Raw genomic sequence first — 57671 nt, 5'->3', positions numbered from 1 at the left:
TGCGGTTTGATCAATTGGGAAATCCCACATCGTCGAGGCACATTTGGCAGAAACTCGAATTGCGGGCACATCCAGTGCGGGGTAATGTCGAAGAGTGAATTTTGACGGATCAAAAGTTGCCTGCCAGATGTCAAATTCGTCTGGCAGGTGCAGGGAGAGAAAAAATGCCTGCAAGCATTCTTCAAGGCATGGCGATAAAGAGTCTGTCATTCGGTGCCTTCGTTCTGGCGATCCTGTTCGGAGCCAGTGACTGCGCATGGGCACAAAAGAAGGATCCTCAGGTTCGCATCAGTGCTCTCAAGGGATTGGACTGGCTCGCTTCTGAACAGCACCGCCAAGGCTACTGGGAAGCAAATGGCGGGCAATACCGCGTAGCCATGACAGCGCTCGCTGGTAATGCCATGCTTTGCGAAGGCAGTACCACCACTCGCGGGAAGTATTCCAAGAACATCAGTCTGGCTGTCGACTACCTGCTCGAGATGTCACAGCCCAATGGTCTGATCGGCTATAAAAACGATTATCACTACACCTACGGCCACGGCTTCTCCATGCTCTTCCTGTCGCAGGTCTTCGGCGAAGAGGAAGACGCCCGTCGACGGGATCGACTCAAGGAAGTTCTCACCAAAGCCGTACAGTTTTGCGGTGAAGCCCAGACGGCTGCTGGCGGCTGGGGCTATGTTTCAGCCAAAGACGGTAACGATTTTGATGAAGGCTCGACCTGTGTGACTCAGGTCCAGGGCTTAAGAGCCTGCCGTAACTCGGGTATTCCCGTCCCGAAGGAAGTGATCGACCGCGCGGTCGAATACATCAATAAGTGCACCGCATCGGATGGCGGTGTGCAATACAGCATCCGCGGGGGTGGCTCACGCCCGCCGATCACGGCGGCTGCCATCGCTTGCCTCTTTAACTCGGGCGAAGCCAACGACGACGCTTTGGCCAAGAAACTCCTCAAGTATTGCGAAGAGAAAATTGTCGGCTCCGGGAATCAATCACAATTCTTCGGCCACTGGCACTATACCCACTACTACTACGCTCAGGTGCAATACCGGCTTGGCGATGACAAGTGGGCCAAGTACTTCCCCGAAATCGCCAAGGAAATCATGCGGAAGCAATCCGCCAACGGCGCCTGGAAAGAAGGCCACGTTGGCCCGGTTTACACCACCGCCATGAACTGCACGATCCTGCTGATTGAAAACGGCTATCTACCGATCTATCAGCGTTAGTGATGAAGTCTTCGCCTCGAACAGGGGTTGGCCTGACGAACCTTGCTTCTGCACTTTCGTAGAATTATTGCTTCAGACCGTAGTTGGCGATTCGTAACCAGCCGGCACCTCACCGCCAAAAAAAGGATAGTCGTTATCGGGGATGAACTCCTTTTGTGGAGCATCTTTTGATGAATCGGCGACTTGTTCTCTGGCGATCAATCTTTCGGTGGCCGCATGAAATCCGGCGCCTGCCAGCAGACTTCCAAAAAAAGTGCTGGAGATTGCATGCCGTCGAGTCAGTCTGTCGGCTGATAATGATGGAAGTGTTGGACGCTGCATGATCGAAGTTCCGTTGGCGTGTGAGCTTCACATGTTAGACAAAGAGCAAGTTCAAATCACTGACTGAGAAGCACCTCATTCTATTTAGAAGTCGCCTCTGTAAAGGGCCCGCTGTTATGGGTAGTCAGTTGCTCGCGGACTTTGACACCGCTGATTAATCCCACGTCGGTCTGTGCTCGAATCGCAAGGGAGGCCGCTTGCCCAGCCGCTTCGCCGAGCGCCATGGCGGTCGCAGTCACGCGACTGGACGCGCTCGCTTCGGTGCTGGCGCTGTGGCATCGCCCAGCGACCAGAAGATTGCTGATCTTTTGCGGAATCAGTGTGCGATAGGAGATATCGTACGGGGCCGGCTGGAAACCAGAGCCAGTGAATGGCTTGTCGAGTGAAGTTTCCGGAGGATGAATATCAAGAAACCAGCAGCCCGTCGCTATGGCATCATCGTACCGGTTGGTCTTCTGCAGATCTTCAAGGCTCAGGACGTGCTGCCCGATAATCCGTCGAGTGTCGCGAACCCCGATAAACGGACCACTCATGATGTAGTAACTGTTTTCAAAGCCGGGAACTTTCGATTTCCATTCGTTAAAGATGGTCCATGCATCCCGGCGGCCTTGAATCTCCGCTCGGGTGAAATCGGCGGCATCGGTCGCATTCGCCGGGACTCGAGTGGCGTGGACATAACCTTCATCTTTGGCAAAGGCAAAGATCAAACCCGGGCCATAGAACTGAGGAAGTTTGCCTTCGCGATGAGCGTCAATCAATACCTGCTTGGCCAGAGGTTTAGTCTGTTCGACGGGAACTACATTTCCAATTCGAAAATGCATCGTCAGGGGCATAAGCGGTGTCGATGAGATCGTGGGGCACCCTGCCCAATTGGCAATATCTCCATCGCCAGTGCAGTCGATGACCTGTCGGGCTTCAATACGCGTCAGGCCATCTTTATTCGCGACAATCACGGCGTTGACTCGCTGAGATCTGACTTCGACATCACACGCGACAGTGTGATACAGCACACTCAGTCGATCCCGATGATCGAGAATGAGCTGGTCAGTAAGAATTTTGAATTCTTCGACGTTTGGTATCCACACGCTCCCCCAATACCTCGTGATGAGATCCGGGCGGAGATCGTCGATGTGGTTCGCCTTGTCTCTGGCCACACCCAGCCTTTGCAGCAGTTCGAGGGCGATCCCTTTGACGACAAATCGACCGGATGGCTTATCAATAAGTCCATCGAAGTAAGGCAACCCGACGGTCGTGATGATTCCACCAGAGAATCCAGCCCGCTCGATCAGCAACGTCTGGGCACCACTGCGGGCCGACGCCAGGGCGGCGGCAATTCCGGCACAACCACCGCCGCAAACGAGTGTCTCTGTTTGAATGGTCTTCATCGAATCACCCTCAAAGAAATAGTCCAGATACCAAGAATGGCGAATGAAGCTTTCCGATCGACAGACTCATGACCTGATGCTCCGTCGCAAACGGATAATAGAATCAATATGCGTTGATTCAGTGTGATCTTCTGTGTTGATCTCGTCGCGGACACAAGCGACAATTTTTGGTATGAAAACGACACAATCCATGCGAGACTGGGATTTGGAGCGAGGGGAGTTTCTCTCCCAGATTGATGTCGCATCGCACTTTCTGCAGTTGTTCGACGGATTTCCCGACGTGTACGTTTTCGTCAAGAATCGAGCGGGAGAAACTTTGTTCTGCAGTTCCCAATTACCCCGGAATCATGGATTTCAAACGCTCGATGAAATGCTGGGGAAGACCGATCAGGAACTGACGCCCGGCCCACTGGCAGAAAAATATCTGGCCGATGACGCCGAAATTTATCGGACAGGCAAACCGCTACCACCTCAGCTCGAAATCTGTATCGACCCCATCGGCCTGCCCGACTGGTACCGCACCTGTAAGTATCCCGTCAAAAATCGACTGGGAGAGGTGATTGGCATCATGGGGACATTTCAACTGGCCAGTTCAGACATCGGAAGTGACTTCAGCCTGGGAGGATTGGAACCGGCAAGGCAACTGCTCAGGCAGGATCTGTTACGCTTCCCGGAGATCGAGCAACTCGCGCGAAGCTGTCACTGTTCCGCCAGACACTTTCAGCGGCAGTTTCTCGCCACCTTTGGGACCAGCCCTCGCACCTATTGGATGAAGCTCAGAATTCGCGAGGCTTGCCAGCGGCTCACGTCGAGTTCTTCATCGATTGCACACATCTCGGAAGAATTGGGCTTTTTCGATCAAAGCAGCTTTACGAAGCATTTTCGAAAACATACCGGGCAAACTCCCGCCGATTATCGAAAGCATCGCAGGATTGCCATGAGAAGATCGTCTTCATCTGGGTCGAATATCGATGAATGAAACAACCTCTTCGCCGGCCAATCAAGGTGTCGTGAGCAAACCGTGGCTTTATCGATGCTTCACTAAGGCGACGATTTCCACAGGCGATCAACGTCAGTACGGCCCGCGCTGGGTGACGTCACGCAGAGCCTTACTGCGTGTTTACGATGACCGTCTTGAATGTGGCAACTGGATGATTCCTTATGCCGGGATGACCGATGCCGTGCTGTATTCGTTTCGGTCGTCGTTTCTCCGCATCCCGGGGTATGTTCTGACGGTAACAACTCCGGAAAAGACGTATCATTTTGGGTTGAATGGCTGGGGAAAGTTCTGGAACGGGGAGTTGCCCTTTCCAGTTCGTCGCGAGCAGGGACAGTTGAAGTTCAGCGGGTTCAGTATTGCGGTTCGCATCCTTCTGCTGGTCTATCTGCTGTACGCTCTGGGAACATGGTTATCGTCCCTGGGCTGGGGACCTCCATCAGGTCAGTGATCATGAAGAAACAGCCCGGGGCATAGGACGAACCGATCAATTTCCCGTGCGTCTCAAGAAAGGTGATTAACTATGGATGATCGAGCACAATTCGCTGTTGGCTGGGGAACACTCTCGCTGATCAACGCAGGCCTCGCCCGCGCCTATGATCGCAGTGGCCTCATCTGGTGGCTTATCTCCCTCTTTCTGGGCCCCATTGCGACTTTCCTCCTGGTGATCCTTGGAAAAGCCCGGCCATTCGTTTGAGAGGCGGGCTTCCTGAGCCTCGATTTTGAACTTGAGCTGGAGATGTTGGGTGCCACCCAAAATTAAACAATCCAGCCCATCTCTTCGAACGTCTGTCAACTTGCCAGAAGTGAATGTAGCTGCCATTCTTGTGCAGGAAATCGTTCCTTTCCGGGTGGTGCCATGCTTTATCAGCGAATTATTCCCTGTCTCGACGTTCATGCAGGACGCGTCGTGAAGGGTGTGAATTTTCTCAATCTGCAGGACGCGGGCGATCCTGTGGAAGTGGCTGCACGCTACGAGCGAGACGGGGCCGATGAACTGGTTTTCCTCGACATTACGGCCAGCCATGAGGAACGGGGCATCATCCATGATGTCGTCCGGCGAACCAGTGAAGTCTGCTTCATGCCTCTGACTGTGGGTGGCGGGATCCGTAATCTCGACGACATCCGCACACTGCTCCAGGCCGGTTGCGATAAAGTTTCGATCAACTCGGCAGCCGTCAAAGACCCCGAATTCGTGCGGGCCGCCGCTCTGAAGTTCGGCAAGCAATGCATTGTCGTCAACATCGATCCCCGGCGAGTCACGCAACCTGATGGCTCCGTCAAGTGGGAAGTTCACATCAATGGGGGCCGCAAACCGACAGGCCTGGAAGCGGTTGCCTGGGCGAAAGAGGTCGAAAAACTGGGGGCAGGCGAGATTGTCCTCACCTCGATGGACGCCGACGGCACCAAGGATGGCTACGACTTCGAGATGACCCGAGCGGTGGCGGATGCCGTCGAGATTCCTGTCGTCGCCAGCGGTGGCGCCGGACACCCGGAGCATCTGCGCCAAATCTTGCAGGAGGGCCATGCCAGTGCCGCCCTTGCCGCCAGCATCTTTCATTATGGAACGCATCCCATCGGTGAAACCAAAGAGTACCTGCTCAAGCACGGCGTCCCCGTCAGGCTGAATCAACCCATTCCCTGATGATCCCGACAAATGGAGTGGTTGAAGCTATCGCCCGCGTTGTAGACTTTAGGGGTGATCTCAATCAGCTTTGAGATCGCAAACTTCATCGAGTGTGAGGCCGTGCCATGTCTTACGGAAATCAGCCTCGTCGTCGTGGCTTTCGAGTTCAGATCCTGATTGGACTGGCGATTGCCGGCTTTGCTCTAGTGAGGTACTTCGCCAGTCTGGATGTGAACCCCGTGACGGGTGAACGCCAGTTTGTGGCGATGTCGCCTCAACAGGAATTGGCACTGGGCCAGCAATCGGCTCCCGAGATGGCGCGAGAAATGGGGGGCGTCGTTCCCCCCAATGACCCCAGAGCCGCCATGGTTCGGCAAGTGGGGCGAAAGCTCGTGGAATCCTCAAAGGCCAAAGACAGCCCCTGGCAGTTTCAGTTTCATCTCCTGGCCGACCCGAAAACCATCAATGCTTTTGCACTCCCTGGTGGTCAGATTTTTATCACGATGGGGCTCTATTCTCGATTGGAAAACGAAGCTCAACTGGCGGGTGTCCTGGGGCATGAAATCGGCCATGTGATCAATCGACACAGTGCCGAGCATATGGCGAAAGGTCAACTGGGACAGATGCTGGCGACAGCCGCAGGAGTCGCTGCCAGTGACGAAAACAGCAGTGGCAGGAATGCCCAGATGGCAGCCATGGTGGTCAACCAGATGCTGCAGATGAAGTACAGCCGGGGAGATGAATCCGAATCAGACGCTTATGGCCTGGTGGCGATGGTCGACGCAGGATACGACCCCTCACAAATGCTGGGGGTTATGCGCATTCTGGCAGAGGCCAGCCAGGGAAACCGTCAGCCTGAGTTTCTGGCTTCACATCCCCATCCCGAAAGTCGGATTCAACAAATCGAGGCATGGCTCAAAAAGAATTATCCGCAGGGCGTGCCTTCGAACCTCACGGACGGTGGTTCACTGAATACTTAATCGCTCGCCTGTGGTCACGTGCCTACTGTGCCATGCTCATCACTCGGCATGAGCATGGCTGGAAATCTCTGTAATTCGTGCACGACATGATCCCAGCACATGCTTGCACAGAACTGCAAGCATGGCACGAAAGATTACGACATCACAGGAAAGTGCGTTTCAAACCGATTGTGTGGTCAACCAGGGGAGTGGATTACCAGCCTTGGGAAGACGCAGCAGTTGCACACTCGTAACGGCTGGATTCGCCTGCACGGCAGCGAGTGCTTCGGCAGAGGGTTCATTATCGAGATTCAGAATAGCTAAGGCCTCTCCACCCGGTTCATTCCGCTCGCGTCCGACAGCCATGTGAGCAATATTCACGTTGTGCTGACCACAGGCTGTGCCAATTGTTCCAATGACACCGGGACGGTCAATGTGCCTGTAGAGCAGTAAAGTTCCATCGAGATAAGCATCCAGATGGAACTGATTGACGCGAACCAGTCTGAGGAACTGACGACCGAAGATCGTGCCTGCAACACTGCATTCGCCTTCATCGGTGTAGACAGTCGCACTGATCATCGTCGAGAAATCGGAGACTTCAGAAGAGAGTGATTCCGTGATCTGAATTCCGCGTTCGTGGGCCAGCATCTCGGCATTCACAATGTTCACGTTCTCCGCCAGTGCCGAAGAAAGCAGACCGGCAGCAAAAGCGTTGGAAATCAGCTTGGTTTTCTTGGTGGCAGCTTCGCCACGGAAGGTCAGCTTGGCACTGCGGACACCACTCTTATTGAGCTGTGAGAGGACCACACCCAGTCTCAGACCAAGATCGAGATAAATCCGCATATCGGCCATCTCGGCGGAAGAGATCGGGGCCATGTTGACGGCATGGCGAACTTCGTGCCGCACCAGGAAGCCAGCCATAATCTCGGCAGCTTCGACAGCCACCAGTTCCTGAGCTTCGTCGGTCGAAGCCGCCAGGTGGGGAGTGCAGAGCACTTGTGGCAGTTTGAGCAGAGGATTATCCGGTGGTGTTGGTTCCTTCACAAAGACATCGAGAGCCGCTCCGCCGATATGCCCCGATTCAATCGCCTGTGCCAGTTCGGCTTCATTGATGATCCCGCCGCGGGCGCAGTTAATGATCCGCACGCCTTTCTTCATTTTGGCCAGGCGCTCGGCACCAATCAGGTTTGTCGTTTCCGGGGAGAGGGGCGTATGCACCGTGAGGTAATCACACTTGGTGATCATCTCATCGATATCACGGTACAACTCGATCCCCTGCTCAGCAGCACGTTCAACGGACATGAACGGGTCGAACCCGAGGACTTTCATTTCCAGGCCCATGGCTCGACGGGCCACTGCCAGGCCAATCCGGCCCAGCCCGACAATCGCGATCGATTTTCCTGCAAGCTGGGTACCAGTGAAGCTCTTGCGATCCCAGACACCGTCGCGAAGTTTGGAGGCGGCAGGAGCAATATTGCGGGAAAGCGCCATCATCATGGCAATGGTATGTTCAGCCGTACTTGTGGTATTGCCAGCGGGCGTGTTCATGACAACCACACCTTCGCGCGTCGCCGCCGGAAGGTTGATGTTGTCAGTCCCGACACCAGCCCGCACGATGGCTTTCAGTCGCGGCTGATCTTTGAGAATTTCGGGAGTGAGCTTGGTTTCGCTGCGGATGATAATGCCATCGGCTTCGTGAAGTGCGACACGAACTTCGTCGGGAGTGAGCCCCTTGCGGAGATCGACTTCGATGCCGGGAGTTTCTTTGAGAATCTTCAGGCCAGCGGGAGACAAATTGTCAGTGATCAGAACTCTGTACATGAAACCACTCTAGTAAGGTAAAAAGGCACTCCGGGTGCCGGGATGATTCCAAATGGCGGAAATTCAATGTTGTGCGTCAGCCCTGCAAGTCTTGATCTGAGAGGGATGCCCGTTCAAAAATTGATCATTTTGTCACAGCATAGCCCCATAGCCGTTGACATCAAGTCGCCATGGGTGACAAATGTATATACTGGTGACCGCTGTTGGAATCTGCGGAAGGTGTTGCGGGAACTTTTGTGGGGCATGTCAGAAAGTTCAGGCTCATAGATTGTCACAATTTCAGGAGATCTTCAGGAAACGAAAGGTTCACTGATCTGGTATAGTCCTGAAAAGGGAATTTGCTGAGAAGAAATTGACTGACGGAGACCTTGTAACGTGACATCGGCTGCTCTCATGTCTGCAGGAACCGATTCGGGCTATTTGCGCGATCCGGATGTGCAGCTCATGCTCCGTGCCAAGCAGGGAGATGACGCTGCCTTTTCGCAGTTGGTGGCCGCTTATCAGGATCGCCTTGTCGGCATTCTGCATCATCTGGTTCAGGATCAGCAGACGGCGGAAGATCTGGCCCAGGAAGTCTTTCTCAGAATCTATCGCGCTCGCGAAAGCTATGTCGCGACAGCGAGGTTTTCGACGTGGTTGTTCAAAGTGGCCAACAATCTGGCCAGTAACTCCCGTCGGAACAAAGGTCGGCGAAAAGAAATTTCGCTCGCGGGGAGTGAATCCGGTTCCATGGGCAGTCGCCCGGAAGAACAACTGGTGGTCGAGAAATCGGCTCTCATGCCAGCCCGGCAACTCGACAAAGCTGAACTGCAGGCCGCTGTGCGTGCCGCCATGGAACAACTCAACAGCCGGCAACGCATGGCCGTCCTGCTCCATAAATTCGAAGGCATGAGCTACGCAGATATTGCCGAAACCATGGATCTCACTCAGCCAGCGGTGAAATCACTCCTGGCCCGCGCCAGAGAAAACCTGCGCGAATTTCTCGAACGGTATGTTTCGTAAAGGATTTGTGGTTGGGTATTTGATTTTCGGCGTTTGAAATTTATTACAGGGTGGACGTTGCGATGGGTGTTGTTCCCGGCATGCGTGGTTTCCCTCGACTGACGTTAGCCATCCTCTGTCTTGTCGCCACCTGTTGCCAGGGATGGGTTGTAGCCGATGAAATCCCCACAGCCGCATGGCAACCCGCTCGAACGTGGGTCTTTTGTGTGGGGCTTTTGCGTTGGGAAAACCCGCAGTATGGCCCGTTCCCGCAGAAACATCGGCGAGATGCCGAGATGCTGCAGGTTCTCAAAGATTGCGGCGTGCCGGCAGCTCAGATCACCTATCTCTGTGACGAACAGGGAACCACAGCCGCCATCGAAAAGGAGTTCACTCATTTCCTCAAGCAGCCTGCGAAAGACGATCTTGTCATCGTTTACTACTGCGGTCATGGTTACAACACGAGTGATCACAAACAGACCTTCCTCGTGAGTTACGATACGGCGGGTGCCAATCGAGGCTGGGAAGTCGCTTCCATTCCCCGTGAGATCAATCGGTTGTGTCGGGCACAGCGCGTGGTCATCGCCCTGGATCATTGTTTCTCCGGTGCCATGGCCGAAGCTGTACGCCAGCTTCCCAATCCTAAAGTTTCGTTCGCAGTGCTGGCATCGGCTCACCACAATTCGAGTTCAACAGGGAATTGGACATTCACCGAAAATCTGATTTCGGCTTTTCGAGGCCGTGGATACATGGATGATGACGGCAACGGCCAGATCACGTTCGCCGAACTGGACGCGAACATTGAACTCGACATGTCTTTTGCCGAGCGGCAGATGTCGCAGAGTCTTTTCACGAGAGGTTTCGATCCAAATTTCGTCATTCGTGCATCGCACAAACCGACAGACCCGGAGGTCGGCCAGAGAGCCGAGATCGAATGGCATGGAAAGTACTATCGGGGCTTTGTCATCGGTCGCAATGGAGCATTGAGCCGGGTTCATTACTACGGCTATCAGGAAAGTGACGATGAGTGGGTGACTCCCGAACGTTTGAGAATTCCCGTGCCCAAAACAAGACCTGTCAACAGCGCTGTGGAGATCGAGTGGAAAGGCCAATGGTATGCGGGAAAGATCATCGGCATGAAGCACGGCCTCCACATGGTCAAATATGACAACTGGGGCCCTGAATGGAATGAATGGGTGACTTTCGACCGTCTGCGGGATGCGAAATAGCGGCAGGGTTTCGACATCAAGTCGATCGTACCAACAGTTCATGCCTACAATACGCCATAGACTTTGCTTATTGAAAGAAAACACATCCGCGGGAGCGCTACGGATGTGCTGATGAGAAATCGCGCGGGAGAGACTCGATGCTGACCTGGAAAGACGTACTGAACTTTGCTCAACAGGGAAATCCTGTCCCGCCGCGAAAAGTCGAGAAGAGTGAAGCCGAGTGGAAAGCCCTGCTAACGGATGAGCAGTTTCGGATCACCCGTGAAAAGGGAACGGAAAGAGCGCACAGTTCGCAAATGTGCCGGTTGTTCGAACCGGGTGAGTATGCCTGCACCTGTTGTGGGACAACCCTCTTCGATGCTTCGGAAAAGTTTGAGAGCGGGACAGGTTGGCCGTCGTTTACACAGCCTCAGGATGTCGGCCATGTGGCCTATCATCTCGACACCAGCTATGGCATGGTGCGCGTGGAAGTGACTTGCAACATCTGCGGTGCCCACCTGGGCCATGTCTTTCCCGACGGCCCGGCACCCTCTGGCTTGCGCTATTGCATCAATGCCGTCTCGCTCAATAAAGTGCAAAACCTGGCGTAGGAAATTCTTTTTGAAAGAGGTGTTGAGGGTGTGCTTCACACTTTATGCCGCGTCGAACGCCCCTCTGGCGACAGTCCCTTGGAATGAAAAAGATCCGGCGTTCAATGCCGAAGACGTCCATCCGGCGGACGAAGTCCTGCTGCGACGACACCTCACCTTGCGGCATCTCAAATCCATCGGTTCGAGCACCTGTTGCGGCTGCGGATTTCGACATGCGATGTATCAGAGCGGCGATTGGCCCGAGATTTGGTTTCGCCTTGCTCCAGACATCCGCGTGCAGGAATTCGATGCGGCGGATTTGGCCAGGGAAGCAGCCAATCATGAGCAGTTGGCCGATTATCTGGAGGCCCAACTCAGGTCTCACGACATCATTGAGCTTTATGGCTGCTGGGAAGGGGAATGGGGCGAACCTTCCGTCCATTCGGAGGCTCTCACTCCGGCGACTCTTCGCGAAGAGGAGTTCGTGTTCAAGGAGCGTGTGCGGTACATCCTGAGTGCCGATCCGATAATGACGGAGTGAGGCGATGTTTCTCCGATTCGAGACTCATGGGCGGCATGCGGAGACCGGCCTGAAGGTCGGGGTTTTCCACGTCGCGTACGAATTGTTGGACGCGGATCATCTGGAATCGCTGGAACGCCGCGAGATCCGCTTGGTGCTCGATTGGTTCACGGAGCACTTGCCGATCCCCCAGCGGCTGGCCTGTTCGCGAAGACCCGGCGCCCACTCCTGCGGCGTCTGCTGGTTCAAATCGACCGCCGCCCGCCACGTTTCACAGGTGCGATACCTCGCAATCCTCTTGCGGCAGCAACAGATTGCCGTCATTGAAAGAAAGGCCACAAATCCCGGCTACATTGCTTACGAGGACGATTTTCAAGTCGTCGCGGAACCCTTCGCCGAGATAAGCCGGAGATAGCCAGTACTCGCGCTAGGTCGTGAACAGGCGACTTGCCTACGAGAGGGACAGCACTTTGGATTGGTAGTCGATGAGAAGTTGACGGCCGGAAAGCAGGCCGGTGCCCAAGAGAGGGAAGCGACCATCGTTCGATATGACCTGCATCGCCTGCCAGCGCCCGAACCATTCCATATAGCAGACATATGTTTCGAGTGTGACACGGGTTCCATCCGCCAGTATCGCCTCTGTTTCAACGAGTGATTCCAGTTGCAATTCTCGAATCAGTGTTGACGAAAAAACAAGGTGACCATCGAAGGCCGTGTCGATCCAGGCCGTCACTCGCGATGTGGGACCTCGATGTGTTCGCGAGACTTCGATTTCAATCAACGCCCGATCATCGTTGTCGACGACCCCGTTCATCGTGACGCCGCTCCAATATGGAATGCGGCTTCATGACCCACACGCAGGACAAAAGCCTTGCGGTCCGGGAAAGCCTCTTTGACTTTCATTGCGGCGTCGATGAAGGATGATCCGAGAAAAAAAGCATGCGACTCGGGTTCGATAGCGATGAACTGTTGGGGATGCTCCCGCTCCATACGTTTCCGCAGTTCCGATTCGTATATGGCTTTGGCTCGTTCCGCGACGGACATCTGTATTCCCCTATCGGAAGCGTTACTTCATCTTGCCGTCAAGTTTACTGTATGGGAGGTTTTGCCACCATGTTTTTCCAGGCTGCAACATTCGGCTGAACATACATCATGTTCACACTTTTCTGCGCGAAGTCGGCGGCAGGTTCTAGCGTTTGGCCGAGATTAATGTTTTCTCTGCCTGGCGATGGAGGCCTACCAGCCGTGTATTGGGAATTTCGTTGAAATCGTGGTGGTGAAGCCACCGTGCCGTTTGTGGAATCAGTGGAGTGGCAGCAACAATCTAATGGGCGTAAGATCGTTGATGAGTCCGACCCGTCGGGGTGTCGGTGGAAATATCAGCAGCGGGATGGTCTGGATCCATGAGAAACACCCTGAAGACATGTTTGCATGTCGCTTTACTCCCTTTTGCCATGCTCTTCATCGGAGAAGTCTTACCGGCAGAAATCGGGATCATTTCTCCGCAGGATGCAGCCCGACTCATTGAGCACCCCGATCCTGCCAGGAGGCCTGTCGTGCTCGATACTCGCGGTGGCTACAAAGATTACTTCCGCGGCCATTTGCCCACAGCCCATCATCTGAATTTTGACACTTTACGCGGGACAGATCTGGGCGTTCCCGTCCAGTATCTTCCCGATGATCTGACGCGGGCACTGTTAGTCCGCGCAGGCGTTCATCGCGATCGGACACATCTGATCTACGCGACAGGGGAGTCCCTTCCTAATGACGAGATTTTGAGTGCCACCATGGTGGCCTATGTGCTCGAAAAATTTGGTGTCGAGGACATCCGCATTGTAAATGGTGGATTGCCAGCCTGGAAAGCCGCTCGATTCCCCGTGACACAAGAGTATTTTGGTAATCCACCAGGGCTTCTTCCCGTCAAAGGTCAGCCCTCAATCGCTCTGACTGTCGACGAGGTATTGGCCTGCAAGGGAAAACCCGGCGTGGTCCTGGTCGATGCCCGTCCGAAGAATGAGTATCTGGGTCAGGATGACGTCTGGCTGCGGAAAGGGCATATCCCCGGGGCCATCAGTTTTCATTGGGCGAGGCTGATGGAGGACGAAAACACCCACCAGTTCAAACCCTTCGAACAGGTTCAGGCCGAACTGAAAGCTGCCGGGCTGACTCCCGAGAAAGAAATTCTTGTCTATTGCGGGACATCACGCGAAGGGAGCCTGTTGCGGTTTTATCTGAAGCACATTGCCGGCTATCCGAATGTGCGGCTCTATGAAGGCTCGTGGAAAGAATATGCTTCACTCAAACAGCACCCTGCCGAGTTGGAAGAGTCCCGCGTTCGTGAAGTGTCCGGGGTAAGTCGATAATTGAAAAGTCCCTGCTAAAACCTTGCTTCAGGACTGATTGCCTTTTCGGATACGACGGAAGCGGGGTGCTCGCCGTGCTGACGATCTTGTTGATACTTGCTGTTGGCTTCGTGGCATTTACGAATGGTGCCAATGCCAACTTCAAGGGTGTGGCCTCGCTCTATGGCAGTGGTACAGCCACCTTGCGGCAAGCCCTTTACTGGGGGACGGCCACGACTTTGGCAGGTTCAATGGCCTCCATTTTTCTTGCTGAAGGCTTACTGAAGGCTTTCAGCGGGAAAGGGATTGTCCCAGAGGAGTTAGTTCAGTCGCCGAGCTTTTTGAGCGCCGTCGCTGTGGGGGCTGCGTGCACCAGTTTTCTGGCGACAAGACTGGGCTTTCCCGTCTCGACCACACATGCACTGGTCGGTGCGATGACCGGGGCGGGTCTGGCTGGCAGTGGTACGAACGTCGAGTTTTCCGTACTGGGCAAAACGTTTCTTTATCCACTGTTCTTCAGCCCGGGCGTGGCTGTGCTGGTGGGTGGGATGGTTTATTTAACCTTGAAGTTTTGCCATCTGGCACCTGATCATCGCACGCGAACACTTGATGTACTGCACTATGCCAGTGCGGGTGCGGCCAGTTTTGCGCGGGGTTTGAATGATACTCCCAAAATGGTCGCACTCCTGCTTGTGCTCCCCGAGTTGAATCAAACAACAGGGTTCTATGGAGGCTATCTGGGTATCGCTGTGCTGATCGCGCTGGGCGGTTTACTGGATGCTGACAAAGTGGCAGAAACGCTGGGAAAAAGGGTCACCGCCATGAATCCCGGTCAAGGGTTTGCTGCCAGCTTAACGACAGCGTTCCTGGTGACCACCGCCAGCTTTCACAGCCTGCCCGTGAGTACTACGCATGTCAGTGTGGGCTCGCTACTGGGGATTGGCATCACCACCGGCCAGGCCAAATGGCGCACGGTGGGAGAAATTCTGCTTGCCTGGGTCAGCACAGTCCCCGTTGGCGCGGCGCTCGGGGCATTGGCCTATGCCGTGATTTCAAGAATCTGAATTGCGGTAAAAAACTTCGCGGTAAAAGACTGGTACTGGGCAGTCATCGGCCCCGTTCCCCGTGCCCTGCAGATCATTTCGCGTTATATTCTTAATACCAGCCAAGGGCATGTCGTTTGGTTGCCGTGCCTTGATTTTTGTATTGATGGAATCTCCTGTGCCCCGACCAGCTCCAGCACCAGTTCCTGCTCCAGTGGTTATGCCTCCTGTCGTGGTCGATTCTTCGCTCGTTGGCCAGACGATTGTTGCCACATTGCGGAAATTGCTCCCCGATCAAAGCTGGAGTGCTGTCCGCAAACTGATCGAGCAGCGTCGAGTCCTGGTCAATCGGTACCCCTGCTTCGATGAAACCCGGCGTCTTACAGAGCGTGATCGGCTCGAAGTTCTCGCCCATCCGGCACCTGCCTGGCCCGACGAAAACTCGATTGAATTGCTCTATGTCGATGAGCAGATCGTCGTCGCACTCAAGCCTGAAGGAATGGTCACAGAGCGCCGGCATGACGATCTGCCAGATGCTCCCGAATTACGCTGGCGTGCGTTGACTCTCGATGAAGCAGTCACCATTCGTTTGATGGGAGGGCGGGAAGCCACCATTGCTGGAAGGGCAAACCCCACATCGCCGGGCAGGCCGCAGTCGTTACCCGCCGGTCAACGCCCTGTTCATCGCCGAGACCAGCTGCGTCGTGATTCTCAAAGGCGAGATGCGACGGGAAGTCCTCAAAAACCGAGGTGGCACACACCCAAAGCCCCGCCGTGTCATGTCAGAGCTGCTCACCGGCTCGATCGTCAGACCAGTGGACTCGTTGTCTTGAGCCGGGTTCCCGAAGCGGGAGCAAAGCTCTACGCACAGTTTCAAGCTCACGATGTGCTGCGGGAGTACGAGGCGTTGGTCTGGGGCTGGATTGAGCCTCAACGTTTGGAAAGTGAACTGATTCGAGACCGGGGCGATGGCCGCCGTGGAAGTCGCCAGATCGCGAACTTAATCGAAGCGGGAGCTGGAGAAAGTCCCCCAGCCAATCAATCACCACTCGGAAAAATGGCTGCCACCAATCTCGTGGCCAGTCGGCAGGGCCACTTCAAGTCAGGAAGTGGTGAGCCGGCACCTGTCAGTTGGATCCGCTGCCAGCTTGAGACCGGGCGCACACATCAGGTACGAATTCATCTTTCCGAAAAAGGAAACCCCATTGTGGGAGATGATGTCTACGGGACACATTCTCTCGATGGAATTCCCCGGCTCTACCTGCACGCTGCCCGATTGGGATTTACCCATCCGATGACTGGTCAGCGACTGGAATTCAGTTCCAACTGGCCAGGTGTTGATCGAAAGTGGCTGGAGAGCCACTTTGGAGAAAAATCGTGAGCCACGTAATCTCTGTGCAACCAAATCGCACAGCGTGACGGCTTGCGGCTCCGAGCGAGGTTGCCTTAACGCTCGATGATTGCTGCGGTGAGCACGAGTTCAACTGGGTGGCTGGGGTCAAACGTCCTCGTTTGCCCCCAGATCATTGGACTATGATCGTTGATGGCGAACTTGCCATTAAGTGAGGAAAACATGTTGCGGATGAATTCGTGCTGGTAACGCCGTGGAACTGGGGGCGAATGAAGACATCCCACCCCAACCCCCTGCTAACTCTACAGTAAATTGAATTTGACCTGGAAGGACGTGATGACCACGCCCTTCCGCAAAGCCTGCAGGGTCGTGCCACCCAATGCCGTGTGAAAGGTTTTGGCAGGGCACGCGCATGGCGCGGCTTCTTGTCATCGTACAAAGTACGACAACCCGGCCACCAGTTGGCCTGGCCACCCTTGGGTAACAGTTGTTTGTAAAAGACAGTAGCTCCGAGCGAGGTTGCCTTAACGCTCGATGATTGCTGCGGTGATCACGAGTTCGACTCGATAAGCAGGATTGACCAGTGCCGCATGCAAACAGGCACGCGATGGGGCATGGCCTTCGGGGATCCAGTTGTCCCACTGGCGATTGAACTCGGCCAGATCCTGAGGATAAGGGAGATAGACCATCACCTGCAGCAGTCGGTCTAAGCGACTCCCGACACTTTGGAGCGTGGCTTCGACCTGCTGAAAGATCTGCGAGAACTGTGCCTCTGGAGTGGCCGCTGCATCGGCTGGAACTTCGACGAAGTAAGCGACCCCACCATGCACGACGACATCAGACCAGCGGCGAGTTGTTCCGTAGCGTTGAATACTGTTCATTGTTACTTAGCTATACCATAGTCAGTATGATTGATGGCTTGATACATCGAATAAACGGTCGTCGTCTCGTGCTGGCTCAAATGCCAACGATTTAGTTGAGAATCGTAAGAAGTTCTTTGTCGGCTTTTGTCGGTACAGCAGAGTTTTGTGCGGAAGCACACGCAGTATGATCATCCGCAGGTCGGGCCAGCGGTAACACGGGTATCGTTGTCCCGGGTGCTGGTGGATACTGGTCGATATACTCGTAGAACACATTGCGCTGTCTGGGTATATAGCCCGCATCCTCAATGAGTCGCCGAATTGTGGCCAGTGTCAAATGATGGACTGTCCCGGCTTGTGCCACCACGTTTTCTTCGATCATCAGGCTCCCCATATCGTTGGCTCCATAGAACAAGGCGAGGCCTCCAATTTTCTCACCTTGAGTGACCCATGAAGACTGAATATTTGGAATGTTATCGAGGTAGAGCCTCGCGACGGCCTGAGTCTTCAGATATTCAAAGGCGCCAGCCGGTGGGATGTGAGCCATCTCGGTATGATCGGGCTGGAAAGACCAGCAGATGAACGCGGTGAATCCGCCGGTTTCATCCTGCAGTTGACGCAATCGTTCGAGGTGCTCAATGCGTTCTGCCAATGTTTCGACATGACCGTACATCATCGTGCAGGTCGATTTTCCACCCAGCTTATGCCACTCACGATGCACGTCGAGCCAATCATCGGTGAGGACCTTTCCTCGAGTGATCTCCTTGCGGACGCGATCCACGAGAATTTCACCGCCACCACCGGGCAAGCTTCCTAAACCAGCCTCTTTGAGCCGCTCGAGAATGGTCTTGAGTGGAAGCTTATTCACCTTTGTGAAGTGGTAAATCTCGGGGGGGGAGAAGCCGTGAATGTTGACCTGAGGAAAGGCCGACTTGATCCCGCTTAACATTTCCTCGTACCAGTCCAGTTTGTAATGAGGATGCAATCCCCCCTGGAGCAGAATCTGATCGCCACCAAGCTCGACAGTCTCGGCAATTTTCTGGTGCAGTTCTTCTTTCGAAAGCACGTACCCTTCGGCATGTTTGGGTGGTCGATAGAACGCGCAGAAATCACAGACAGCCGTGCAGATATTGGTGTAGTTGATATTCCGGTCGATGTTATAAGTTCGGAATGGTTCGGGATGCAGGCGATGGGTCACACGATGAGCTGCATCTCCAATCGCAGGTAAATCGTGCGATGAGATCAAGGCCAGGCCTTCATCGAATGACAGGCGATCTCCCTGGATGGCTTTATCGAGAATGGACTGGATCGCAGAACTCACATTGAACTCCTGACGGGGCCAGATTCAGGCGGGTGGCCAGTTGATAGTACAACTGCAGTCCTCGCTTTTCGTCTGGCCCCATGGTGAAAAACAGATTCTCAGTAAAGTAGCGGACAATCTCTTCGGTTGTCAGCCGCATGTGTTGTGCTTCTCGGGCAGCCACAGCTTCACAGCGAGCCACGCCACGATCGCGGGCTTCGGCAAGCAAGGCAGCCAGATGGTCGAGATGGAACTGCTCTGAGGCATCAGGATCGGTCGGTTGATGAATTCGGTCTGGCTTGATGTTTGAGGATTCCACCAGTCGGCCAGTCGCGACCCACATGGCGAACACGAAGGGGAGGTTCGTATCGCGATGCCATTCTTCTCCCAGATCCCACGCATCGAAAAAAGTCTCCCCTGGAGGGGACATCGCGCGATCACCAATCATCAGGACTGCATCGGCGTCAGTCTCTTCAATGGATGAGGCCAACGGGAATGAGGTGAGTCTCGGCTTCAGTCCCAGGCGTTCGTGCAGCAGAATTCTGGCAAGGGTAGCACTGGTACGGGAACCTTCATCCAGCGCCAGTGTCCGAACTTTGCTCCAGGGGACTCTGCTGTAGAGTTTCACGCTGTGCACCGGGCCGTGTGTGGCCACGCAGGCGTCGGAGACAATGCTGCAGGGAGTTTTTGGTGCCAGCCGGAAGTATTCGATGGATGGAATGAGTGCCACATCGAGTTGATGGGCCGCCAGAGCATCCGCCAGTCGGCTGGGATAATCGAGCTTCAACGTGGAGTTGGGAAAAAGTTCAGGCAGATCTTCAATCAGCGGCTTGGAATTCAGATAAGTCACCGCTCCCACCTGGAAAGCAGGGGTTGTGATGGACATGCCCAAGTCTCCTTTCAAAGTGGAAGGTGGAAAACTAATAACAGCGGATCAGCCGGATTGTCACAGATGTTCAGTGGGTAGTCAGGTTGAAGTACGCCTGTAGTGTGGCAGGACATCTTCACCGCCATTACGATGACAACATAATTGGGTGGCGAAAAGCTGTTTCTAACATGACTTCTCTCTATTCAAAACCGAAAACTGCAAGCGCTCTTAACTGTTGTATGTCGGAGACCCCATGGCGGTCGCACCATTGAAGGTTGGGATTGTTGGTTTAGGCAACGTGGGCACAGGCGTGGCTCGGATTCTCACGGATCACCCGCATCGCATTGCCGAACGGGCTGGCCGACCCATTGTCCTCAAGCGGGCAGTTGTTCGTAACCTGAACAAGCCAAGGGACATCCGCCTCGAAAGCGGTGTCTTGACGAATGATATTCAGGCCGTGATCAACGACCCGGAAATTACGGTCGCCATGGAACTGATGGGGGGGATTCATCCCGCACGAGAAGTGATTCTGGCACTTCTCAAGGCAGGAAAAGACGTCGTCACGGCCAATAAAGCCCTCTTGTGCGAACATGGGAATGAGATTTTCCAAGCCGCCAGGGAGTACGGGCGTACAGTTTGCTTTGAAGCGGCTGTGGCGGGCGGGATTCCCATTATTGCGGCTGTCGGGCAGTCGATGGCAGCCAATCAGATCATTGCCATTCAGGCGATTTTGAATGGAACGAGTAACTACATTCTCACGGAGATGCAGGCCAACCACCAGCATTATCACACGGCTCTCAAACAGGCCCAGGATCTTGGCTATGCCGAGTCCGATCCAACGTTGGATGTCAATGGGCTGGATGCCGCCCAGAAGCTGGGGATTTTGTGCCAGCTCGCTTTTGGCACCCGCGTCACAACCAGCCAGTTCGAAATTCAAGGGATCGATTCGCTCGATTTGAGCGACCTCAAATGTGCCAGTGATCTGGGTTATCATATCAAGTTGCTGGCACAGGCCCGGCTCACCAATCGCGAGTTGGAAATGAGTGTCCGGCCCACTTTGATTCGTAAGGATACGCCTCTTTCGCAGATTTCTGGACCGTTTAATGCGGTTTTGCTCGAAGGCGACATGGTTGGCAAGATGTGGTATTCGGGCCGTGGAGCCGGGCAGGCTCCGACGGCATCGGCCTGTGCTGCTGACTTGATTGATCTCGCGGTGGGTCGGGCACAACTCACTTTCGAGAGGCTCGATCTGTGGCGTGAGCGTCCCGAATACCCGGTGATGCCGGCCCATCAGACGACGAGCCGCTATTTCCTTCGATTGCGGGTTGAAGATAAACCGAACGTGATGGCCGAAGTCACGGGCATTCTGGGGGCTAAGGGCATCAGCCTCGCTTCGATTGTGCAGCCGGAAGCGCCTGAAGTCGATGCCAAGAGCAACACCCCCGTGGTGCCGCTCGTGATCATGACGCATCGTACGACGGCAGGCCAATTGCAAGAGGCGATGAGTGAGCTGGATCTTTCAAGCAGTGTTCGCGGCCCCAGAATCTGCCTTGCTGTGGCGGATTGAACTGCAGCCGCTGGTTTTGTCAGGTGTTCTGGCCGGCTCATCAAATGATCATTGAGTTCGGAAAGCTGCGAGCCTCAAGAGATAGGGAATGAAGGAGCTGGCATGATCCACCTGGGAACAGCATTTCGAGCGTTTTTCGGCACGCTTTTCAATGATCAGAAAGCTGCGCTGGTTGAAGAGGCACTGGAAGGGAAAAGTGCCGCTGCGTCATTGCCAGCACCAGCAGCCCGCGAGACGAGCGTTCCTCAGGCAACTCCACCGGCGCGGTCTCAGGCAGTTGAGCCGTCGCAGAACCCTGCGGTGACATTCCTCGCGATGTTGCAGCGCGAAGCCCGGTTCGTTGATTTCCTGCAGGAAGATCTCAGCAGCTTTGACGATGCCCAGATTGGGGCAGTCGCCCGGGATATCCATCGCGATTGTCGCACGGTCGTGAAACGAGTTTTTGCTCTTGAACGAGTGGAGTCGCGGGAAGAAGGGAGTCGCGTGACCATTGATGCGACTCAGGCCCGTCTTTGGAAAGTGACTGGCAAAGTCGAAGGTGGGCCACCTTTTACCGGAGCGATTGTCCATTCCGGCTGGCGAGCGACCCGCTGCGAATTGCCGCAATACGCAGGATCAGTTGAGACGGCTCTTTTAATTGCTCCAGCCGAACTGGAAGTCTAGTTTCTTTGTAAGGCTTTTGAAGCTGCGTTAGATCTTTGCCAAACACATCTCGCCAGACTCGCTGCATCGTCGTATACTTGAGCTGAGCAAAGACTGATCACCTTCTTTTCCACTTCCTCGAAAACGATTCTCAACACAATTGAGATTCAGGTTTCAGATGCTTCGATTACTGGTTGCCACTCTCTGTCTGCTCCAATTCAGTTCCGGGTTTGTCCCGGGGCTGCTGCTGACGCGTTGCTGTGCGGCTTCTCAAATCGAATCTGCTCAAAACGAGGGTTCTGCGGAAACTTCAAAGAGCACGATTGCTCAGATGCCGCATGAGGCACTCCCGGCGTGCTGTCAGTCAAAGAATTTGACCTGCCATGACGCTGTGCCCACGAAGGACGCCAGCCCATCCGCACGCCTGGTTCGTCTGCATTGCTGCCTGGATCCTTATGGTTTGATCAATAAAGATCGTCCCTGCCCGATGATCGAGGCGGCTGATCCTGATCGTGCGATCATGGCGGAAAGCCTTAACATTCGAGTGGCTGATTTCACCGCCATCGTGACCTGGCTGGTCATTCCCGATGAAGTCTGGCCCAGTGGCCGGCAGCATTCTCGCCGGGTGATGAATCCTTTGGATTCACCCCACGCCATGCCCCCTGATCGACAGATTCTCCATTGCTCCTGGCAATGTTGAGAAGGCTCGTTGCTGATTGGCAGGGATTCACAAGTTCTTCAGTCACTCTGTTTGTGCGCCCGCTGCTCATCGATTGAAAGATCTTTTGAGTCACGCGAGTGTGCCAGAATTCCTGTGGCCAATCACGTTCCGTGGGTACTGAATCGAATTGTGTCGGCATTCCGCTGAATGCTGTGCACAGATGCTCTTCTCAAGAAAAATCGTGCCATGTGTGCCATGCTTGCAGCTCTGGGCAGGCATGTTTTGGCAACCAGCATCGCGCTGTAATTTTTCTGGGAAAAGAAAGACATCTCTGTTTCTCACAAATTGTTTTCCCAAATGTTTTTTGCTCCCTTTTCGAGAGGATTGATCATGAATCGTCGTATGGCTTTGAATTCTATGCTGGGTGCGATGACTGCTGTGGCTGCATTGAGTGCGGGAGGTATTTCGATGGGTGCGGCCGAAGTTCTTAATGCTGAAGACAGTTGTGCCAAGCACTGCCGCGAATGTGCTGCCGTGTGTGCAGACTGTATTGAATGCTGCAAGAAAGATCGTCCTGAATGTGCGGCCTGCTGCGAGATCTGCTCGTCGATGTGCACTGTTTGCGCCGGGATGGTTGAGACAAAGAATCCCAACTGGAAGGCGGCCTGTGCTCTCTGTGAGCAGACTTGCCTCGATTGTGTGAAAATGTGTGAAAAGAGTTCGAAGGCCTGCTGCAAGGAATGCGCTGAGATGTGCGCGAAGTGTGCCAAGGCCTGTGCCAAGATGCTCGGCAAGTAACCAGAGCTCCGTACGGTGCAGTCTGCAACAAAACCGCAGGGCCGGTCGAATGACTTTGCATTCGGCCGGCCCTGCTTGAGTTGTCAGCAACACATTCGCTGGTGAAATCACAGTGAAGAGCGCCGAAGCCACTTTCTTAGGGTGTCTCATCTTGAGGCGGTACCACAGGTGCCACGGGTTGTTCCATCCCCGGTGCTGGCGGAATGGCTCCACCAGCGGGTGCAGGCTGAGGAATCAACCCATCATCCCCATTGATCCCTTGCCAGGTGAGATCTGTTTTGGGGTAAGGCACAGGTGAAGAAAAATCTTCCGGGCTGGCCTTGAGCAAAGGATTACGGAAGGCGTAACTGCGTGCCCAGGCTTTCTGAAGTGCCTGCTGCTGGGCTTCGTATGTCCATTCGCCTTCGCCCAGGGTGATATTCGAATTGTCGAGAATTGTTCCCTTGCGATAGTTCAGATCGTTAATTGCTTTATTGTAATTGACCAGACTGGTGAACAACGCGATTTCCGCAAGGGCCTGGCTGGCCTGTGCCCGCAGAACGAGGTCAAGTGTGGCATCTCGGACACCCGCTTCGTACTCAGCTTGAGTTGCTTCCACCCGGCGGGCTGAAGCAATACGACGGTCGAGGTTGGTACGAGCCGTCACAAACGCTGTTTCCAGCCGTTGGATCGCACTGGCCAGTTCGTGAGAAATATCCTGTTCCTGAGTGGCCAGTGCCGCACGGGCCTTGGTCAGTTGCAGTTCGATATTTCTTAACTGGGCATAAGCCTGACGGAACCCGATCGGCATTGAGAGCTGGAAGCCCAATGTCCAGTTTTCGAGATCGCGATCTTTCATGGTTCCGTAGGCACTGTTGTAGTTGGACGTCTGCTCCGAAATGAGCTTGTTTCCAAAGGCATTCAGTCCGTACTGAGAAACGAAGTTCAGTTGTGGATTCGTCAGGCTCTTGGCGGCAATTGTCTGCAGTTCCAGACTCTTGATCTGCCACTTCTGGCGACGCAATTCGACGCGCCGAACCAGTGCTTCGGTCAGGCTGGTTTCCCAGTTGACGAGATACTCACCTTCGACCGGACTGTCGGCAGGCCGGATGATGCGGCCGTCATTCACGCCCAGACCAATCAGGCGGCGGAATTGGTTTTCGAGATCATAAATGCTGGCCAGTGAGTTCTCGACACGGGCCCGGGTATCGAAATAGTTTTCGCGGGCCTGGGCTTCAGCAGCAGCATTACCACCAGTGGCACCCACTTCCATCCGCGCTTTCACTTCCCGCCATGATCGGAGTGAGCTGTCGCGGTTGGCCACATCGGCATCGTATTGCCGGTAAGCGAGGTAGAGATCCCAGTAGAGATCTTCCACATCCTTGACCATGTTGATTACGGAGTTTTCGAAATCGGCCAGAGCGATGTCTTCATTGATTCTCGCAATGACCACACCTTGAGAAACACCGGTAATCGCGCCTAAACCACCGCCACTCGGCCCGGCAATGCGGGTGTATTCCACGCCCGAACCACCCCACAAGGGGAGCGTGTAGTTAATGTTCGCCGAACCCGTGTAACTCGATGGATAAGTGGTGAAGGGCTGATTGGTCCCCAGGTAGTTCATATTGTGGCTTAAAGTGACAGTGCCACCATTCGCCATCGTCTTCTGCAGAGCCGCATTAAAATTCCCGGTTTCCTGGGAAAGTCCGAACAGCGGGGAAGTTCCAAAGGAACTGTTGGCAATCGTCTCGTTGCGTCCCCAGAGCATCGAACTGGTGAACTGAGTATCGAAGTCAGCCAGTGCTGCTTCGACACCACGTGTGCCAAAGAGGAAGCCCGTCTGCCTCAAAGCGGGATCATAGATCGAAGGTGCCAGAGCGGGGTTCACCAGCAATTGACTCTGAGCAAGGAACTGTGCCCTGGTTCGAATCATCTTGTTGTTGGCAATGGACATGTGGATCGACTCCATCAAGGAGAGATCCCAGATTTCGTCCTGAGTCCGATCCCGAATCGTGCGCGGACGATCCGAATTCACGATATCAAGCGGAGTGGCCTGATCAACCGCAGCGTACTCGGTTGTCAGCGAAGCGTTCTTGTAGTAGTTCAGCTCTGCATCACCCAGGTACGAAACATTTCTGTTTGTTCCCGAGCAACCTGGCAGTAGAACTGCCGTCAAAGCCAATGCGATCGATTTTTTCCAACGTTGCCACGGCATGAAGAGGCTCCCTTGCCATCATGCATGTCTGGGGCTGACGATTGGCTCCTTCCAATCATCGATGAAGGCCGCTCAAGCAGCCTGCGGATGAAGGGTTCCACCCTTCATCCGGCAATCCACAACTGGTGTGGATCAAACCCCCAAATGCATGCCTCTGCTATTGGTCGTTGGGTCTATCGTCGCTTGCTGCTGCGAACTTGTTTGAAAACTGTGTCGCTTCATCAGGCTTCTGAGGAGCAACCTCTACGAACGGTATACCCCGCATTTTCCTCACAACAATCACTTCGCCAGGGTCGTTCCCCTCCCACGCATGTCCAGTGAACTGCAGTGCGTACCCTGTCAAAAAGAGGCTCCAGGCGCTCACCAGTTCTCCACCATTCACCAGCCACACCACAGGGGCCACAAAGGTGAGTGGCAGCCCCACGACATGCAATACGATATTGACTGGATCTCGATGTCGCGAAAGGTAGTTACGGAAAAACCTCTTCAGCATTCAAGCACGTTTCTTCAAAGGGTTGACTGGTGATTCGTTCACAGTTTCGCCGGTGGAAATGCCTCGGGAAGAAGCTTCCTCAACTCGTTGAGTGACAGTGCTTATCAAGCGGCTGCTCACTCTTAAGATTGATCTTTCCACCTTGGAAGAATGTAGCGATTGAATCGATGATACCAGATTTCTGGATATCGTTCCCCAGGCGATGTTGAATGTGACCATCAGCTCACGGAGTCTCTGCGTCTGACTCACTGACACACGAGATCAGCACATAAAAAAATCCCGTTCTCGCTTTGAGAACGGGATTCCGCGGCAGAATGTGAGATGGTTTTACCAGGTTTAAAGACTGTTCCATCAGCTCTTACGTGGGAAGCTTATTCCTTTTTGGCGGCAGGTTGCTGTCCCGTCTCAAGTGTGACGGCCATGACCACGGGGGCTGTCCCGTCATTCCCTTTGATGAGTTCAATCGTCTCCAGAGGGAGATCCTTGCCGCAGTTAATCGAGACGGTGCGCAACTGCTGCCCACGGGCCGAGAAGGCAAAGGTCGATTGGGGGACATCGACCCGGCGGATGTAATCAGCAATGTGTTCTCCATTGATCAGCTTGTGATCTTCAGTCGAACCATCGCTGTACTTCAGCCGGACAATCATCGAGGTGGTCCCTTTTTCTGAGGCAGGGAAGGCCCAGCCACCCACGCCGCCCAACAGGTGAATCGTTTTCACCTTAAGGCCACAAGGCAATGTGACTTGTTTTGGCATTTCGGGAGGGAACTTGCCATTTGCACTGTAGAGCATGATGGCATTAGGGGTGGTCGCACCCTTCGGGTCAACGAAAGCAAAAGGAACATCGCCCACATTGCGGGGGGCATAGTTCTCCAGGATCAACCGTTCTGCCTGAGCATCGGCACTGTAGAACATTCCCCGAGTTGTATTGATCGTGGCAAACTTCTCCAGTGGAAGTGGCAGGTATTTGCCGGGCTGTTTGAGGAACTCCAGCAGATCGCGCATCCCGGCGGGAGTGATCTGCTTCTCGAAGCCTTCGGGCATCAACGATTTTGTTGAGGCAACCAGTTCCTCGATCTCATCCCGCTGAATGGATTGAGGCTTACCTTCGGCATCGAGCAATTCAATGGTGGTTCTTGTTTCCGAAGCGAGCAGCCCGGTGAAGACACGACCATCATCCAGCACCACGGAATAGGCCCGATAGTTCCCTTCAACACTGCGGCTCGGGTCAAGAATGTGCACCAGTAACTCGTGCTTTGGATGCACCGACATCCCGGTGAGATTCGGCCCGACCTTTTGACCCAGATCACCGTACACGTGGCACTTGGCACACTGTTGAGTGTAAATCAGCTTGCCAGCGACAGGATCGCCCGTCTCTTTCGTCACATAATCGAGTTGATCAATCACCGCCTGGCGGTCAGCACTGGCCAGCCCACCACCCTTGGCAAGAATCTCGCGTGCCAGCTTTTGAATCCTGGCATCAGGGTGAGCTGCCAGAGACTGCTGCTGATCGAGTGGCAATTCACCCAGACTCAGTTTACCGGCCTGGCTGGCTTCGAGGAGCGAGAGTGTCCAGTCGTTGCGAGCGAGCAGCATTCGCAAAGCCTGTGGACGGGAACCTGGAGTAATGCTTCCCAGGTGACTAATGAGGGCTGTCCCTGTCATGGGCGATTCGGAAGCAGCGAGTGCTGATAGAATCCCATTGGTCAACTGCGGAGTCGACTTGACCGAAAGCTGATCCAGGAGCTGGCCGGCAATCTCGGCATTGGTTGGCAGTAGTGCGATCGAATCGCGGGCGGCTGCCAGTCGTTCGGCTTCGGGCAGCTTGGCGTCTTTCACCCTGGCGAGAAACTGTGCAGCCAGTTCGCCAGAATACTTTTCGAGCACATTCAACCCCATCCGCTGACTCAAGGCGAGAAGCTGCGAGCGGCTGGCTGGTGAAACCTCGCGATACAATTTTGTAATGGCCTCAACCTGCTCGGGTGTTGCATTCGCTGCCTCTGTTGATTTGCGAGGCCAGCCTGTTGACAGCCCGGCAATGATCGCTTCGGCTGCATCCTGAGGCATTTTTGAAATCTGAGCGAGCATCACAGCGCCAGATTCGGATTTGTCGCTGCGGGCCGAATGTTCCGCGACGCGTTTCAATAACTCCAGAGCAGGTCCGGCAAGTGGGGCTCGGGAAGGTGTGGTCTGAGCAGTCTTTTCCGCCAGAGCCTCAATGACCAGGACATCGTTACGAGCAGCCGCTGCTGTTAATGCCTCAGGGAGATATCGATCAGCAAAGACTGCAGGATCACGCAACGCACCGGCAATGATGGTTGCTGATTCGCTGGTCGCTGGTGCATCGGCCAGTGCCAGAAAAGCCGCCAGCCTGACGAGAGGTTCTTCATCGGTTGCCACTTTTGTCCTGGCAATCAATGAAGGTGTCATGGGGACAGGTGGCAACGTCTGAATCACATTTCGGCGGACCGCTGCTGAGGGATGAGTCAGGCCCGCTGTGAGAGCCTTGACGGTCGCGGGATCGCTGAGACTTTCCAGTTGACCCAGACCCTTGAGTGTCCAGGCACTATGGATGGCACCGGGATCGAGACCGATGGCATCGACGCGGTGTTCTCCCAGCCGGGCCAGAAGTGCGGGTGCGACGGATTGATCCTGCTGCTCCACCAGCAGACGCTGGGCTTGCTTTCGCCAGAAGAAGTTATTGTCTTCGAGGGCTTTGACGAGAGTCTGTGGATCAGCACCTGCCAGGCTGCGTGTGGTCGATTGATCGGCAGTGACTGCACCCGGACGGCTATTCCAGATCAGACGGAAGATGCGGCCATGCTTCTTATCCCGCAGATCAGTTTCGTACGCATTCCCTTTACCGGTTTTGAAGCCAGCGGGTGTCGGGTTATGCTGCACGATGTAGTTATACCAGTCGAGGATCCACATGTTCCCGTCCGGCCCGACTTCCGCCATGATGGGGGCGGCCCATTCATCATCACTGGCCACAAGGTTATTCGGGCTGGTTGACGAGAAATCTGTCCCATTCTGAGTCAGCACAAAAGTACCCACCAGATGGCCTGTGGGGCCGCAAACAAACGCTGTGCGATTCCACCACGATTCGGGATAGTTGCGGGCGGTATAGAGTGCGTGGCCGCAACCGGCGGTGTAGCCACCATGATGGTCGACCTGCCTTACCTTGGTGGTAATCGGCTTGAATAGATGGGTATCGGCAATGGTTCCTAAACCGCGAGCGGCCCAGCCACGAACCTGCTCGTAGTATCGGTTCGGAATTGGCATATAGACCGAGGGGTTATGATTGGCGGTCGATCCAAAAATCAGCCCATCTTCGCTGATGCCTAACCCCCATGTGTTGTTGTTGGTCGAACGGATGAACTCCAGTTCGTTGACTTCGGGGAGGCCATCAGCACCGACAGAAACCTTGAAACGGAAGAAGCCCTGCTTGAATCGACCTGCCGCCTGACCATTAGTCAAGATCGGCTGTGAATCGTTATAGCCTTGCATGGCCCAGATCCAGTTATCGAGCCCATACTGGAAATTGCTGACACCGCCGTGGGTATCGCCAATGGCCCAGCCGCTGATCAGCAGCTTGCGAACATCGGCTTTGCCATCGCCATTGGTATCCTTGAGGAAGATCGTCTCCGGGCCGTCCTGCACAATCGCGCCACCACGGACGCAAACGATTGCAGTCGGGATACTCAGTCCTTCGGCGAAGATATCAAAGCGATCGGCAACGCCGTCGTTGTTGGTGTCCGAGACAATACGGATACGGTCGCGGCCTTTGCCTTTGGGCTGCAGTTCATTGGGGTAATCCATGGTTTCACAAACCCACAGCCGACCCGCCTCATCCCAGTTGAATGCAATCGGTTTACCACCCAGATCTGGGTCGGCGGCAAAGAGTTTGAGCTGGCTCCCTTCCGGACTTACATAATGCTCGAGCGACTTCTCAGGCGGTAAAGGTAACTGCATGAGTGACAGTGGCTTTTCCTGCTTACCCCATTGAGCACCGGCGACGTAGTTGGGAATTTTGCTGCCGACATCGATGTACTCAAATGGAGCCGCTGAGGGCTTGATGGTTGTCATGGCTGGGGGCTGGAAGCTGGCTTTTTCTTTGTATTCCGGGACTGTGGTTTCATCCTGGGCTGCCCAGCGAATCCCCCGTTCGACCAGGTTTTGAAAACCAGGGTTGGTGAACGTTCGCCCGTCGTGGCCCCAGGCGGTGTAAAAGACGCGGCCTTTGCCCTCATTGCGAACCCATGTCCAGGGCTCTTCCGCCATTGCCTTGGGATCTTTCTTGAGCTCGTCGGCACTCAAGGGGTGGTATTCGAGGACTGTGCGGCCCATGGGGTTGTGCATCGAGTGACGATATGTTTCGTCCCAGCTGTTGAAGCCGGAAAAACCTTTCAGAATGGGGTGATCGATGGCTTCAAGCCGAGTCTCGACGACGCCTGTCCCATGCCTCGAAAACTGGGCACCAACCAGAGCCACATATTTGGGGGAGTTGCGGAAGCAGAAAGAAGCGCAGTGGAGTGGCACGAACCCGCCACCATTCTGCACGTACTCGATAAGAGCCGTTTCCTGCTCGGGCGTGATCTTGTCGATATTGGCGTAAACGACCAGGGCTTTATACGGAGCGAGCCCGGCAGCACTGAGAACACCAGGGTCTTCTGTGTAGGTCAGGTTGATACCCCGTTTGGCCAGTGCAGGCTGCAGGTCATTGAAGCGTGCCTGGGGCTGATGATGGCCTTTATCCCCCAGGAAGAGGACATTCAGGGGTCCACTCTCGGCCCCAGTTGTCAGAGTCGGCCAGTTCATCAAAACCAGACTGGCAAGCAGTAAAGAGGCCAGCATTCGCTGAGAGAAATTCATGAGTTGTCGCATAGAAGACCTGCCGACTGGAAAATGATCGATCAAAAGAAAAACTGTTTCATTAAGGATTCTGGTGAGAGAAATCGGGATGACCACTGAGACTGGAATTCCCCTTGTTGTGGGTGAAGTCGTGCCTCGATGCGTGGTGATGGACTTCGTCGTCTGTGGAAAAAATTCTTACTTCAAGGTGAAAGCTGGCAGTCTGACAATTTCACCACCCTTGAGTGCTGACTGATGGGCACACAGTCCCACACATGTCCAGTTGGCAGACTGTGTGGCATTGGGCCAGGGGTCGCGATTCTGTGCTAAAGCGGAGAGGAATTCATGGACCATATGCGGGTGAGAACCTCCGTGCCCGCCTCCCTGAACAAAGGAAAGATGCTCAGCATCCTGAATCGTTTTCGTAAACATACGAATGGGTTCAGGAAGTAGATGGGCAAAATCGGGAACTTCGATTTTTGAGGGGATCTCGGGCTCGGGTTTTTTCGCCGTATGAATCACGTGGGGTTCATCTTCCACCAACGTCCACTCGAAGCTCTTCTTCGTGCCATAGACATCGAAGCTTTCACGGTACTGGCGAGCAACGTCGTACAGGAATCGCCAGATGTGAGCGACGACATCGCTATCCTGCACCTTGATGTGGCAGGTTTCTACTGCAAAGCGATTGCCCGATTTTTCACGAATATCATCTCGAACCTTACCGGAACCAAAACAGCTCACGTACTCAGCCCGTTTATCGAGCAGACCCAGACAGGGGCTGACGACATGCGTGGCATAATGCATGGGGATCATCTTTTCCCAGTAAGCTGGCCAGCCATCCATATCCTGAGGATGAGATGCCGCCAGATGCTGAATCTCGCCCAGTTCTCCCTTGAGATACAGATCCTTGATGAACAGGAACTCGCGGGAATAAACCACGGTTTCCGCCATCATGTACTTCTTGCCAGTCCGGGCGACCGCTTCACAGATCTGATCGCACTCTTCAATTGTTGTGGCCATCGGGACAGTACACATCACATGCTTGCCCGCTTCCAGGGCCTTCAGTGACATCCACGCGTGATCGGGAATGGGCGAATTGATATGAACGAAATCGACCTTGGGGTCGGCCAGGACATCATCGTAGCTGGTGTAACGCGTTCCAATTTCGAAGCGATCGCCGACTTCATGCAGGTGGGCTTCGTTCCGCTGGCAGATGGCGTACATCTCGGCACCGGGATGCCGCTGGTAAATGGGAATAAACTCGGCTCCAAAACCAAGCCCGACAATGGCAACACGAAAGCGGGGTGACGAGGAAGAATTCGGGACACTCATGATGATCTCGGCTCGATGAATTCGGAGTGGTTGGCTGGTAACAGTTGGATATCGCGGAGCACAAAAGCGTTGATTTCAGGGGGATCGAGCGGAGAGCGACGACAAGCGCCGTTCAGACTCGATGCATTCAACATAACTGGCGGGGATAACGTCACAATGAGGTTTTGATTCAAATAGTTGAGAAAATTTACCTGAACAGGAAAACGTGAAATCTAACGATCAAAGCTTGAAATGAAGTGGGCTTCAACGCAAAAGTTATTGATGATATGAGAAAGATCACTTGTTCACAGGTGCTGCTTGGATTCTTGAACGGGATGATCTTTTCGTTGGACTTGTCTGGATCGCGTCAAATCTGTTGTTTGTGGTGAAGCTTTGACACTTCCTTGGAAGGAAGAAATTTCCATCAATGCAAACTCCTCCCCGGCTGCGTGTCGCATTACTGATTGAATCTTCGAATGCGTATGCCCGTGGAGTGCTCATGGGGATTCAGCAATACGTCCGGCAGCAGCACAGGCGCTGGTCGATTCATTTAACCGAGCAGGGTCGAGGTGATGCACCGCCGGAGTGGCTTTCCAAAACAAACTTTCATGGTGTGATTGCCCGTGTCGAGACGCCGTTGATTGCGGAGCGATTGCAGGCGCTGAAAATCCCGGTCGTCGATGTCAGTGCGGCCCGCTTGTGGCCACAGATTCCGTGGGTGGAAACAGATGACGTGGCGATTGCCGAAATGGCTGTCGCTCATTTACTCGAACGAGGCTTTCAGAATTTTGCCTATTGCGGTGACAGTTCTTTTAACTGGTCGAACTGGCGAAAGCAGGCATTCCTTGAAGCCGTCCTGGCGGCTGGTGGCCGTTGTGAGATGTTTGATCATCAGGGGTTAGCCCCCGAAGTTGCCGAGAAATCGCTGATTGAGTGGCTGCGTATGTTGCCCAAACCGGTCGGTGTCATGGGTTGCTATGACAGCACGGCTCGCCAGGTGCTCGATGCCTGTCGAGATCTGGGACTGTCTGTGCCCGATGATGTGGCCGTCATTGGCGTGGATAACGACGAATTGTTGTGCGAACTCGCTGATCCTCCCTTAACGAGTATTGCACCCAACGCCGTGAGAGCAGGGGCGGTGGCAGCCCAGTTCCTCGATGAGCAGATGCAGGGAGTCAACCTGAAGGAGGATTGTCTGCGGGTTCCTCCCCTGGGTGTGATCACGCGGCAATCGACCGATGTTCTGGCGCTCGACGATCGCGATGTGGCTCTGGCGTTGCGGTTCATTCGCGAACATGCTTTCGAGGGCATTCATGTCAACGACGTACTCAAGATTGTGCCTCTTTCCAGGCGCGTTCTCGAACAGCGGTTTGAACGGCGGCTGGGGCGTACCCCACATGCTGAGATTCTAAGATTGAAGCTCGAGCGAGCCCGTCAGCTCATGGTTGAGACAGATCTTTCCCTCTCAACGATTGCACATCGCTCAGGTTTTGCTCACGACGAGTATTTCAGCGTCGCCTTCAAGCGGGCGATGGGTGTGGCCCCCAGTGTGTGGCGACGGGAACAAACAGAGCCTTACCGCAGGTAGCGTGCTTCGTTCAACTCAATTGGCGATCGATCCATAACAGTGACGGGCCGATGACGTCGCACTCTTCGAGGTTCAAGCCGTCCCATGTGCAAACGACTTCATCGTTCGCTGAGATCAATGCGAGAGTGAAGATGCGTGAGGCCTTTTCGTAAGGCTTCAACTGCTGAGAATTTGATCGATTTTGTTTACGGCGACGCTTCCCCGGTTCATTCTCAGGAAGATCAACTCGCGGCAAATAAGTCACATCGATTCGTGCCAACCTCTGGCGAGGATAAGCCCAGGTGTAGCCAATCCCAAACCAGGCGAGGCGGCAGACGATCAAAACATTGCCATACTCCCAGGTGCGGGTATGAAAAGGCTCGACCAGTTCAAGAATCAGCAGCAGTAAAAGAAACAGGCCAATCACACCAAAGATCGAGAGGAAAGCGGCTTTCATCAGCCAGTCGATGTTGAATCGCTCGATCCCTGGTTTGAGCAGAGCTTCCCACGAGACCAATAGCACGACTCCATTCCAGAAGAGATTCAGCAGGAACAGCACACCTAATCCCTGAAGCGTCCAGCGTCCGCGTGAAGCCAGGCAATAGCCATCCATGGTTGTCCGGAACTTCCAGCGCGTGGCATGGGTGGGCAAATCCTCTGGAACCTCAACGTAAGTCTTCAGCACAGCAGGCTTCTGGCTCTCCGTAGAAGACGGTTCATTGGAGGAGCGTGAGTCCGCTTCGTGCTCCTGTTGAGGCATGTGGTTGGGGATGCTGTCATCGAACTCAGACAACATGGCAGGATCCATTAAGTTCTGTTCTGTAATGCCATTGGCTTCTGACTGGGATATTCAACTGATTGCCGTAGAACGCTCTGCAATGGTGGGTGATTTTCGAACTGCTGGAGAGGTCTTACTCAACAGGATGCCGCACTCACAACAGGAGTGCACCTGCGGACCAGCAAAATCGTTGAAATCGTAAAAAACGATAAAAGTGGAGCAATTTGTTTTGAACTTCCGATTGCCCCTCGGTAGGATTCTGCCGATGTGGGTTTTTTGCCCAAAAGCTCTTTGAAAAATGATTTAAATGTGGATTTTAAGCCCAGATCTTTAGATCTTGTGGGTGATCAGACCCTTTGTTGTGCATGTGTTTCAGGATTGCGAGGCTGGATTGGCAGGAGCTTTGCCACCGTTGGATTCAGGCTCATCGCCGGGAGGAACTTCGCCTGTCGAGGATTTTCTCCGCGGGGAGGTTCTGGTGGCACAGGGTATGATTTCGGGAGAAGTGAGCCGAACGCTCGACGAGCGATTTCGACTGACTTTACCACCGGAATTTGCTCAGGCGATTGCTGATGAAAGTGGCCAGACGATTCTGGTTAAGGAGCGAGCCGGGTGCTTGAGTTTATGGCGAGCCAGTGATTGGCAGCTCAAGCTGAAGCAGGGGGTCTCGCTGATTCATCAAAAGATCCAGGCAGGCCGGATGGAGCAGCGTTATGCGGAGGTGCAGCGACTGGGGCGACTGCTTTCGACGCGCTTCCGGACAGTGCAACTGGCGAATCGGTCTCGCCTGTTATTACCTGATGGATTTCGGGAGTTTCTCGGAGTTTCGGCGAATCAGGAAGTGATTGTGGTCGGGGCGGTCATTTGCGTGGAGCTATGGCAGCCGGCAGCCTGGCTGGAACACTTAAGGGCGGAGATGCCTCAGTTCAATCCTCTCTTTCAGGATTTGAGCCAGTAACTGATTGAGCTTCGCGTCAAGCTGCAAATCGAGCATCATGCAACTGCAAATGTGCCGAAACAGCCCTCGTCGAGTACCGTCAGTGCTGTTCTGCTGACATCTTAAAATCCATATTTTGCCTGATGTCTGCGAGAGAAGGACAGGCCCCTCTTCGATCCCTCTTTCCCACCACGTTGAGATCCCAGGGATGGTCTGTCGGCATGGATGCCACTTCTCTCTCGCAGGCCGCGAAGTATCAGTCGCCATGAGTTCGTATCGAATGTTGATTATTAGGGAGGGTGCAAGAACTTCCGACGGATTGCACCAGCTCACGTCGTGATAACTCAGGTCGTCATGATGACTCCATTAGGGCATGCTCCCGTAGTATGCCATTGCCAGCCATGACGCCTTGGCAGCTACTTTCCTGCAGCGTTCTCTTTCCGTGCGGGGAGAGTTTCTACAGGCTCGCCATTTGCCGGCGTGCGAATACTCTCTGTTCCCCGCTTGATTTTAACAGCGACTGTCCCGGTGTTGTCCTGGAGTGCACCCCAACCTTCGTGGCAACGTAAGTACAAGGCTCCGTCACTGGGTGCAGTCCAACCGTTGGCCAGGTCGATGAGAAACGGCTCGCTCAACTCGTAGTCGTTGAAGAGGACTCCTGCCAGTCGGCCAGTTTCTGAAGAAGCATCTGCGGGTGAAATCGCTTCCCCTTCAGTGCCTGTTTTCCAGGTGCCAGTCGTCGTGAACTGATACGTTTCACCGGCTTTGGCCAGAAGTCTCGACGCCTGCCATCCCTTTTTGGCATCAATCTTGGATTGGACAGTGGCTGTCCCTTTGACAGCCACCGGTTTGGTCTGCCAATCCCAACTGCACAGATCGGCTCGAAAACCTTGTTCCAGGTGCTTGAGGAAGAATTCATATTCAAAACTGATTTCGCGAGCCGATGGGCCATATGTCAGTTCAAAGCTTCCCGGCCTGCTGGAAAGTAGCGAGAGTCCCAGGGGCCGAAAACGTGCCGCGTAGTTGGTGTTGTTTGCCAGTAAATGACACAGAGCCCAGCGCCAGGCATAGTTTTCCCAGCTATCTCCCGTTGTCTGACCTGGCGCAATAATCTCATCAAGAGACTTAAGTTCGGACTTTTTGAGATAATCAAACACGACCGGGTGAATTGCGACCGAAGTATCTTTTTCTTTCCAGTATTGCCCCATCTCGGCCATTCCTTCGGAATACCATGTCGGGCCCGTTCGTCCAAAATTCAGTTGGCAGTAGGCGTGGACCGCTTCATGTTGCGGTGTCCCGCGGTCGGCCACTGAGTAAACGACCGCCTTGGCATCAATCGCCTCATTTCCAATAAACGCCGTCTGCCCCAGTGTCACGCCAGCACCTGCTTCGATGCTTTGCAGCCCGCGAGCATCGATCGAACCAGGTGGCCAGACCGAGAGATCTTTCACGACGTACATTTCGATGACTGCTCGATTGGGTTTGCCCCAGTATTTCGAGATCAGAGTCAGCATCGTTTCGAGGCGGGTAAGCAACTCTTTCGCATCCTCAGGCGGAAGATCGGTATGCATGAGAAAGTTGCGAGACGTGTAATCGCGCACAGCGGGTGGAAGTGGTTTCCCGCGATTGCGTTCGGGTGTTTGTGCTGCCTTACCCGCAGCTTTCGTCTTCGGTTCACCTGCAGGGTTGGTCTGTGCCACAACACTGTCGACGATGGTGAGACACAAAAGCATCGCACAAAGAGAGAGTTTCAGCACTCTCCCGTGTGATGACTGGATGGGGCGTAGTGACATCGTACTGATCAAATGCGACTTTGGCAGTTCGGTCTGCATCAGCGGCAATTCTTAATCACGAGGTGAGGAAACGAATCAGGTGAAGAAAAAGTTCAGTAGACCTGTGGTGCGTAATTCTTAATTAAGTATCGTGGGATGATTTCGACTCAAAACGCAAGCTGAAAACTGGCTCTGGGAGGTTTTGCGTCTTCTCGCCTGACTGGGGGATCACAACACGGTTTCTTGACCAATAGCGACGTGTTGCTTTCGGCATAATCCTTAGAATAGGAAAAGTCGATACGGCCGCAATGTTTCCGCAAATTATCAATTCGTCAAAGGAGTTGAACTCAGCCTGATCGAAAAAGATATGGGCATAATCGAATATCCCCCATGCATGTGTCTGATGAAACAGACGGATGCGTCTTTACCCTCATTCGATTCAGGAATTACAAATGCCCCGATCTGCGACTATGGATGCCGCCAAACTGGATGCGATTGCCAAGACGGAGCAGCGGAACCGCAACCGCCGTGTGGTTGGCGAACGTCGCTCGAAGGTCGAAGAAAAACTCGCCAGTGGTGAAAGACGTGCTGCTGCAGCACCTCGGCGTAAAGTGGAGCGTCGCCGGATGATTGACCCTACCACCTGCGAACGAGATTACTCAGGCGATGAAGTGGAATTCATGAAGGCGATGGACGACTACAAGCGTAAAAGCGGCCGCATGTTTCCCACCTGGAGCGAAGTGCTGGAAGTCGTTCGCAGCCTGGGTTACACCAAGCCTGCTCATCGCGAGCCAATGGTCGGTGAAACAGTCCTGGCTTCGAACTGAAAGTTTAATGGAAACAATCGCTTATTCGCCGCATTCGCTCAGGACGTGGCTGCCATAACGTGAGCCAGAAATGTTGGCTTTAGGGAGAGAGCACCACGGGGGAAAGCGGATTTGTGAGCGATTTCTATCAGGACTGGCTTCCTCATGGGGGCCAGTCCTGTGGTTTTTTGCTAGGTAAACCAACAGGTTCAACGGGAATTTCATTCAACGAATATTATAATGGCACACCCATCGCTTAAGCTCTGAATTCTAATTCGCAATTCTTTAGCAAGTCGTCAACTCCCAAAATGCTGGTTGCCTGGAAGACAAGCGTTGGATTTGCTCTCTGGTGGAACCCCTCTTCATTTCATTATGTTGATTATCATTGCGAGGGTACACAAAAAATCGCAGCGAGATGATTGTTCCCCGCCAGGTTGTCTACGGTGAATAGAGCCCAAGGTGCCGTGATCATGAGTGCGTGTGGAGGTCAACCGCGGTGGATCGAGCAGACAGCTTCGGCAGCGAGATTCCTGACATCTTTCTGGCTCGGGGCAGCGGCACTTTTTGTGGCTGCCGGCGTTCGAGAAGTGACCACTCCCGAGCTTTCTGATGCCGTGAAAGATCTCCTTGTCAGTCGTCGTTTCCCGGTTTTCTATGGCTTTCAGTGGGTCTGTCTGGCAGGAGCGATCGGCTGTGCGGGTGTTTTATGCTGCTTTAGAAAATGGGGTCGTGATCGTGTGATTTTTGGTCTGGTACTACTCGCGGGAGCTCTTGCCGTGGGCGATTACGTGCTGGTCTATCGGCCACTCCTGGAATTGATCACACCGCCCGGCCAGCCACGATGCGATGCCTTTGAATCGCTTCACAAAACGTCAGAGATTGTGAATTCAGTCGGCTGGCTGCTGGTCTTCGCAGCCGCCTGCCTGCTTCATGCCTGTCCACAGGCTTTCGGCTGTCATCTGCCGGGTGGTTCTCAGTTGGTCGATCTGCAAACCAGACCTAAATCCCCCACTTGATAAAGCACGCAAAATTTAATGCGAAATACAATTCTTGCCGCGTGACGATGTTTCATACGGTAATCCAGAATTCATCGCACAGCAGAGATTGAGGCCACTCCGTGGGTGGTGTAATCTTTCAGGATGCATCACAATTTGTTGATGAATCGACTGGCCGAGGTTTGCGAGGGATTTTGCCATGTTGAATCGATCACACAGGATCGAGCCGAATGCGGGAGGTCCCGGTTTTCTCATGGCTGACTCCAGGCTCACTACATGGGTTGTCTGGTGTAGCACACCATGTCTCGCCGCATTAATTCTGTGCCTCGTGGTTGGCTGTCACCGGACGTGTGCTGCGGATGAACCGGTTCCTGTTCAAACCAACTCTGTGTCTTTTACACTAGAGCAGTTGAACTTCTTCGAAAAGGAAGTTCGCCCAGTGCTTGTTGAGCATTGCTACAAATGCCACTCTTCGGACAAGCAAAGCGGAAATTTGCGGCTCGACAGCCGGGAGTTTCTGCTGACTGGTGGAGAATCCGGGGCCGCACTCGTTCCCCATCGACCCGCCGACAGCGTGTTGATCTCAGCCATCAACTACGATGGTTACGAAATGCCACCCACCGGCAAGCTTCCCGCCCAGCAGATTGCCGCACTCACTCGCTGGGTCGAAATGGGTGCTCCGTGGCCTGCGGGAGAAAAGGTCAAAGCCAGTGGTCGCCGCCCGGGTGTGATTACCGCCGAAGATCGCCAGTGGTGGGCCTTTCAGCCACTCCCCGTTCTGTTTGAAGGGGCACAACCCACGCCAGAATTTGCTGGCCGTATTCACGATTCGACCAGCCAGGTCATTGATGAGCGGATGGCTCAAAAGCGGGCTCAGGAAAACTTTCCTCTCGACCCTGCAGAGGAAGCCTCTCGCCAGGCTCTGATTCGCCGTGTGACATTCGACCTCACGGGCCTGCCACCCACCTGGGACGAGGTCGAGCAGTTCATGGCCGATTCGGCTCCTGATGCTTATGAGCGTCTGGTGGATCGTTTACTGGGCAGTCCTCGTTATGCCGAACGGCAAGCACGGTTCTGGCTCGATCTCGTCCGTTATGCCGACAGCGATGGTTATCGGCTGGATGCTGCCCGGCCACATGTCTGGCGATACCGGGATTATGTCATTCGCTCTTTTGCTGACGATAAGCCCTACGACCGCTTCCTGCAGGAGCAACTCGCGGGGGATGAACTCTTCCCGCATGAACCCGACGCCATCGTGGCCACGGGTTTTCTCCGGCATGGAATTTATGAGTACAACAGCCGCGACGTCCGCACCCAGTGGAATCTCATCCTGGATGACATCACAGATACGACCGGCGATGTCTTTCTCGGCTTAGGCATGCAGTGCGCCCGTTGTCACGATCATAAATTCGACCCGATCTTGCAGAAGGATTACTTTCGCCTGCGGAGCTTCTTTGCCGGGATTCAGCCACATGAGGAGTATCTGATTCCCACTGATGCGGAACTCTCGGCTTACAAGGAAAAGCTCGCCCCCTGGGAAGCAGCGACCAGTTCGATTCGGGAAGAAATTTCTGCAATCGAGGCCAAGTATCGAGATCAAGGTCAGAAGCAGGCCGAAGGTCGCTTCCCGCCCGATATCCAAACGATTCTGGCCAAGCCTCTGGCGGATCGATCACCTCTGGAAAAACAGCTCGCTGCACTCGCCTTTCGCCAGGTCGAGTACGAATGGGAGCGATTGGATGGTCGTCTCAAAGGAGCCGATAAAGAGCGAGTTCTGGCTTTGCGTAAAGAGCTGGCCAAGTTTGATTCCATCAAACCGACACCACTTCCTGTTGCGACCTGCGTGACCGAATGGGGTGTCGATTGTGCTGAGATCACCATTCCGAAAAAGGGAAAAGAACCCATTGAACCCGGGTTTCTCACCATTCTCGATGCCGCGCCAGCCACTGTGCTGCCCATGGAAACACCACGAGGCAAGTCATCGGGGCGGCGAACAGCACTCGCCAACTGGCTGACTCGCTCCGATCATCCACTAACGGCCCGGGTGATGGTCAATCGTATCTGGCAACAGCATTTCGGACGGGGCCTGGCGGCCAACGCCAGCGACTTTGGCAGACTGGGTTCTTTACCGACACATCCCGAACTGCTTGATGATCTCGCTTCCCGTTTTGTGGCTGGTGGCTGGCGGATGAAGCCTCTGCATAAAGCGATTGTTCTGAGTGAAACTTATCGAAGATCTTCGTCACATCCCCAGTTGGCCGAACTTCAGAGGGTCGATCCCGAGAATACGCTTTATTGGCGAGGTGATGTCCGCAGGCTCGATGCCGAACAGTTCCGGGATAGCAGCTATCTGGTTTCTGGAGAACTCTCGCTCAAAACCACCAGTGGCCCTGGTGCACCAGCCGAAGCTCCTGTCCGTTCGATCTTTCTGCGAACGATGCGAAACACCCGTAATCCAGTACTCGACGCGTTTGATGCCCCCTTCTGGATCACCAGCAGTGCGTCCCGGCACTCGACGACCACTCCTGTGCAATCGCTGCTCCTTTTCAACAGCCAGTGGGCTTTGCAACGGGCGAAAGGATTGGCCGAACGTGTGACGAAAGCTCAGGGGGCAAAGCCTGCGGTGGATGATCGCCAGATCATTACCGACCTTTATCGGATGACTTTGAGCCGAGACCCCGAATCGATCGAGGTCGAAGCCGCCCTTGAGTTTCTGGGCAATCAGGCCCACACGATTAATCTTGCCGAAGCGTCCTCGGCTGAAGCCCGCTTTTTACACGATAAAATTCCCTTCCGCGATGGACATGCCGCTGTCGTTTCCAGCAAGCAGCTTCCCTTCATCGGCCCGGTGATCAAATCACCAGAAGCCAGCGACTTCACGATTGAGTCGTTCTTTGTGGTGCGTTCAATCTACGAGACGGGGGCCGTTCGCACGATTGCCGCCTGCTGGAATGGCAACATGGCTGAGGCTGGCTGGAACTTTGGCATTACTGGTAAAGGAAGCCGGCGTAAGCCTCAAACGCTTGTTATGCAGATGGTCGGGAAGACAGCCGATGGTAAAACGGCCGAAGCGGCACTGTTCTCCGATCATCACATTCAGCTCAACCAGCCTTACTATGCCGCCGCAGCCGTCATGCTGGCTCGTAATGGACAACCGGGGCAGGTCACGTTCTATCTCAAGGATCTGGCCAATGATGATGAACCATTGCTGATTGCGACAGTGCCTCATCAACTCGTGGGTGGGATCTGTGGAACGAACAGGCCTCTCATGGTGGGTGGCCGCGATCGCACGGAAGCTGCCCGGTTTGATGGCCTGGTCGACGATATCCGCATGAGTGCCGAAGCGTTGACTCCCGAACGGCTGCTGTTCACCAGTGATACTTTGCAGCCCAGCACGATGGCCTTCTGGCGGTTTGAGCCCACTCCCGGCCCCTTTGTCGATGCCTCCGGCCATGATCGTCATCTCGCCGATCGACCAGCGAAAGCCGAAGGGGGATCATCGTCTTCACAAAAGACAGCGATCTGCGAAGTCCTTGTCGACTTCTGCCACATCCTGCTGAACTCCAGCGAGTTCATGTACGTTCAATAGTCAATTTTGTCGTTCCCCTTAGAGGGCGTTGTTATGTTCTGCCATCGTCAGGATCAGCCAGTCAGCCGCCGCGATCTCCTCGCGAGTGCCGGGATGGGTTTTGGAAGCCTCGCACTGGCCTCGATGCTCTCATCGAAGGGAATGGCCGCCTCGACGGCGAGTGCGCCATCGAGTGGGGTGAAGTCACCACTGGCTGCCCGCTTGCCCCATTTTGCTCCGAAGGCGAAGAGCTGTATTTTCCTCTTTATGGAGGGGGGCCCCAGTCATCTCGATACGTTCGACCCGAAGCCACTGGTCAACAAGCTGGCGGGCCAGCCTTTGCCCGAGAGTTTTGGCAAAGTCATCACAGCCATGGGGGAAGCCAGTGCTCCGCTTCTGGCTTCCCAGCGTAAGTGGGCACAGCACGGAGAATCGGGTCTGTGGGTCTCGGACTGGCTGCCACATACCGCGAGGCATGCCGACAAGTTGGCCGTCATTCGTTCCTGCTGGGCGGATGGGATTAACCATTCAGCGGGCGTCTGCCAGATGAACACTGGCTCGATTCTCGGCGGGCGGCCTTCACTCGGCAGTTGGGTCACCTACGGCCTGGGGACCGAAAACACCGATCTGCCGGCCTTTGTTGTGATGCAGGATAACGTCTCGCAGGTCGTCAACGGGCCGCGGAACTGGAGTGCTGGTTTCATGCCGGCCCTCTATCAGGGGATTCGAATTGAAGGGGGGCAGGATCCCATTCCTAACCTGATGACCCCCGCGGGAAAAACCGCCAGTCAGCAGCAGGGGAAGCTGGCTTTTCTCAATTCGATGAATCGCGATTTCGCCGGTCGGCATCCCCAGCAGACCGAACTTGATGCCCGCATTGAAAGCTATGAACTCGCCTTCCGCATGCAGGCCGAAGCCCCTCAGGCGATTGATCTGGGAGAAGAGACCGAAGCGACTCAAAAGCTGTATGGCCTCGACCGGAAGGAAACCGCTTCCTATGGCCGACTATGCCTGCTGGCGAGGCGGCTGGTCGAGCGGGGGACGCGCTTTGTGCAGCTCTATCATGGAGCCGGCAGCAAATGGGATGCTCACTCGGGGATCGAGAAAAATCACACGTCGCTCTGCGAAGCCATGGATCTGCCCGTGGCAGGTCTCCTGGAAGATCTTTCCGCGCGGGGGCTGCTGGATGAAACGCTGGTCATCTGGGGAGGCGAATTTGGCCGCACACCGATGAGCGAGCAGGGGAACGGCCGCGACCACAACCCGACTGGCTTCACGATGTGGATGGCTGGTGGCGGTGTCGCAGGTGGGCAAGCGATTGGCGAGACGGATGAAGTGGGCCTGCACGCGGTGTCGCAGAAGATGCATGTCCACGACCTCCACGCGACGATTCTCCACCTGATGGGCCTGGGCCACATGGACCTCGTCTTCCCCTACAAAGGCCGCCCCGAACGCCCCACGCTCAACGAGGGGCATCCGTATGTGAAGATTACGGGGTAGGGGGGAGTTAAGGATCTCGCGTGTGGATCTGCCTTTCTCCGTTTTCAACCCAACTTGCTTCCATCCGCTCTTGGTTGTAGACGAAACCCTTCCAATGTGCCATCGCCCATGAAAGATGATATAGGGCCTTCCCAATCAATTCCATGAACAGGGCGAGAGGAAGGATCCATAGTTCGCGTCGATGGAATTCGCCCAATCCGAGGACAGCGAAGTAGATAGTTCTGCCCATCGTGATGTCCATAAAGAGCAGGGCACAGAATCGAATCAAAGCCGAAAATCCATGCAGAGCATAGCCCCATGGCGTGCACCTCCACTTGCCACTTCGCTCCACTTCACTATGCCACATCGGATTGAAGAACATCGGATTTGATCCATCAACTACACCGCAAAAGGAAGCATACTCCTGAGTGGAAGTTCTTGTGACTTGTCTATTCCTATTACTTTGGCTCACCAATTAGATCGGGTTTTCCGTCGGGTGGAATGATGATCATCTTGATGTCTTGGGCTCTGATGAAGAAGCGGGTTTTCGTTTCGTCTTCGAGGATCACCATGCCGTTCAATTCCCAGGGGAGTTTGCCGCTAGCGCCTTGAGAATTCGTGAATCCGATCAATCGCACCTTGTTGAAAGGCTCGTGGCCGGAAACATGGACGGTGGCAAGCGTGTCCTTCTTCAAGACGCCTCGGACTGAGATCACCTCCGGTTTTTAGCCTCCCGTGATCCACGAGAGCCCTCTATAAAAAAGCGTCAGTGTCATTACGGCGACAACAATCGCAACGCTGATTCCACCCGTAATACTGACCGTTTCAATAAAAGGCTGCATTGACAATTCTCACTTAAACTCGTGCAGTTACGTAGGGTGGGTTAAGGCTCTGCGCAACCCACCAAATCAGAATTTTCCGATCCAGTGAGCGATTACCACACGAATAACTAGGGTCGGATGTTCTTCTTTACGGCCGTGACGGGCTGATAGTCCAAATGTTGCTCTAATTGCCCGTGCGACGTAAATGACAAATCATACGATGGTGGGTTGCGCAAAGCCTTAACCCAACCTACCTGGCTAAGCGAGCCGGCGAATGCAATCTCATAACACCAAGCGGCTTTGAGCACACACAGTCGCTCGATCGGCCGCCCTGGGTGATTCACTTGCTTGCCTCGCCCTCCTCTAAGAGCAGTTTCACTTTCTCTTCGAGTTTCTCGCGACGCTGTCCTTTGAACCGAATCACGCCCTTCGCGTCAAGGATGTACACGGTCGGCCACCCGCGAACATTCCACGCCTTGCTGATCGGACCGTCCGCCCCGTCGCTCCCGTTCCAGAACGAAGGCCACGTCATTTTCTCCCGCGCCATCACCTCGGCCGCCTTCTCTCGCTTCTCGTCCCCGTTCACCGCCACGATGGTGAACGGCTTGCCCTTGAGTCGCTCGGTCATCTCCCGCTCGTGCGGTACGTCGGCCATGCATGGCCCGCACCAACTGGCCCAGAAGATCACTGCGACGACCTTCCCGCGGTGATCCGAGAGCTTGAACTTCGTGCCATCCACTCCCTCCGCCTCAATCTCGGGGGCAACCTTCCCGACCCGAAGGAGCCGAAGTTCGTACAACCCCTCCTTGGCGAACTCGCCGACGGTCCCACTCTTCTCGCCAATCAGCCGCGGGCAATCGCCATACTCTTGGATGACCGCCTCGTACGCGCTCTCGGCTGCGGCCGCCAGCTTCTCGGTGTCAGGCTGTTCCAGGTACACCGCGTCGTCATGCATCTCCTTGACCTTAGCCGCCTTCGCCAGGACCGCCTGGGCGCGGACCGTCTTGTCCGGGTTGTCCTTGGCGACGGCATCGATCATGGCCCATGCCGTGGCCGCCTCCTTCGGGTAGAACTTTTCATGCGGCGTGTAGTACCCGACACACGACACCAACTTGCCGACCTTTGAGTTCTTCGTGTGGTGCTTGGCCACTTCCTCCATCGCTGCGGGACCGGCTGGCAGATAATACGACCGCGGGATGGTGAGCACCCATTCGAGGGCGGCGACCGCATCGTCTGCCTTAGGATCGCCCTTCGCGAGTTCGACGGCGGCGTTGTACTGATCCCCTTGGGCCTTATCGAACGCCTTCCACAGTGCGTCGTGCTTCTCTCGCTTGTCTACGCTGTCTTCGAGTGACTCGGTAGCCGTTCGGAAGGCGGCCTCGGCGTCCTTGTGTGCCTTCTGGATCGCGGCGAGTTTGGCATCGGCACGCTTCTCCGCAGCCGGACTGTCGGTGGGTAATGCCGAGGCGATGACGCTCGCCGATACGATCACCACGAATTGAAACGATAGCATGTCTGGCTCCCAGCGACTTCAACACGAAATGGCCTCAGCGGCCGAACGACACAGCTCAGCAGCGGCGGCCGCTGGTGAGACGTTGAACCCTGAGAAACCGCAATGCGGCCGCCGTCGGGTGTAGCACCTTGTTCGGCCAGGCTATACCGCTCCGGCTTGTTTGAGAAGCTCGACCACGCCAAGGTGTCCGGACTCGATTGCACGCTGGAGAGCCGTCCGGCCTTGCTTGTCCTGCAAGTTGGGATCGGCGCCGCGGCCCAAGATTATCTGCAACAATTCCACGTGCCCATAGGAAGAAGCCAGCATGAGGATGGTAGTGCCAGCCAAGTCCTGAGCATCGATGTTCACGTCCGGTGCATCGAGAAGAAGCTCGGCGTATTCCCGATCTCCGAACTCGACCGCGTCGAACAGATCCGCGTCCAAGCCATCGACAGCCACAGGCGACACTCCGTCGTATGCTTTGAGGCCGAACAGATATTCGACCGCCGAAGTGCGGGAGAATGTTTCTGCAGATTGGCAGTGTGGCATGGACCTGTCAATAGGGTGAATCGGGGCAACCGGCCCCGCAGTCCAGCCTGTTGGAGCAGATCGAGGATGAACTCGCTCAGAAGCTGGCGGCGCACCAGAGAGCTTAGGCAAGGATTAACTTGTCATGTCTCGCCGTCTGCTGCAGCGCCTGGTTCAGCGCCTTACGCTGCCGGGTGCCGGCTACCAATCGAAGTCCTCGGCGAACTGCTCCCACGGCAACCCGCGGATGGCCCGGAATACCACGTTGGCGATCGGCTCGGCGTGGCAGTCGCTGGCGAACCAGACGACCACTAGCGCTGACCCCATGAACGCCGGGTCGATTGGGTCGTCGCACCGAACCCACGCCCGCAGGCAAACCGGTGGCAGGACTGGGTGGGCCGGGTCGCGGTCGTCCAACACGGGCGGGATGAGGTGGGTCTTGCGACGCCCCCAAGTGCCGTCCCGCTCGGCGACGGCCCGCTCGATGATCCGGGCGTTCATCTCGGCGTTCGGGCAGCCCTGAAGCAGCTCGGCGTAGGTGCGGGAGTAGTCGAACGCATCGAGCGTCACCCGCCGGCCGCAGTCGAGCGTCATATCCAGCATTCCGCCTCCGCCTCTGCCGCCGAACGACGGCGGTAACGGGGCCGCCGCCAAAAAACTATGATTTAAAATCCCGCGTCATCGGCGGCTCCCGTTCACCGCTTGGTTATCCGATTTTCTGCGGTCACATCTCGATCGAGTCTTTACTGTTGGTTCCGCGTTCGATCATCTCCAGAGCAACAGGATACCAGTATGATTCAATCCAATCATCTCCGATCGGCGCAATTCGATCAACAGTCCATCCAGCGTCCCGCATCGAAAACATCATTGAGTCAGCGGCATGGGCGTTTGTCGAATGAATTAGTGCAGGACATTTTGCCAGCCGAGTAATCAAGAATGCAGAAACGTCGCGGCCATCACCGGGATCCGGTTCATCCGGTGAGTCAGTGAATAAGTCGTGATCCAGACAGATCAGGTCAGGCGTGTCGTTCAGCGACCAGTATTCAGTTTCGAAGTCAGGTGCAGTTCGCGCGATCTTCAGGACTGCGCCTGGGTGATGCCGGGCAACAATCGCTCTGAATCGACGGATGCGATCATGGTCATCTTCAAGCATCAGAAGCAGTTTCATCGTAGTGCCAGTTGTGATGCTTGGTGATCGGATAACGACACAGCTCAGCAGCGGCGGGGCACCGGTGAGCTGAGGCCAGGATGAACTTATCATGTCTCGCCGTCTGCTGCAGCGTCTGGTTCGGCTGACTTGCCTCTGCCCACGGCCGCTTCTTTCCTGGGTCGGGCGGCCACAATTCACCGATTCACTTGGCTCACTCGTCGAGGAGCTTCAATTCATAGACGACCTTTCGGCTCTCATCCCGGACGGTGACCTTGTCGCCGAACTCGACTGACACACCGTGGGTGTCATTCACGATTCTGAATAGCTTCCTTTCCCAGACTTTCTTCTGGGCGTTATGCTGATAGATAAACACGTGAGTGGCATTAAACCCTGAGTACGGGCAGTGCCAGGCCACGAAGACCTTCTCCCCCCAGCCGCTGAACTCCGCGGTGGACACAGAGTACTCATCAACTTGCCGGAGACTGGTACGATGGAGTTCCTCCACGGCCTTCACGATCTCCGCTGTTGTCTTTGCCTCCTCGGGGCCGTGATCTTGCTTCTCCAGCTGCATCTTGTCCTGAGCCGAAACAGCACAGCACAGCACCATTAATCCCGCGAAGGCCGCGATGAGAAACGAAGTCTTAAACATGACTTGCCCCTGTGGGACCACGTAGTCGAACACCGCCGTCGATCATACCCAAGCCGGCAGAGGAGTTGTGTACCGATTGTGTAACAACTGACCGGCATGCCGCTTAGCCAGAGCTTTCGACTCGCATAACGACCCAGCTCACCGGCTGGGTGACGTTAGTCACAAGAACTTAGTCTGGCATTGTGTACTTTCTTGAGGGTCAAGCTGTTGGTGGGTGGCGGCACGGCAGCCTTGCCTTACGGGGCCATCATCATGCAGCCTTGTCCAGCCTCGTTTTTCGAAACTTCCTTATTTGGAAGTGACAGCGAAGTCGATGGCGTTCTCGCCTGAACTTTTGACGGTGGCGGTCAGCGTGGTGGCTCGGTTGTACTTCGCGGGGATCCGAGATTTGTAATCGGGAAGGCCGTCGGCAGCGGGTTTATCCGCTTCCACTTGTGAAGTGATTTCGACGCGCTTTTCACCAGCCGTACATTTCAACTCATACTCGCCTTTCACCACAGGCCCGGCATCGGCTCGCCCTTTTCCATCGATGGGAACAAAGAGCACATTGCCGGTATCGAGAGGCTGGCCATCCAGAGTCACTTTCCCCTTCACAACGACCAGTGTAGGAGCATCGGAAACTCCGCCGCACCCTGAGAGCAGCAGCAGGGAACCGGCCAGAATGGAAGTTGAAAAACTGTGAGGCAGCTTCATGAGATCCGCTTTACTAATGAGATTGAGCAAAAATAATGGCCCGTGATCCCATGACCACGGGCCACACATGCATCTCTGGTTGAGAATAGCCGAGGGTTGATGGCGACTAGAAGTCGCTGGTGGTTTCGCCACCGGCTCTTGAGCCGACAGCGCGCCAGACATTGGTGTCGATGTTCGATGACACAAATTTGCCAGAACCATCGGCCATCAGTGCATGGACTCCACCGGTATGCCGACTGCGGGCATAAATGTATTGAGGATCGGTTGAGCCAGTGCAGGGAGCATAAGTGGGACTGGCTGGTAAACCCTGGCAGGTACGCAGGAAGTCTGGGTTTGTCGAATTGGGAGGCAACTCTGTCGTGAAGAACGAGCTCAGGTGGTCGGAGCGATAGTAGCGGCCGCGCCAATCGCGATTTCCTGCCTGCTCGGGAACCAGATTGATCTCACTCACCATGACCGTATTCGATGTTCCATCGACAACCTGGGCCATGCGAACGCGTGAACGATAGAAAAACATACCGCTGAGTGCTGTGGAATTGGCCGCTGTGATCTGTTCATTTCCTGAGCAGACCAGATAGTTTCCACAGAAGCCGTCATTGTTATCGGGAGGATCAGCTCCTGGAGTGGCTTCGGCACCATGGACCGAAGTCTCCTTGGGTGAGTTGGGATCCGATGGGCATGACAGGCCAGGGATGATGGTATTCATCAAGGCACTGGGCCAGTGGGCTGAATTCTTGGCGACCATCCATGGTGTGAGCTGGTTGTAAAGTGGCCCCTGATCCATATAGGGGAGGATCATGGGCATCCAGGACATGGCCCCCGGCCCGCCCGCTCCGACCGTATTCAAACTTTGCGCCATACTTCCGAAAGGAAAGGTGTTATGCGTGTCGTGATAGTTGTGCATGGCGATCCCCAATTGCTTCAGATTGTTTCGGCATTGGGTTCTGCGGGCCGCTTCTCGTGCCTGCTGCACCGCAGGGAGCAGCAGTGCAATGAGAATCGCGATGATGGCAATGACCACCAGCAATTCAATCAGCGTAAAACCGGCCTGTTGCCTGGTTTTCATGGGAGGCCTTTCGTGGCTTGATCAGAGAGGAACGGGAAGGGAATGCGTAGTGAACACCACAGCAATGCTCAGGTGTCTCTAAACTCTGAAACACATCGGCAAAAATCAATACCAGAGAGTGATTCCACTCAATTTTGTTCAAAAATATGCTCGAATCAACACATAAGAATTGGTAATTGTGATTTTTATCTTCGGGTCTGAGAGATTTTACGCTTTATCAGAAAAGCCTTTGGGAGCAGTTTTACAACTTGCAAAGTCGGGCCATCACCTGCATATTGATCTGTCAACATATCAACAGCATTTGGCCTGACCAGAGAAGCTGAATCATTTCGCAAGTCATTGCCATTCTGGCGGTTAGTGGACATTTTTCAAAAGAAACTGAGCCATTGAGGCTTCCTTTCCATCCCATTCTGGCGGGAAATCTCCGCGACGGGTCTTGAGCAAATCACTTCATTTTGCACTTCTCTTTTCCATGCATGAGTAGATTTCAGGAGGGCTGTATGTCCCGAGAATTGACGTTGTCACCTCGTCGAGGGTTTACTCTCATCGAATTGCTGGTCGTCATTGCGATCATTGCAATTCTCATCGCACTCCTGCTCCCTGCGGTGCAGCAGGCGCGGGAAGCGGCTCGTCGCACGCAGTGCCGCAATACCCTCAAGCAGTGGGGATTGGCGATGCACAATTACCACGACACTTACACCCGGCTCCCCTTCGCAGCGACGAGAAATAAGCGGCACACGTGGGTCGTCAGCCTGTGGCCTTATATTGATCAGGCACCGCTCTATGCACAGTACGATATGAGTCGAGGTTTTTTTGAGTCACCCAATATCGTGCAAAGTGATCTGTCGGGTGTCCTGGCGAAAACGATCCCGCTGTACTACTGCCCCAGTGATCCTGGAGCACAGCTTTTCCAGGGGGATACCTACTGGCGGACTCGTGGGAACTATGTCGTAAATTTTGGTAATTTTTCGATCCCCAATGGTAGCAATACCATTGCCGCAGGAATGGCGCCTTTTGGATTTAATGGCGGGGCGGGGGCTCAAACGGAATCCCCACGCTCCAGCCGGATGAAAGATTTTGTCGATGGGACTTCATCGACGTTACTCATGTCGGAAGTCTTGCGACCGATCAATGCCACCGATGCTGATCATCGAGGTGATATCCATAATGATGATACAGGGGGGGCGTTCATGACGCGTTTAACTCCCAATAGCAGTGCCTCTGATATCGTGTTTTCTCCATGGTGCGTGGATAATCCTGCCGCCCGGCTTCCCTGTACAACAGGGAATGTCAGCCTGGGTTCCCGGAGCCGGCATACCGGAGGTGTCCATCAATTGCTGGCCGATGGGAGTGTGCGGTTCACCAGTGAGAATATCGATCTCAACTTGTATCGCGCCATGGGGACCATGGCTGGTCAAGACGTGGCGAGTCTCGAATGATCGCGTTGACTCGCTGGTCGATTGGCATCGATCACATGATCGTTGGCCACGTGGTTTGAGTCGCCGCCGTGATCGTTACCTGTCGGCGTGCCTATCGCAGCAATCTCCCGAAAGATGCGGAGTCGGTGTTTGATGGTATTTAAGCGTATGTTTCGAATGATCGGGTTGGCCGGTTTGCTGGCGGTTGTGGGTGCGGGTTGCAGTTCTTCCGATGCACCGCCCACGACGACCGTTTCCGGCCAGGTGACTTTGAATGGTGTGCCGCTGGAAACCGGCTCGATTGTGTTCGCACCCATCGACGGGAAAGGCCCGGTGGCTGGCGGGAAAATCAAAGACGGAGCTTATTCGTTCTCCAGTCCTTATGGTTCGAAGCGCGTGGAGATCAACGCTCCCCGCGTCATCGGCCAGAAGAAGTCGTACGATACGCCCGATAGCCCCGTGGTTGATGTGGTTGAAGAGGCCATCCCCGCGACCTACAATACGGCCACAACTATCACCGCCGAAGTCACCCAGGAAGGATCCCGCAAGTTCGACTTCGATGTCAAAGCGGCTCCTAAGCCGGTGAAGAAATAGCGCTGTGCTTTAGGGATGAGAAGTCGTCTGGGTGAATGTGCAACTCCAATAGATGTATGCAAAAGCTGCGCGCAGGAGCCTGCTACGGGACTGCAAGGTGTCACTGTCAAAAAGGAAAATCCTGCCGTGCGACGAACTTTCATCGCACGGCAGAACAGAAATTCGACCTCCGGGTTAGTTGATTTTACCCTTTTGGTGGGTATGGATCGTTTCCAGGTGCGACAGTGTCTTTTGCTCGGATCTTGCCATCCACACCTTGAATGGTCACTTCTCCGCCACCATCCCGGCGAACCTTGTCCTTTGCGATATGAATGGCGTCGGACTGCCTGTCGCTGACACTTCCAGCACGGTCGCCGTCAACTTTTTTTTCAGCCCACCGCCCGTCGGGTGTTGAGTAAACAATTCGATCATTTTTTTGGACATTATCGTTTTCTTTCTAGTGACCTGTTGTATCTCAGGTCAGCTAAATTAACCGCATGTGCAAATTTGGAAGAGACGAATCTCTTCACAGTCGTCCCAGTCAGCGTTAGACTCAAATTTGGAGTGGTTTGCCAACGCTGGCAATTCATCTAGCCTCACTTGTTGCTGCAAACAACGGTGAGGTTCTTTTGTTTTCCGTGCAGAAAATGTTAGGGTTTAATGGCACCTCGAATTCTTGTTAAGGCTCGCTGACCTGGAGTGAAGATTTACGGTCGCTGGCTTCGGTCAGCCGACTAGTCCAATGTCCTCGAAGCCATACAAATCATCATTCTCACTTTGCTTTCGCACCTTGGGGAGAAAGCCACGTTTTCTCAGCGCCGTCAAAATTCCAACAAGCTGGGGGCCAGGAATTTGGCGGTCGGTTCGGTGCCGAAAATCGGCTTCAATCTGGGCAACCACTTCAGGCTCGTATCCCAAGGTGTCTGATCCGTTTCCGAACCGAGCAACATCCTCGTAAAAAATGTCGATCAGGTGTTCCGTTTCTTCGGGTGAAAGCCGAGGCAAAGTCACCGCACGTTGCTGTGCCCCCTCCAGTCGCGGCCATTTTTTTTGCTTGCGTTTTGTCCGCATGTAGTGAAGCACATGCTCATTCGACTCGGTTCTCCCCGTCTGATTACGCCAAGCGTTGAGCATGTGTTGAAGGTCGTCTTGCCGAATTTCAAGCTGTTCGATTGTTATCCGAGTGTTCAAGTAAAGTTGTTCGAGAAGTGCCTTCTCGTGGTCAACAAGTACGATTGCTTTTCGCTTCAAAGGCATATAAAACCCTCACCTGAGATGATTCTTAGGAAAGATGAAGCCACCGCCAAGTCACTTCATCGCCATTCTAGTCCTACGATTGTGTTAAGTCGGATTCGCCATCTGCCTTGGCGATCTTAAGTCTGTGCGGGGCGCCTTTCTCGCCATTGGCATTAAAATTGATAATGCCAAAATCATCGGTTATCTCTTGGATGCGACGGATCAGCTCGGACGAGCACACACCAGTCGCTCTTTCTGCTTCATCCCAGGTTAAAGCCCCTGTTTGGATGGCCGTTTCCAAAAGTGTTTCAAATCTGATAGCTCGATCCTTCCAGATTGCTCCGGGTTCATTGTTTCGCCAACCTTTGACGGAGATTTCTCTCCAGAGTTTTTTGGCAAGTGATGAAGCAATTATTTTCTTCTGTGCGGCTCGGAAGATCATACTGGCTAGCGTGACGCCAAATCGCTCTTTGAAGCTGATTAACCTAAGGAAAGAGCGACCCTCAAAGGCCTTTTGAAGCTGGCTGATTGGCAGCAGAAATTCTGCTGCAAAATCGTTTGAAAACCTGTCTAAAATCTCTTCGCTACGGCATATCGACGCTGCATACCTCGCAAACAGCGAGCGGGCAATCTCGGTCGCCAGTATCAGTCGCATCCGTTCGCTGGCTATTGCAGGGTTAATGATCAACACTGGCATGTTGTTGTGCTGAGCCGTCAATGTGTCCACAGAAAGAACAGTTCTCAGCTCCATGACTCGAACTGCAAAAGTTTCCAGCATTTCTACGACGTTCTGAAGAGCGCTACCCTCATCAATACCCAGCGACTTTCTAGCCCTCCTAGCAAGTTCTTCAGGTGTCAACTCTGGATCAAAGAAATGGGGTTCCCGGCAGGAAAGCTTGGTATCGAGACGAGATTCCAGACCTACGTACGCCCCCACCCATCTCTCAGCCAGTGCTTCAAAATGACGCTTGTCTTGAACACGAACCCGATTTGGAAGATTTCGGTAGCGAAGATCCGTTAATCCGGTGCGTTCTCCAAGAAACCAGTTCAGACTTCTCCCGTAAAACTGGGCCAACGCGGCAAGCAGATAAAGTGGGGGCACTGTCGTGCCCTTTTCGTAGCTGGCAATGGTTGCGTGTGACACTGAAAAACCTGGCGGTAACCCTGCGGCTACTGCCCGTGTCGACACACCAATCTCTCGGCGGGCCTCCACGAGCCTGCGAGCAAGATCCCGATCGATTCTGTCGATGCATGCTTTCGCCATTTCTGTAGCTCCGTAATGGTAACTTTACAGAACTGCGCAAAAAGTTACAGGTGAATTCGGCGGAAAAATCGGAAAATGTGGAAACCGTCTTACAAACGAACAAATCCGCTAGCAACGATCGCTCGATACGGCCGTCTTAATTGCTCACGTAAGGCTAAGGACGTGTAATGACATGCGGAGCTTTTGCGGCGAGCCTAGTGGATGGGACAAGCGGCAGGGTGGCCCTTACGTCGCTTTGGACTCCTGGGTGGCGTCGATCACAAGAAATTCGTCTGAATGGTGTGATCGGCAGGCGGGAGCCTGCCCTACGGGACTGAGGATCTCCTCTGTGACCCGGATGAAGTGGCGGCGATCTGGAGACCGCCTGTCGCACTGCCACCCAGCTTGAAATCAGAATGTTGACTATGGCCGCCCGGTGTTATTCCATCAGCTCTTCGGCGGTCAATTCGTCGCGTGAACTGTGCCAGATTCGCAGGATCGTCACCGTTTGGCCGGTCACTTGGAAGAGAATTTGATGTTTGAATCTCGAATTGCCCACCAGCAATTCACGGATCGGTACGCTGAAACGGGCTGATTCCAGCAAAACCGAACAGCGATCCGGGTTCGCTTTGAATGTCGCATTGCAATTCAGGAGTTTCCTCAGCCATTTCTCACCGGCAGCCAATGCGGAACTTGAGTGGAACCACTGAAGGGTGGCATCGATATCGGCCTCCGTTTTGTGGGTGATTCTCACTCGAAAGCGCATGCCGCTCAGCCTTCGACCTTCATTCCGAACTTGCGGGCCAGTGCCAGAATGGCGGCGCGGGCGGGTTTGGTACGTACTGCTTCCAGATCGGCCAGACCCTCCTTAATGGCTTCGATCGCCTCTTGTCGTTCGGCTTTCTCAGCCAGTTCCTGCAGCCGTTGATAGGCCGCCGCATCCTGCACGACCACTTCGTCCTTGCCGTTGATGGTGAGCACCAGGGGTCCCCCCGACTCATGCAACTGCTTGAGATAGCCGGGTGTCATCCGTTTGAAGTTGGTGAGGGAATCGATCCCGTTCGATAAGTCGAGCATTGGTCAAGTTTCTCGCATTGAATTCGATGCGGATTGAATTTTAACCATGTTCCGGCTCCAAAACAGATCCATTTGGTGGGATGCCGTGGGCAGGGAAATGTTCTCGCGGCTTGCCCTCACCCCGGATTGCTCACTCTGGCCCTCTCACTTTGGCAAGGTACCCCTGACGTCGCTCTGGACGACTGGGTGATCGGAGTCAGGAGAAGCTTGTCTCTACTGTGTACTGCGGCAGGCGGGAGCCTGCCCTACGGGACGATGTTTTTGTGACGGCGGTGACTCAGTAAAGATCTCTTGGAAGCTATGAGACCGAACCATCGTCTGCATCGGCTGGTTCGTTCGTGAGTGATAGGCCGTCGGGGTAACCCCAGTCTTCCGGGTTGAGTATCACTTGAACCCAGTCACTCCAACAGTCGACGCCAAGGTCGGAAGCGACCACACCGGGATGGCTGGCCGCCCACCATGCTTTGACTTCGTGGTACTCATCGTCGGAGAGAGTAAATGGCTGCCAGCAACCCATCCGCCTGTCCTGGTCGCAAGGGTCGCTGCCCACCAAAAAGAACTCATTCAAGAAAGCCCGCGGAGGGAAGTATCCCGACCCTCCAATCACTCCGAAGATGCCGTACAGCACCGCCTCGTCCGCTTCGAGCACCTTTTTCGCAGTCAGTACTGCTTCTCCCATTTGAATGACACTCCACTTACCTAATGTGACCATTCACCATGAAGCTTGCCGAGCCCAATTGTCGGAGTTAATCAGGTACTTACAGCACGACGAGGTTTTGCTGCTCGCGTTTCATGCGGAGTTGGCCGCAGGCGGCGTCGATGTCGGCGCCTTTTCGTTTTCTGACGGTGACCGGGACACCGAAGGATTCCAGGATGGCGACGAACTCGCCGGTTCTGGGGGCGGAGGGTTCGGCGAAGGGGAGTTCTTTGACGCCGTTCATAGGGATCAGGTTGACGTGGGCAATGCGCGATTTGAGTAAATGGCCCAGTTGTCTCGCGTGCTCGGGCAGGTCGTTAATTCCGCCTAAAAGGACATACTCATAACTCACCCGGCGGCCAGTGATCGCGAAATAGTCGTCCGCCGCTTCCAGCACAGCTTCAATGCCAATGTTTTTATTGACCGGGACGAGCCTGGTGCGGAGTTCGGCTTCCGGAGCGTGAAGAGAGACAGCAAGGTTGAACTGGTGGCCCGTCTGGGCCAGTTCGCGGATTTTTTCGGGCAGGCCGACAGTCGAGACAGTGATGCGCCGCGCACCCAGGCCCAGACCATCTTCGGCGGTGAGTCGATCGAGAGCCGGGAGAAGGTTTTTGAGGTTGGCGAGCGGTTCACCCATTCCCATCACGACGACGTTCGTCAGTTTTTCATCAGCCGGGAGAAGGCGGTCGAGGCGCAGGACCTGTTCGAGGATTTCGCCCGTGGTGAGGTTACGCTTGAGGCCCAGAAGGCCGCTGGCACAGAAAACGCAGCCCATGCCGCAGCCAACCTGAGTGCTGATGCAGATGGTGCGGCGGTCGTCTTCACGCATGAGGACGCATTCGACGAGGGAGCCGTCGTGGAGCTGCAGGAGCAGTTTTTCCGTGCGGTCTTTGGCGATCTGATGAGCGACGACTTCGCTGGGGAGGAGCGTAAAACTGGCTGCCAGGAGTTCGCGCAGTTTGGCGGGAAGGTTGGTCATCTCGCCAAATTGTGTGGCTCGATTGGGGAAGATCTGCTGCTGAATCTGGCTGGCCCGGTAGGGGGGCAAGCCTTGTTCCTGGCACCACTGGACGAGTTCGGCGGGCGATTTTTCGTAGATGCGAGGCAGCATGGCACAGTCGATCTGAGACAAAAGAGGCGAGGAGGCGGAACCCAGAAACAACAGTGTTTTGATCAGACGCATCATGATGAGAACTGTCCCGCCTGCCAGGCTT

55 protein-coding genes are annotated in these 57671 nt (G+C 54.6%); 26 read left to right on the top strand and 29 right to left on the bottom strand.

The window, feature by feature from the left end:
- Window positions 1-164 precede the first annotated feature (164 nt).
- Window positions 165-1223 carry a prenyltransferase/squalene oxidase repeat-containing protein gene (locus tag A6X21_RS12645; RefSeq protein ID WP_083233583.1) on the top strand — a complete coding sequence of 353 codons (1059 nt, stop codon included), beginning with the start codon at window positions 165-167 and terminating at the stop codon, window positions 1221-1223.
- A 72-nt stretch (window positions 1224-1295) separates the two neighbouring features.
- Here the strand turns inward: A6X21_RS12645 and A6X21_RS12640 are convergent, their stop codons facing one another.
- Window positions 1296-1544, bottom strand: a complete 249-nt coding sequence (locus tag A6X21_RS12640; protein WP_068848399.1) for a hypothetical protein — start codon at window positions 1542-1544, stop codon at window positions 1296-1298.
- A gap of 80 nt (window positions 1545-1624) precedes the next feature.
- Complete coding sequence (locus A6X21_RS12635; protein WP_068848397.1) at window positions 1625-2929, bottom strand: FAD-dependent oxidoreductase; 1305 nt, start codon at window positions 2927-2929, stop codon at window positions 1625-1627.
- 190 nt (window positions 2930-3119) lie between these two features.
- On the opposite strand from A6X21_RS12635, the gene A6X21_RS12630 reads away from it, so the two are divergent.
- From A6X21_RS12630 to A6X21_RS12610, 5 genes are all read left to right on the top strand, one after another.
- Complete coding sequence (locus A6X21_RS12630) at window positions 3120-3908, top strand: helix-turn-helix domain-containing protein (protein ID WP_068848395.1); 789 nt, start codon at window positions 3120-3122, stop codon at window positions 3906-3908.
- Complete coding sequence (locus A6X21_RS12625) at window positions 3901-4377, top strand: hypothetical protein (RefSeq protein ID WP_068848393.1); 477 nt, start codon at window positions 3901-3903, stop codon at window positions 4375-4377. Before A6X21_RS12630 ends, A6X21_RS12625 begins: the two co-directional genes overlap by 8 nt.
- Before the next feature lie 72 nt (window positions 4378-4449).
- Window positions 4450-4623 (top strand): hypothetical protein, encoded by a 174-nt coding sequence (locus tag A6X21_RS24685; protein WP_165603785.1) that lies wholly within the window; start codon window positions 4450-4452, stop codon window positions 4621-4623.
- A 162-nt stretch (window positions 4624-4785) separates the two neighbouring features.
- Window positions 4786-5571: an imidazole glycerol phosphate synthase subunit HisF gene (hisF, locus tag A6X21_RS12615; protein ID WP_068848389.1), complete on the top strand. Its 786-nt coding sequence runs from the start codon at window positions 4786-4788 to the stop codon at window positions 5569-5571.
- A gap of 107 nt (window positions 5572-5678) precedes the next feature.
- Window positions 5679-6533 (top strand): M48 family metalloprotease, encoded by an 855-nt coding sequence (locus A6X21_RS12610; protein ID WP_068848387.1) that lies wholly within the window; start codon window positions 5679-5681, stop codon window positions 6531-6533.
- Window positions 6534-6692: 159 nt separating this feature from the next.
- On the opposite strand, the gene serA is transcribed toward A6X21_RS12610, so the two are convergent.
- Entirely contained in the window at window positions 6693-8333 is a 1641-nt protein-coding gene (gene serA / locus A6X21_RS12605) for a phosphoglycerate dehydrogenase (protein ID WP_068848385.1), read from the bottom strand.
- 375 nt (window positions 8334-8708) lie between these two features.
- Between serA and A6X21_RS12600 the strand changes: the two genes are divergently transcribed.
- The 5 genes from A6X21_RS12600 (at window position 8709) to A6X21_RS12580 (ending at window position 12047) form a co-directional block, all read left to right on the top strand.
- A complete protein-coding gene (locus tag A6X21_RS12600; RefSeq protein WP_083233581.1) occupies window positions 8709-9335 on the top strand; it encodes an RNA polymerase sigma factor in 627 nt (208 codons plus the stop codon).
- Window positions 9336-9397: 62 nt separating this feature from the next.
- Window positions 9398-10543, top strand: a complete 1146-nt coding sequence (locus A6X21_RS12595) for an agenet domain-containing protein (RefSeq protein WP_068848381.1) — start codon at window positions 9398-9400, stop codon at window positions 10541-10543.
- Between the two features lie 137 nt (window positions 10544-10680).
- The gene (gene msrB, locus A6X21_RS12590; RefSeq protein WP_068848378.1) at window positions 10681-11133 is read left to right on the top strand and encodes a peptide-methionine (R)-S-oxide reductase MsrB; all 453 of its coding nucleotides are present in this window, start codon (window positions 10681-10683) and stop codon (window positions 11131-11133) included.
- Window positions 11134-11161: 28 nt separating this feature from the next.
- Complete coding sequence (locus A6X21_RS12585) at window positions 11162-11653, top strand: hypothetical protein (protein WP_068848376.1); 492 nt, start codon at window positions 11162-11164, stop codon at window positions 11651-11653.
- 4 nt (window positions 11654-11657) lie between these two features.
- A complete protein-coding gene (locus tag A6X21_RS12580; RefSeq protein ID WP_068848375.1) occupies window positions 11658-12047 on the top strand; it encodes a hypothetical protein in 390 nt (129 codons plus the stop codon).
- Window positions 12048-12083: 36 nt separating this feature from the next.
- On the opposite strand, the gene A6X21_RS12575 is transcribed toward A6X21_RS12580, so the two are convergent.
- On the bottom strand, window positions 12084-12446 hold the full coding sequence (locus A6X21_RS12575; protein ID WP_068848373.1) for a hypothetical protein: 363 nt from the start codon (window positions 12444-12446) through the stop codon (window positions 12084-12086).
- Window positions 12443-12676, bottom strand: coding sequence for a hypothetical protein (locus tag A6X21_RS12570; protein WP_068848371.1), 234 nt, complete (start codon window positions 12674-12676; stop codon window positions 12443-12445). The genes A6X21_RS12575 and A6X21_RS12570 overlap by 4 nt, the downstream gene beginning before the upstream one ends.
- Before the next feature lie 359 nt (window positions 12677-13035).
- On the opposite strand from A6X21_RS12570, the gene A6X21_RS12565 reads away from it, so the two are divergent.
- The 3 genes from A6X21_RS12565 to A6X21_RS12555 all read left to right on the top strand — a co-directional run bounded on the left by A6X21_RS12565 (window position 13036) and on the right by A6X21_RS12555 (window position 16398).
- On the top strand, window positions 13036-13995 hold the full coding sequence (locus tag A6X21_RS12565) for a sulfurtransferase (RefSeq protein WP_068848368.1): 960 nt from the start codon (window positions 13036-13038) through the stop codon (window positions 13993-13995).
- A 74-nt stretch (window positions 13996-14069) separates the two neighbouring features.
- Window positions 14070-15038: an inorganic phosphate transporter gene (locus A6X21_RS12560; protein ID WP_068848432.1), complete on the top strand. Its 969-nt coding sequence runs from the start codon at window positions 14070-14072 to the stop codon at window positions 15036-15038.
- 157 nt (window positions 15039-15195) lie between these two features.
- On the top strand, window positions 15196-16398 hold the full coding sequence (locus tag A6X21_RS12555; protein WP_165603784.1) for an RluA family pseudouridine synthase: 1203 nt from the start codon (window positions 15196-15198) through the stop codon (window positions 16396-16398).
- 494 nt (window positions 16399-16892) lie between these two features.
- Here A6X21_RS12555 and A6X21_RS12550 read toward each other — a convergent pair whose 3' ends face one another.
- From A6X21_RS12550 to A6X21_RS12540, 3 genes are all read right to left on the bottom strand, one after another.
- Window positions 16893-17249, bottom strand: coding sequence for a RidA family protein (locus A6X21_RS12550; RefSeq protein WP_068848364.1), 357 nt, complete (start codon window positions 17247-17249; stop codon window positions 16893-16895).
- 91 nt (window positions 17250-17340) lie between these two features.
- Window positions 17341-18549, bottom strand: coding sequence for a cyclic dehypoxanthinyl futalosine synthase (gene mqnC, locus A6X21_RS12545; protein ID WP_068848363.1), 1209 nt, complete (start codon window positions 18547-18549; stop codon window positions 17341-17343).
- Window positions 18518-19414 carry a menaquinone biosynthetic enzyme MqnA/MqnD family protein gene (locus tag A6X21_RS12540; RefSeq protein WP_068848361.1) on the bottom strand — a complete coding sequence of 299 codons (897 nt, stop codon included), beginning with the start codon at window positions 19412-19414 and terminating at the stop codon, window positions 18518-18520. Before A6X21_RS12540 ends, mqnC begins: the two co-directional genes overlap by 32 nt.
- 235 nt (window positions 19415-19649) lie before the next feature.
- On the opposite strand from A6X21_RS12540, the gene A6X21_RS12535 reads away from it, so the two are divergent.
- From A6X21_RS12535 to A6X21_RS24365, 4 genes are all read left to right on the top strand, one after another.
- Window positions 19650-20963, top strand: a complete 1314-nt coding sequence (locus A6X21_RS12535; RefSeq protein ID WP_068848359.1) for a homoserine dehydrogenase — start codon at window positions 19650-19652, stop codon at window positions 20961-20963.
- Window positions 20964-21065: 102 nt separating this feature from the next.
- Window positions 21066-21626 (top strand): DUF2760 domain-containing protein, encoded by a 561-nt coding sequence (locus A6X21_RS12530; RefSeq protein WP_068848357.1) that lies wholly within the window; start codon window positions 21066-21068, stop codon window positions 21624-21626.
- 157 nt (window positions 21627-21783) lie between these two features.
- Window positions 21784-22305: a hypothetical protein gene (locus A6X21_RS12525; protein ID WP_068848356.1), complete on the top strand. Its 522-nt coding sequence runs from the start codon at window positions 21784-21786 to the stop codon at window positions 22303-22305.
- Between the two features lie 351 nt (window positions 22306-22656).
- Window positions 22657-23064, top strand: a complete 408-nt coding sequence (locus A6X21_RS24365) for a four-helix bundle copper-binding protein (RefSeq protein ID WP_131818315.1) — start codon at window positions 22657-22659, stop codon at window positions 23062-23064.
- A gap of 136 nt (window positions 23065-23200) precedes the next feature.
- On the opposite strand, the gene A6X21_RS12515 is transcribed toward A6X21_RS24365, so the two are convergent.
- The 4 genes from A6X21_RS12515 to A6X21_RS12500 all read right to left on the bottom strand — a co-directional run bounded on the left by A6X21_RS12515 (window position 23201) and on the right by A6X21_RS12500 (window position 31933).
- Complete coding sequence (locus tag A6X21_RS12515) at window positions 23201-25258, bottom strand: TolC family protein (RefSeq protein ID WP_068848354.1); 2058 nt, start codon at window positions 25256-25258, stop codon at window positions 23201-23203.
- A 157-nt stretch (window positions 25259-25415) separates the two neighbouring features.
- Window positions 25416-25751, bottom strand: coding sequence for an Mpo1-like protein (locus tag A6X21_RS12510; protein WP_013111057.1), 336 nt, complete (start codon window positions 25749-25751; stop codon window positions 25416-25418).
- A 371-nt stretch (window positions 25752-26122) separates the two neighbouring features.
- Window positions 26123-30634 carry a PVC-type heme-binding CxxCH protein gene (locus A6X21_RS12505; RefSeq protein WP_083233587.1) on the bottom strand — a complete coding sequence of 1504 codons (4512 nt, stop codon included), beginning with the start codon at window positions 30632-30634 and terminating at the stop codon, window positions 26123-26125.
- 165 nt (window positions 30635-30799) lie between these two features.
- Window positions 30800-31933 (bottom strand): Gfo/Idh/MocA family protein, encoded by a 1134-nt coding sequence (locus A6X21_RS12500; RefSeq protein ID WP_068848353.1) that lies wholly within the window; start codon window positions 31931-31933, stop codon window positions 30800-30802.
- Window positions 31934-32339: 406 nt separating this feature from the next.
- On the opposite strand from A6X21_RS12500, the gene A6X21_RS12495 reads away from it, so the two are divergent.
- On the top strand, window positions 32340-33500 hold the full coding sequence (locus A6X21_RS12495; RefSeq protein WP_068848352.1) for a XylR family transcriptional regulator: 1161 nt from the start codon (window positions 32340-32342) through the stop codon (window positions 33498-33500).
- Window positions 33501-33510: 10 nt separating this feature from the next.
- Here the strand turns inward: A6X21_RS12495 and A6X21_RS12490 are convergent, their stop codons facing one another.
- Window positions 33511-34275, bottom strand: coding sequence for a hypothetical protein (locus A6X21_RS12490; RefSeq protein ID WP_131818314.1), 765 nt, complete (start codon window positions 34273-34275; stop codon window positions 33511-33513).
- Window positions 34276-34669: 394 nt separating this feature from the next.
- On the opposite strand from A6X21_RS12490, the gene A6X21_RS12485 reads away from it, so the two are divergent.
- Entirely contained in the window at window positions 34670-35215 is a 546-nt protein-coding gene (locus tag A6X21_RS12485; protein ID WP_240490253.1) for a division/cell wall cluster transcriptional repressor MraZ, read from the top strand.
- Window positions 35216-35610: 395 nt separating this feature from the next.
- Here the strand turns inward: A6X21_RS12485 and A6X21_RS12480 are convergent, their stop codons facing one another.
- Window positions 35611-37026 (bottom strand): hypothetical protein, encoded by a 1416-nt coding sequence (locus A6X21_RS12480; RefSeq protein ID WP_068848349.1) that lies wholly within the window; start codon window positions 37024-37026, stop codon window positions 35611-35613.
- 392 nt (window positions 37027-37418) lie between these two features.
- Here A6X21_RS12480 and A6X21_RS12475 point away from each other — a divergent pair, with 392 nt between their 5' ends.
- The 4 genes from A6X21_RS12475 to A6X21_RS12460 all read left to right on the top strand — a co-directional run bounded on the left by A6X21_RS12475 (window position 37419) and on the right by A6X21_RS12460 (window position 43835).
- Window positions 37419-37793 (top strand): hypothetical protein, encoded by a 375-nt coding sequence (locus A6X21_RS12475; protein ID WP_068848426.1) that lies wholly within the window; start codon window positions 37419-37421, stop codon window positions 37791-37793.
- Window positions 37794-38242: 449 nt separating this feature from the next.
- Window positions 38243-38788, top strand: coding sequence for a hypothetical protein (locus A6X21_RS12470; RefSeq protein WP_068848347.1), 546 nt, complete (start codon window positions 38243-38245; stop codon window positions 38786-38788).
- 418 nt (window positions 38789-39206) lie between these two features.
- A complete protein-coding gene (locus A6X21_RS12465; protein WP_165603783.1) occupies window positions 39207-42356 on the top strand; it encodes a PSD1 and planctomycete cytochrome C domain-containing protein in 3150 nt (1049 codons plus the stop codon).
- A 33-nt stretch (window positions 42357-42389) separates the two neighbouring features.
- On the top strand, window positions 42390-43835 hold the full coding sequence (locus A6X21_RS12460) for a DUF1501 domain-containing protein (protein ID WP_068848345.1): 1446 nt from the start codon (window positions 42390-42392) through the stop codon (window positions 43833-43835).
- A gap of 7 nt (window positions 43836-43842) precedes the next feature.
- Here the strand turns inward: A6X21_RS12460 and A6X21_RS12455 are convergent, their stop codons facing one another.
- The 8 genes from A6X21_RS12455 to A6X21_RS12410 form a co-directional block, all read right to left on the bottom strand.
- A complete protein-coding gene (locus A6X21_RS12455; protein WP_068848344.1) occupies window positions 43843-44196 on the bottom strand; it encodes a hypothetical protein in 354 nt (117 codons plus the stop codon).
- A gap of 779 nt (window positions 44197-44975) precedes the next feature.
- Complete coding sequence (locus A6X21_RS12445; RefSeq protein ID WP_068848340.1) at window positions 44976-46148, bottom strand: TlpA family protein disulfide reductase; 1173 nt, start codon at window positions 46146-46148, stop codon at window positions 44976-44978.
- A 141-nt stretch (window positions 46149-46289) separates the two neighbouring features.
- Entirely contained in the window at window positions 46290-46676 is a 387-nt protein-coding gene (locus A6X21_RS12440) for an ankyrin repeat domain-containing protein (RefSeq protein ID WP_083233578.1), read from the bottom strand.
- 180 nt (window positions 46677-46856) lie between these two features.
- The gene (locus A6X21_RS12435) at window positions 46857-47258 is read right to left on the bottom strand and encodes a hypothetical protein (RefSeq protein ID WP_068848336.1); all 402 of its coding nucleotides are present in this window, start codon (window positions 47256-47258) and stop codon (window positions 46857-46859) included.
- A 121-nt stretch (window positions 47259-47379) separates the two neighbouring features.
- The gene (locus tag A6X21_RS25575) at window positions 47380-47808 is read right to left on the bottom strand and encodes a cyclic-phosphate processing receiver domain-containing protein (protein WP_068848333.1); all 429 of its coding nucleotides are present in this window, start codon (window positions 47806-47808) and stop codon (window positions 47380-47382) included.
- Window positions 47809-48016: 208 nt separating this feature from the next.
- On the bottom strand, window positions 48017-48454 hold the full coding sequence (locus tag A6X21_RS12420; RefSeq protein WP_131818313.1) for a hypothetical protein: 438 nt from the start codon (window positions 48452-48454) through the stop codon (window positions 48017-48019).
- A 288-nt stretch (window positions 48455-48742) separates the two neighbouring features.
- Window positions 48743-49147 (bottom strand): hypothetical protein, encoded by a 405-nt coding sequence (locus A6X21_RS12415; RefSeq protein ID WP_068848422.1) that lies wholly within the window; start codon window positions 49145-49147, stop codon window positions 48743-48745.
- Window positions 49148-49253: 106 nt separating this feature from the next.
- Window positions 49254-50213 carry a DUF1559 domain-containing protein gene (locus tag A6X21_RS12410; protein ID WP_068848327.1) on the bottom strand — a complete coding sequence of 320 codons (960 nt, stop codon included), beginning with the start codon at window positions 50211-50213 and terminating at the stop codon, window positions 49254-49256.
- Between the two features lie 500 nt (window positions 50214-50713).
- Between A6X21_RS12410 and A6X21_RS12400 the strand changes: the two genes are divergently transcribed.
- Together A6X21_RS12400 and A6X21_RS12395 are read left to right on the top strand one after the other, a co-directional pair.
- Window positions 50714-51652: a DUF1559 domain-containing protein gene (locus A6X21_RS12400; protein WP_068848323.1), complete on the top strand. Its 939-nt coding sequence runs from the start codon at window positions 50714-50716 to the stop codon at window positions 51650-51652.
- 147 nt (window positions 51653-51799) lie between these two features.
- Window positions 51800-52225, top strand: a complete 426-nt coding sequence (locus A6X21_RS12395; protein ID WP_068848321.1) for a hypothetical protein — start codon at window positions 51800-51802, stop codon at window positions 52223-52225.
- Window positions 52226-52409: 184 nt separating this feature from the next.
- Here A6X21_RS12395 and A6X21_RS25570 read toward each other — a convergent pair whose 3' ends face one another.
- The 7 genes from A6X21_RS25570 to rlmN all read right to left on the bottom strand — a co-directional run bounded on the left by A6X21_RS25570 (window position 52410) and on the right by rlmN (window position 57568).
- Complete coding sequence (locus A6X21_RS25570; RefSeq protein ID WP_083233576.1) at window positions 52410-52628, bottom strand: DUF2188 domain-containing protein; 219 nt, start codon at window positions 52626-52628, stop codon at window positions 52410-52412.
- A gap of 302 nt (window positions 52629-52930) precedes the next feature.
- Window positions 52931-53461, bottom strand: coding sequence for a hypothetical protein (locus tag A6X21_RS12390; protein WP_068848318.1), 531 nt, complete (start codon window positions 53459-53461; stop codon window positions 52931-52933).
- 73 nt (window positions 53462-53534) lie between these two features.
- Window positions 53535-54704 (bottom strand): helix-turn-helix domain-containing protein, encoded by a 1170-nt coding sequence (locus A6X21_RS12385; RefSeq protein ID WP_068848317.1) that lies wholly within the window; start codon window positions 54702-54704, stop codon window positions 53535-53537.
- A gap of 418 nt (window positions 54705-55122) precedes the next feature.
- Window positions 55123-55449 (bottom strand): type II toxin-antitoxin system RelE/ParE family toxin, encoded by a 327-nt coding sequence (locus A6X21_RS12380; protein ID WP_068848315.1) that lies wholly within the window; start codon window positions 55447-55449, stop codon window positions 55123-55125.
- Between the two features lie 5 nt (window positions 55450-55454).
- Window positions 55455-55760: a type II toxin-antitoxin system Phd/YefM family antitoxin gene (locus A6X21_RS12375; RefSeq protein WP_068848313.1), complete on the bottom strand. Its 306-nt coding sequence runs from the start codon at window positions 55758-55760 to the stop codon at window positions 55455-55457.
- A gap of 298 nt (window positions 55761-56058) precedes the next feature.
- The gene (locus A6X21_RS12370) at window positions 56059-56472 is read right to left on the bottom strand and encodes a hypothetical protein (RefSeq protein ID WP_205847465.1); all 414 of its coding nucleotides are present in this window, start codon (window positions 56470-56472) and stop codon (window positions 56059-56061) included.
- 46 nt (window positions 56473-56518) lie between these two features.
- Entirely contained in the window at window positions 56519-57568 is a 1050-nt protein-coding gene (gene rlmN, locus A6X21_RS12365) for a dual-specificity RNA methyltransferase RlmN (protein ID WP_068848420.1), read from the bottom strand.
- Between the last annotated feature and the right edge of the window lie 103 nt (window positions 57569-57671).

This window comes from Planctopirus hydrillae (assembly GCF_001707835.1).
GTDB lineage: Bacteria > Planctomycetota > Planctomycetia > Planctomycetales > Planctomycetaceae > Planctopirus > Planctopirus hydrillae.
Note: the sequence above shows the minus strand (reverse complement) of the source record. Positions and strands in the feature narration are given on the sequence as shown.

Coding starts and splice junctions, on each gene's coding strand:
- A6X21_RS12645 (WP_083233583.1), top strand. CDS start 165: ATGCCTGCAAGCATTCTTCAAGGCATGGCGATAAAGAGTCTGTCATTC.
- A6X21_RS12640 (WP_068848399.1), bottom strand. CDS start 1,544: ATGCAGCGTCCAACACTTCCATCATTATCAGCCGACAGACTGACTCGA.
- A6X21_RS12635 (WP_068848397.1), bottom strand. CDS start 2,929: ATGAAGACCATTCAAACAGAGACACTCGTTTGCGGCGGTGGTTGTGCC.
- A6X21_RS12630 (WP_068848395.1), top strand. CDS start 3,120: ATGCGAGACTGGGATTTGGAGCGAGGGGAGTTTCTCTCCCAGATTGAT.
- A6X21_RS12625 (WP_068848393.1), top strand. CDS start 3,901: ATGAATGAAACAACCTCTTCGCCGGCCAATCAAGGTGTCGTGAGCAAA.
- A6X21_RS24685 (WP_165603785.1), top strand. CDS start 4,450: ATGGATGATCGAGCACAATTCGCTGTTGGCTGGGGAACACTCTCGCTG.
- hisF (WP_068848389.1), top strand. CDS start 4,786: ATGCTTTATCAGCGAATTATTCCCTGTCTCGACGTTCATGCAGGACGC.
- A6X21_RS12610 (WP_068848387.1), top strand. CDS start 5,679: ATGTCTTACGGAAATCAGCCTCGTCGTCGTGGCTTTCGAGTTCAGATC.
- serA (WP_068848385.1), bottom strand. CDS start 8,333: ATGTACAGAGTTCTGATCACTGACAATTTGTCTCCCGCTGGCCTGAAG.
- A6X21_RS12595 (WP_068848381.1), top strand. CDS start 9,398: ATGGGTGTTGTTCCCGGCATGCGTGGTTTCCCTCGACTGACGTTAGCC.
- msrB (WP_068848378.1), top strand. CDS start 10,681: ATGCTGACCTGGAAAGACGTACTGAACTTTGCTCAACAGGGAAATCCT.
- A6X21_RS12580 (WP_068848375.1), top strand. CDS start 11,658: ATGTTTCTCCGATTCGAGACTCATGGGCGGCATGCGGAGACCGGCCTG.
- A6X21_RS12575 (WP_068848373.1), bottom strand. CDS start 12,446: ATGAACGGGGTCGTCGACAACGATGATCGGGCGTTGATTGAAATCGAA.
- A6X21_RS12570 (WP_068848371.1), bottom strand. CDS start 12,676: ATGTCCGTCGCGGAACGAGCCAAAGCCATATACGAATCGGAACTGCGG.
- A6X21_RS12565 (WP_068848368.1), top strand. CDS start 13,036: ATGAGAAACACCCTGAAGACATGTTTGCATGTCGCTTTACTCCCTTTT.
- A6X21_RS12550 (WP_068848364.1), bottom strand. CDS start 17,249: ATGAACAGTATTCAACGCTACGGAACAACTCGCCGCTGGTCTGATGTC.
- A6X21_RS12540 (WP_068848361.1), bottom strand. CDS start 19,414: ATGTCCATCACAACCCCTGCTTTCCAGGTGGGAGCGGTGACTTATCTG.
- A6X21_RS12535 (WP_068848359.1), top strand. CDS start 19,650: ATGGCGGTCGCACCATTGAAGGTTGGGATTGTTGGTTTAGGCAACGTG.
- A6X21_RS12530 (WP_068848357.1), top strand. CDS start 21,066: ATGATCCACCTGGGAACAGCATTTCGAGCGTTTTTCGGCACGCTTTTC.
- A6X21_RS12525 (WP_068848356.1), top strand. CDS start 21,784: ATGCTTCGATTACTGGTTGCCACTCTCTGTCTGCTCCAATTCAGTTCC.
- A6X21_RS24365 (WP_131818315.1), top strand. CDS start 22,657: ATGAATCGTCGTATGGCTTTGAATTCTATGCTGGGTGCGATGACTGCT.
- A6X21_RS12515 (WP_068848354.1), bottom strand. CDS start 25,258: ATGCCGTGGCAACGTTGGAAAAAATCGATCGCATTGGCTTTGACGGCA.
- A6X21_RS12510 (WP_013111057.1), bottom strand. CDS start 25,751: ATGCTGAAGAGGTTTTTCCGTAACTACCTTTCGCGACATCGAGATCCA.
- A6X21_RS12505 (WP_083233587.1), bottom strand. CDS start 30,634: ATGCGACAACTCATGAATTTCTCTCAGCGAATGCTGGCCTCTTTACTG.
- A6X21_RS12500 (WP_068848353.1), bottom strand. CDS start 31,933: ATGAGTGTCCCGAATTCTTCCTCGTCACCCCGCTTTCGTGTTGCCATT.
- A6X21_RS12495 (WP_068848352.1), top strand. CDS start 32,340: ATGCAAACTCCTCCCCGGCTGCGTGTCGCATTACTGATTGAATCTTCG.
- A6X21_RS12490 (WP_131818314.1), bottom strand. CDS start 34,275: ATGTTGTCTGAGTTCGATGACAGCATCCCCAACCACATGCCTCAACAG.
- A6X21_RS12480 (WP_068848349.1), bottom strand. CDS start 37,026: ATGCAGACCGAACTGCCAAAGTCGCATTTGATCAGTACGATGTCACTA.
- A6X21_RS12475 (WP_068848426.1), top strand. CDS start 37,419: ATGCCCCGATCTGCGACTATGGATGCCGCCAAACTGGATGCGATTGCC.
- A6X21_RS12470 (WP_068848347.1), top strand. CDS start 38,243: ATGAGTGCGTGTGGAGGTCAACCGCGGTGGATCGAGCAGACAGCTTCG.
- A6X21_RS12460 (WP_068848345.1), top strand. CDS start 42,390: ATGTTCTGCCATCGTCAGGATCAGCCAGTCAGCCGCCGCGATCTCCTC.
- A6X21_RS12455 (WP_068848344.1), bottom strand. CDS start 44,196: ATGTTCTTCAATCCGATGTGGCATAGTGAAGTGGAGCGAAGTGGCAAG.
- A6X21_RS12445 (WP_068848340.1), bottom strand. CDS start 46,148: ATGCTATCGTTTCAATTCGTGGTGATCGTATCGGCGAGCGTCATCGCC.
- A6X21_RS12440 (WP_083233578.1), bottom strand. CDS start 46,676: ATGCCACACTGCCAATCTGCAGAAACATTCTCCCGCACTTCGGCGGTC.
- A6X21_RS12435 (WP_068848336.1), bottom strand. CDS start 47,258: ATGCTGGATATGACGCTCGACTGCGGCCGGCGGGTGACGCTCGATGCG.
- A6X21_RS25575 (WP_068848333.1), bottom strand. CDS start 47,808: ATGCTTGAAGATGACCATGATCGCATCCGTCGATTCAGAGCGATTGTT.
- A6X21_RS12420 (WP_131818313.1), bottom strand. CDS start 48,454: ATGTTTAAGACTTCGTTTCTCATCGCGGCCTTCGCGGGATTAATGGTG.
- A6X21_RS12415 (WP_068848422.1), bottom strand. CDS start 49,147: ATGAAGCTGCCTCACAGTTTTTCAACTTCCATTCTGGCCGGTTCCCTG.
- A6X21_RS12410 (WP_068848327.1), bottom strand. CDS start 50,213: ATGAAAACCAGGCAACAGGCCGGTTTTACGCTGATTGAATTGCTGGTG.
- A6X21_RS12400 (WP_068848323.1), top strand. CDS start 50,714: ATGTCCCGAGAATTGACGTTGTCACCTCGTCGAGGGTTTACTCTCATC.
- A6X21_RS12395 (WP_068848321.1), top strand. CDS start 51,800: ATGTTTCGAATGATCGGGTTGGCCGGTTTGCTGGCGGTTGTGGGTGCG.
- A6X21_RS12390 (WP_068848318.1), bottom strand. CDS start 53,461: ATGCCTTTGAAGCGAAAAGCAATCGTACTTGTTGACCACGAGAAGGCA.
- A6X21_RS12385 (WP_068848317.1), bottom strand. CDS start 54,704: ATGGCGAAAGCATGCATCGACAGAATCGATCGGGATCTTGCTCGCAGG.
- A6X21_RS12380 (WP_068848315.1), bottom strand. CDS start 55,449: ATGCGCTTTCGAGTGAGAATCACCCACAAAACGGAGGCCGATATCGAT.
- A6X21_RS12375 (WP_068848313.1), bottom strand. CDS start 55,760: ATGCTCGACTTATCGAACGGGATCGATTCCCTCACCAACTTCAAACGG.
- A6X21_RS12370 (WP_205847465.1), bottom strand. CDS start 56,472: ATGGTCACATTAGGTAAGTGGAGTGTCATTCAAATGGGAGAAGCAGTA.
- rlmN (WP_068848420.1), bottom strand. CDS start 57,568: ATGCTGCCTCGCATCTACGAAAAATCGCCCGCCGAACTCGTCCAGTGG.